Origin of the sequence: Halorubrum rubrum (genome assembly GCF_024494685.1) — an archaeon.
Taxonomy (GTDB): Archaea; Halobacteriota; Halobacteria; order Halobacteriales; family Haloferacaceae; genus Halorubrum; species Halorubrum rubrum.
On sequence record NZ_JANHDM010000003.1, the window covers coordinates 219,895 to 275,038 of the forward strand.

At 68.2% G+C, this 55,144-nt stretch carries 58 protein-coding genes, 2 tRNA genes and 1 pseudogene (1 of these 61 cut by a window edge); 28 read left to right on the forward strand and 33 right to left on the reverse strand.

Annotated elements, in window-relative coordinates:
- On the reverse strand, nucleotides 1-269 hold the 5' portion of the coding sequence (locus tag NO889_RS05390; protein WP_256411248.1) for a DUF308 domain-containing protein. Its footprint begins 640 nt before the window's first position; 269 of the gene's 909 nt are visible here — the first part of the coding sequence; the start codon lies at nucleotides 267-269; its stop codon lies beyond the left edge, outside the window.
- Nucleotides 270-442: 173 nt separating this feature from the next.
- On the opposite strand from NO889_RS05390, the gene NO889_RS05395 reads away from it, so the two are divergent.
- From NO889_RS05395 to NO889_RS05425, 7 genes are all read left to right on the forward strand, one after another.
- Nucleotides 443-925 carry a DUF7321 family protein gene (locus NO889_RS05395; RefSeq protein ID WP_256411249.1) on the forward strand — a complete coding sequence of 161 codons (483 nt, stop codon included), beginning with the start codon at nucleotides 443-445 and terminating at the stop codon, nucleotides 923-925.
- A 140-nt stretch (nucleotides 926-1,065) separates the two neighbouring features.
- Nucleotides 1,066-1,686, forward strand: coding sequence for an HAD family hydrolase (locus NO889_RS05400; protein ID WP_256411250.1), 621 nt, complete (start codon nucleotides 1,066-1,068; stop codon nucleotides 1,684-1,686).
- Entirely contained in the window at nucleotides 1,683-2,660 is a 978-nt protein-coding gene (locus NO889_RS05405) for a CobD/CbiB family cobalamin biosynthesis protein (RefSeq protein WP_256411251.1), read from the forward strand. The genes NO889_RS05400 and NO889_RS05405 overlap by 4 nt, the downstream gene beginning before the upstream one ends.
- 86 nt (nucleotides 2,661-2,746) lie before the next feature.
- Nucleotides 2,747-3,511 (forward strand): adenosylcobinamide-GDP ribazoletransferase, encoded by a 765-nt coding sequence (gene cobS, locus NO889_RS05410; protein ID WP_256411308.1) that lies wholly within the window; start codon nucleotides 2,747-2,749, stop codon nucleotides 3,509-3,511.
- Entirely contained in the window at nucleotides 3,496-4,173 is a 678-nt protein-coding gene (locus NO889_RS05415) for an NTP transferase domain-containing protein (protein ID WP_256411252.1), read from the forward strand. The genes cobS and NO889_RS05415 overlap by 16 nt, the downstream gene beginning before the upstream one ends.
- Before the next feature lie 46 nt (nucleotides 4,174-4,219).
- Nucleotides 4,220-5,227: a threonine-phosphate decarboxylase CobD gene (cobD, locus tag NO889_RS05420; RefSeq protein ID WP_256411253.1), complete on the forward strand. Its 1,008-nt coding sequence runs from the start codon at nucleotides 4,220-4,222 to the stop codon at nucleotides 5,225-5,227.
- Nucleotides 5,224-6,141 (forward strand): adenosylcobinamide amidohydrolase, encoded by a 918-nt coding sequence (locus tag NO889_RS05425; RefSeq protein WP_256411254.1) that lies wholly within the window; start codon nucleotides 5,224-5,226, stop codon nucleotides 6,139-6,141. Before cobD ends, NO889_RS05425 begins: the two co-directional genes overlap by 4 nt.
- 70 nt (nucleotides 6,142-6,211) lie before the next feature.
- On the opposite strand, the gene NO889_RS05430 is transcribed toward NO889_RS05425, so the two are convergent.
- Nucleotides 6,212-7,135: an MBL fold metallo-hydrolase gene (locus tag NO889_RS05430; protein WP_256411255.1), complete on the reverse strand. Its 924-nt coding sequence runs from the start codon at nucleotides 7,133-7,135 to the stop codon at nucleotides 6,212-6,214.
- Nucleotides 7,135-8,967 (reverse strand): radical SAM protein, encoded by a 1,833-nt coding sequence (locus NO889_RS05435; RefSeq protein ID WP_256411256.1) that lies wholly within the window; start codon nucleotides 8,965-8,967, stop codon nucleotides 7,135-7,137. The genes NO889_RS05430 and NO889_RS05435 overlap by 1 nt, the downstream gene beginning before the upstream one ends.
- Nucleotides 8,968-9,215: 248 nt before the next feature.
- Here NO889_RS05435 and NO889_RS05440 point away from each other — a divergent pair, with 248 nt between their 5' ends.
- From NO889_RS05440 to NO889_RS05450, 3 genes are all read left to right on the forward strand, one after another.
- A complete protein-coding gene (locus NO889_RS05440; protein WP_256411257.1) occupies nucleotides 9,216-9,599 on the forward strand; it encodes a hypothetical protein in 384 nt (127 codons plus the stop codon).
- Between the two features lie 83 nt (nucleotides 9,600-9,682).
- On the forward strand, nucleotides 9,683-9,838 hold the full coding sequence (locus NO889_RS05445; protein WP_185955728.1) for a DUF7559 family protein: 156 nt from the start codon (nucleotides 9,683-9,685) through the stop codon (nucleotides 9,836-9,838).
- 4 nt (nucleotides 9,839-9,842) lie between these two features.
- The gene (locus tag NO889_RS05450) at nucleotides 9,843-10,301 is read left to right on the forward strand and encodes an Hsp20/alpha crystallin family protein (protein ID WP_256411258.1); all 459 of its coding nucleotides are present in this window, start codon (nucleotides 9,843-9,845) and stop codon (nucleotides 10,299-10,301) included.
- A 1-nt stretch (nucleotide 10,302) separates the two neighbouring features.
- Here the strand turns inward: NO889_RS05450 and NO889_RS05455 are convergent, their stop codons facing one another.
- Entirely contained in the window at nucleotides 10,303-11,505 is a 1,203-nt protein-coding gene (locus NO889_RS05455; RefSeq protein WP_256411259.1) for an NAD(P)/FAD-dependent oxidoreductase, read from the reverse strand.
- 59 nt (nucleotides 11,506-11,564) lie between these two features.
- Nucleotides 11,565-12,347, reverse strand: a complete 783-nt coding sequence (locus NO889_RS05460) for a DUF7388 family protein (protein WP_256411309.1) — start codon at nucleotides 12,345-12,347, stop codon at nucleotides 11,565-11,567.
- Between the two features lie 359 nt (nucleotides 12,348-12,706).
- On the opposite strand from NO889_RS05460, the gene NO889_RS05465 reads away from it, so the two are divergent.
- Nucleotides 12,707-13,732 (forward strand): glutathione S-transferase family protein, encoded by a 1,026-nt coding sequence (locus tag NO889_RS05465; protein ID WP_256411260.1) that lies wholly within the window; start codon nucleotides 12,707-12,709, stop codon nucleotides 13,730-13,732.
- Between the two features lie 503 nt (nucleotides 13,733-14,235).
- Here the strand turns inward: NO889_RS05465 and NO889_RS05470 are convergent.
- Nucleotides 14,236-16,740 (reverse strand): efflux RND transporter permease subunit, encoded by a 2,505-nt coding sequence (locus tag NO889_RS05470; protein WP_256411261.1) that lies wholly within the window; start codon nucleotides 16,738-16,740, stop codon nucleotides 14,236-14,238.
- A gap of 150 nt (nucleotides 16,741-16,890) precedes the next feature.
- On the reverse strand, nucleotides 16,891-18,939 hold the full coding sequence (locus NO889_RS05475; RefSeq protein ID WP_256411262.1) for a COG1361 S-layer family protein: 2,049 nt from the start codon (nucleotides 18,937-18,939) through the stop codon (nucleotides 16,891-16,893).
- 256 nt (nucleotides 18,940-19,195) lie between these two features.
- Here NO889_RS05475 and NO889_RS05480 point away from each other — a divergent pair, with 256 nt between their 5' ends.
- The gene (locus NO889_RS05480) at nucleotides 19,196-19,861 is read left to right on the forward strand and encodes a TetR/AcrR family transcriptional regulator (RefSeq protein WP_256411263.1); all 666 of its coding nucleotides are present in this window, start codon (nucleotides 19,196-19,198) and stop codon (nucleotides 19,859-19,861) included.
- 7 nt (nucleotides 19,862-19,868) lie between these two features.
- Here NO889_RS05480 and NO889_RS05485 read toward each other — a convergent pair whose 3' ends face one another.
- From NO889_RS05485 to NO889_RS05495, 3 genes are all read right to left on the reverse strand, one after another.
- Nucleotides 19,869-20,570 (reverse strand): HD domain-containing protein, encoded by a 702-nt coding sequence (locus NO889_RS05485; RefSeq protein WP_256411264.1) that lies wholly within the window; start codon nucleotides 20,568-20,570, stop codon nucleotides 19,869-19,871.
- A gap of 72 nt (nucleotides 20,571-20,642) precedes the next feature.
- Entirely contained in the window at nucleotides 20,643-20,972 is a 330-nt protein-coding gene (locus NO889_RS05490; RefSeq protein WP_256411266.1) for a transcription factor S, read from the reverse strand.
- Between the two features lie 93 nt (nucleotides 20,973-21,065).
- Entirely contained in the window at nucleotides 21,066-21,869 is an 804-nt protein-coding gene (locus NO889_RS05495; RefSeq protein WP_256411267.1) for an alanyl-tRNA editing protein, read from the reverse strand.
- 165 nt (nucleotides 21,870-22,034) lie between these two features.
- Here NO889_RS05495 and NO889_RS05500 point away from each other — a divergent pair, with 165 nt between their 5' ends.
- The gene (locus tag NO889_RS05500) at nucleotides 22,035-22,547 is read left to right on the forward strand and encodes a DUF6517 family protein (RefSeq protein ID WP_256411268.1); all 513 of its coding nucleotides are present in this window, start codon (nucleotides 22,035-22,037) and stop codon (nucleotides 22,545-22,547) included.
- A gap of 8 nt (nucleotides 22,548-22,555) precedes the next feature.
- Here NO889_RS05500 and NO889_RS05505 read toward each other — a convergent pair whose 3' ends face one another.
- From NO889_RS05505 to NO889_RS05520, 4 genes are all read right to left on the reverse strand, one after another.
- Nucleotides 22,556-22,855 (reverse strand): DUF4242 domain-containing protein, encoded by a 300-nt coding sequence (locus NO889_RS05505; RefSeq protein ID WP_256411270.1) that lies wholly within the window; start codon nucleotides 22,853-22,855, stop codon nucleotides 22,556-22,558.
- A 146-nt stretch (nucleotides 22,856-23,001) separates the two neighbouring features.
- A complete protein-coding gene (locus tag NO889_RS05510; protein ID WP_256411271.1) occupies nucleotides 23,002-23,571 on the reverse strand; it encodes a DUF7332 family protein in 570 nt (189 codons plus the stop codon).
- Between the two features lie 47 nt (nucleotides 23,572-23,618).
- Nucleotides 23,619-24,053: a methylglyoxal synthase gene (locus NO889_RS05515; RefSeq protein WP_256411272.1), complete on the reverse strand. Its 435-nt coding sequence runs from the start codon at nucleotides 24,051-24,053 to the stop codon at nucleotides 23,619-23,621.
- A gap of 76 nt (nucleotides 24,054-24,129) precedes the next feature.
- A complete protein-coding gene (locus NO889_RS05520; protein WP_256411273.1) occupies nucleotides 24,130-26,055 on the reverse strand; it encodes a beta-CASP ribonuclease aCPSF1 in 1,926 nt (641 codons plus the stop codon).
- Nucleotides 26,056-26,278: 223 nt separating this feature from the next.
- Between NO889_RS05520 and NO889_RS05525 the strand changes: the two genes are divergently transcribed.
- Nucleotides 26,279-26,794 (forward strand): DUF7984 family protein, encoded by a 516-nt coding sequence (locus NO889_RS05525; RefSeq protein WP_256411274.1) that lies wholly within the window; start codon nucleotides 26,279-26,281, stop codon nucleotides 26,792-26,794.
- A gap of 40 nt (nucleotides 26,795-26,834) precedes the next feature.
- Here the strand turns inward: NO889_RS05525 and NO889_RS05530 are convergent, their stop codons facing one another.
- From NO889_RS05530 to NO889_RS05565, 8 genes are all read right to left on the reverse strand, one after another.
- Nucleotides 26,835-27,692, reverse strand: a complete 858-nt coding sequence (locus NO889_RS05530; protein WP_256411275.1) for an SDR family oxidoreductase — start codon at nucleotides 27,690-27,692, stop codon at nucleotides 26,835-26,837.
- A gap of 76 nt (nucleotides 27,693-27,768) precedes the next feature.
- The gene (locus tag NO889_RS05535) at nucleotides 27,769-28,263 is read right to left on the reverse strand and encodes a GNAT family N-acetyltransferase (RefSeq protein ID WP_256411276.1); all 495 of its coding nucleotides are present in this window, start codon (nucleotides 28,261-28,263) and stop codon (nucleotides 27,769-27,771) included.
- Nucleotides 28,264-28,320: 57 nt separating this feature from the next.
- Complete coding sequence (gene psmA / locus NO889_RS05540; RefSeq protein WP_256411277.1) at nucleotides 28,321-29,109, reverse strand: archaeal proteasome endopeptidase complex subunit alpha; 789 nt, start codon at nucleotides 29,107-29,109, stop codon at nucleotides 28,321-28,323.
- Between the two features lie 4 nt (nucleotides 29,110-29,113).
- Nucleotides 29,114-29,593 carry an Rpp14/Pop5 family protein gene (locus tag NO889_RS05545; protein ID WP_256411278.1) on the reverse strand — a complete coding sequence of 160 codons (480 nt, stop codon included), beginning with the start codon at nucleotides 29,591-29,593 and terminating at the stop codon, nucleotides 29,114-29,116.
- Between the two features lie 15 nt (nucleotides 29,594-29,608).
- Entirely contained in the window at nucleotides 29,609-30,253 is a 645-nt protein-coding gene (locus NO889_RS05550; RefSeq protein WP_256411279.1) for a class I SAM-dependent methyltransferase, read from the reverse strand.
- Entirely contained in the window at nucleotides 30,237-30,971 is a 735-nt protein-coding gene (locus tag NO889_RS05555) for an RNase P subunit p30 family protein (RefSeq protein ID WP_256411280.1), read from the reverse strand. Before NO889_RS05555 ends, NO889_RS05550 begins: the two co-directional genes overlap by 17 nt.
- A 98-nt stretch (nucleotides 30,972-31,069) precedes the next feature.
- Nucleotides 31,070-31,216 carry a hypothetical protein gene (locus NO889_RS05560; protein ID WP_256411281.1) on the reverse strand — a complete coding sequence of 49 codons (147 nt, stop codon included), beginning with the start codon at nucleotides 31,214-31,216 and terminating at the stop codon, nucleotides 31,070-31,072.
- A 134-nt stretch (nucleotides 31,217-31,350) separates the two neighbouring features.
- Nucleotides 31,351-31,548 carry a DUF5800 family protein gene (locus NO889_RS05565; protein WP_256411282.1) on the reverse strand — a complete coding sequence of 66 codons (198 nt, stop codon included), beginning with the start codon at nucleotides 31,546-31,548 and terminating at the stop codon, nucleotides 31,351-31,353.
- A 703-nt stretch (nucleotides 31,549-32,251) separates the two neighbouring features.
- Here NO889_RS05565 and NO889_RS05570 point away from each other — a divergent pair.
- Nucleotides 32,252-32,770 (forward strand): type II toxin-antitoxin system RatA family toxin, encoded by a 519-nt coding sequence (locus NO889_RS05570; protein WP_256411283.1) that lies wholly within the window; start codon nucleotides 32,252-32,254, stop codon nucleotides 32,768-32,770.
- An 87-nt stretch (nucleotides 32,771-32,857) separates the two neighbouring features.
- Nucleotides 32,858-32,929, forward strand: a tRNA-Ala gene (locus tag NO889_RS05575).
- 210 nt (nucleotides 32,930-33,139) lie between these two features.
- Here the strand turns inward: NO889_RS05575 and NO889_RS05580 are convergent.
- Nucleotides 33,140-33,682 carry a DUF371 domain-containing protein gene (locus NO889_RS05580; protein ID WP_256411284.1) on the reverse strand — a complete coding sequence of 181 codons (543 nt, stop codon included), beginning with the start codon at nucleotides 33,680-33,682 and terminating at the stop codon, nucleotides 33,140-33,142.
- A gap of 62 nt (nucleotides 33,683-33,744) precedes the next feature.
- Entirely contained in the window at nucleotides 33,745-34,575 is an 831-nt protein-coding gene (locus NO889_RS05585; RefSeq protein ID WP_256411285.1) for an amidohydrolase family protein, read from the reverse strand.
- A gap of 146 nt (nucleotides 34,576-34,721) precedes the next feature.
- On the opposite strand from NO889_RS05585, the gene thsA reads away from it, so the two are divergent.
- Nucleotides 34,722-36,287, forward strand: coding sequence for a thermosome subunit alpha (thsA, locus tag NO889_RS05590; protein ID WP_256411286.1), 1,566 nt, complete (start codon nucleotides 34,722-34,724; stop codon nucleotides 36,285-36,287).
- Between the two features lie 27 nt (nucleotides 36,288-36,314).
- On the opposite strand, the gene NO889_RS05595 is transcribed toward thsA, so the two are convergent.
- The 3 genes from NO889_RS05595 to NO889_RS05605 form a co-directional block, all read right to left on the reverse strand.
- Entirely contained in the window at nucleotides 36,315-37,502 is a 1,188-nt protein-coding gene (locus NO889_RS05595; RefSeq protein ID WP_256411287.1) for a redox-regulated ATPase YchF, read from the reverse strand.
- 185 nt (nucleotides 37,503-37,687) lie between these two features.
- Nucleotides 37,688-38,683, reverse strand: a complete 996-nt coding sequence (locus tag NO889_RS05600) for a M48 family metallopeptidase (protein WP_256411288.1) — start codon at nucleotides 38,681-38,683, stop codon at nucleotides 37,688-37,690.
- A gap of 80 nt (nucleotides 38,684-38,763) precedes the next feature.
- Nucleotides 38,764-39,873: an OBG GTPase family GTP-binding protein gene (locus NO889_RS05605; RefSeq protein ID WP_256411289.1), complete on the reverse strand. Its 1,110-nt coding sequence runs from the start codon at nucleotides 39,871-39,873 to the stop codon at nucleotides 38,764-38,766.
- Nucleotides 39,874-39,905: 32 nt separating this feature from the next.
- On the opposite strand from NO889_RS05605, the gene NO889_RS05610 reads away from it, so the two are divergent.
- Together NO889_RS05610 and NO889_RS16515 are read left to right on the forward strand one after the other, a co-directional pair.
- Complete coding sequence (locus NO889_RS05610) at nucleotides 39,906-40,283, forward strand: hypothetical protein (RefSeq protein ID WP_256411291.1); 378 nt, start codon at nucleotides 39,906-39,908, stop codon at nucleotides 40,281-40,283.
- Nucleotides 40,223-40,384 carry a VNG_1110C family protein gene (locus tag NO889_RS16515; RefSeq protein ID WP_425498815.1) on the forward strand — a complete coding sequence of 54 codons (162 nt, stop codon included), beginning with the start codon at nucleotides 40,223-40,225 and terminating at the stop codon, nucleotides 40,382-40,384. Before NO889_RS05610 ends, NO889_RS16515 begins: the two co-directional genes overlap by 61 nt.
- A gap of 43 nt (nucleotides 40,385-40,427) precedes the next feature.
- On the opposite strand, the gene NO889_RS05615 is transcribed toward NO889_RS16515, so the two are convergent.
- A complete protein-coding gene (locus NO889_RS05615; protein WP_256411292.1) occupies nucleotides 40,428-40,880 on the reverse strand; it encodes a hypothetical protein in 453 nt (150 codons plus the stop codon).
- Nucleotides 40,881-41,016: 136 nt separating this feature from the next.
- On the opposite strand from NO889_RS05615, the gene coxB reads away from it, so the two are divergent.
- Nucleotides 41,017-41,814, forward strand: a complete 798-nt coding sequence (gene coxB / locus NO889_RS05620) for a cytochrome c oxidase subunit II (RefSeq protein ID WP_256411293.1) — start codon at nucleotides 41,017-41,019, stop codon at nucleotides 41,812-41,814.
- A complete protein-coding gene (locus tag NO889_RS05625; RefSeq protein WP_256411294.1) occupies nucleotides 41,811-44,309 on the forward strand; it encodes a cbb3-type cytochrome c oxidase subunit I in 2,499 nt (832 codons plus the stop codon). Before coxB ends, NO889_RS05625 begins: the two co-directional genes overlap by 4 nt.
- A 167-nt stretch (nucleotides 44,310-44,476) precedes the next feature.
- On the opposite strand, the gene NO889_RS05630 is transcribed toward NO889_RS05625, so the two are convergent.
- The 3 genes from NO889_RS05630 to NO889_RS05640 form a co-directional block, all read right to left on the reverse strand.
- Nucleotides 44,477-45,703 (reverse strand): FAD-dependent oxidoreductase, encoded by a 1,227-nt coding sequence (locus tag NO889_RS05630; protein WP_256411295.1) that lies wholly within the window; start codon nucleotides 45,701-45,703, stop codon nucleotides 44,477-44,479.
- A 69-nt stretch (nucleotides 45,704-45,772) separates the two neighbouring features.
- Nucleotides 45,773-46,456 carry a metal-dependent hydrolase gene (locus NO889_RS05635; protein ID WP_256411296.1) on the reverse strand — a complete coding sequence of 228 codons (684 nt, stop codon included), beginning with the start codon at nucleotides 46,454-46,456 and terminating at the stop codon, nucleotides 45,773-45,775.
- Nucleotides 46,457-47,158, reverse strand: a complete 702-nt coding sequence (locus tag NO889_RS05640) for a hypothetical protein (protein WP_256411297.1) — start codon at nucleotides 47,156-47,158, stop codon at nucleotides 46,457-46,459.
- A gap of 112 nt (nucleotides 47,159-47,270) precedes the next feature.
- Between NO889_RS05640 and NO889_RS05645 the strand changes: the two genes are divergently transcribed.
- Entirely contained in the window at nucleotides 47,271-47,966 is a 696-nt protein-coding gene (locus NO889_RS05645; protein WP_256411298.1) for a metallophosphoesterase family protein, read from the forward strand.
- 5 nt (nucleotides 47,967-47,971) lie between these two features.
- Here the strand turns inward: NO889_RS05645 and NO889_RS05650 are convergent, their stop codons facing one another.
- Nucleotides 47,972-48,289 carry a hypothetical protein gene (locus tag NO889_RS05650; RefSeq protein WP_256411299.1) on the reverse strand — a complete coding sequence of 106 codons (318 nt, stop codon included), beginning with the start codon at nucleotides 48,287-48,289 and terminating at the stop codon, nucleotides 47,972-47,974.
- Between the two features lie 154 nt (nucleotides 48,290-48,443).
- Between NO889_RS05650 and NO889_RS05655 the strand changes: the two genes are divergently transcribed.
- The 6 genes from NO889_RS05655 to NO889_RS05680 all read left to right on the forward strand — a co-directional run bounded on the left by NO889_RS05655 (nucleotide 48,444) and on the right by NO889_RS05680 (nucleotide 54,667).
- Nucleotides 48,444-49,517: an NAD(P)/FAD-dependent oxidoreductase gene (locus NO889_RS05655; RefSeq protein ID WP_256411300.1), complete on the forward strand. Its 1,074-nt coding sequence runs from the start codon at nucleotides 48,444-48,446 to the stop codon at nucleotides 49,515-49,517.
- Nucleotides 49,518-49,597: 80 nt separating this feature from the next.
- Nucleotides 49,598-49,668, forward strand: a tRNA-Gly gene (locus tag NO889_RS05660).
- Between the two features lie 192 nt (nucleotides 49,669-49,860).
- Nucleotides 49,861-50,976: a tyrosine-type recombinase/integrase gene (locus NO889_RS05665; protein WP_256411301.1), complete on the forward strand. Its 1,116-nt coding sequence runs from the start codon at nucleotides 49,861-49,863 to the stop codon at nucleotides 50,974-50,976.
- Nucleotides 50,977-51,210: 234 nt separating this feature from the next.
- The gene (locus NO889_RS05670; RefSeq protein ID WP_256411302.1) at nucleotides 51,211-52,641 is read left to right on the forward strand and encodes a HEPN domain-containing protein; all 1,431 of its coding nucleotides are present in this window, start codon (nucleotides 51,211-51,213) and stop codon (nucleotides 52,639-52,641) included.
- Nucleotides 52,642-52,861: 220 nt separating this feature from the next.
- Entirely contained in the window at nucleotides 52,862-53,215 is a 354-nt protein-coding gene (locus NO889_RS05675; RefSeq protein ID WP_256411303.1) for a hypothetical protein, read from the forward strand.
- A 225-nt stretch (nucleotides 53,216-53,440) separates the two neighbouring features.
- Nucleotides 53,441-54,667, forward strand: coding sequence for a tyrosine-type recombinase/integrase (locus NO889_RS05680; protein ID WP_256411304.1), 1,227 nt, complete (start codon nucleotides 53,441-53,443; stop codon nucleotides 54,665-54,667).
- 381 nt (nucleotides 54,668-55,048) lie between these two features.
- Here NO889_RS05680 and NO889_RS05685 read toward each other — a convergent pair.
- A pseudogene (locus tag NO889_RS05685) lies at nucleotides 55,049-55,144 on the reverse strand (IS5/IS1182 family transposase); the annotation flags it as partial.

Sequence of the window (55,144 nt, forward strand, 5' to 3'; positions counted from 1 at the left end):
CGAGCCATGTCCGCGGGCCCGAAGTCGTCGAAGTCGTACTCGGCGTCGACCCGCTCGCGGAGCTCGGCGAGGTCGCCGTCCGAATCGGACTCGCCGGCGGTGGGAGCGCCGGGGGCACCATCGCGACCGGACCCGCCATCGGCCCGATCCGCGGAGCCGTCGACGGCCGGATCGTCGACGCCCTCGCGCTCGTCCTCCCGGTCCGACCCGCCCTCGACGGCCTCCCCGTCGGGACCGTCCGGCTCCGACTGCGTCGAGGTGTCCTCCATCGCCCGGACGTACGCGCTCGGGAGGGTAACTCTTTTTCGTCCGATGGCGCTCCCCGAGAACGGTTCGTCGGGACTCGACGGCTCGATCGTGAACCGACGCGTGCCCGTGGATCGAACCGACGGTGCGTCCGCGGATCGGGGAGTTTTACGCGCCCGAGACCGAAGTCGGAGTCATGGTCGACGAGTCGGTGATCGCGGCGGTGGCGGGGCTGTCCGTGACGGCGAGTCTCCCGTTCCTCCTGTACGGCGCGTGGATCATGATCGACACCGAAGTGGTGACGTGGAACGTGTTGACGCGCCACTTGCGATACATCCTCGTCGGCCTCCTGTTGACGACCGTACCCGTCGTGACCTGGATGCTCCCGCGGATCCTCGGACAGCTGTCGGGCGGGGCGGTGGTCCACGCCTTCTTCGGGCTTCAGGCGTACGCGTTGTTGACGTTCGCGCTCACCGGGATCGTCCGGATCTTCCAGGCCAAGCGGGACGCCGACGCCTACGAGGACCCCGACGTCGACATCGACGAGATCCACGAGGACATGGGTCACTGGCGGAGCCGGCTCCGTGTCGGCGTCGCCGGGTTCATGATCCTCTGGCTCTGCGCGTGGCTCTCCGGGCTCTATCGGTTCTACAACCTCCACCTCGCGCAGTTCCTGTAGTCGCTCGGGGCCGGTGCCGCGGGGCCGACCCCGAAGCGTCGGGCGAGCCGACGGACCGCGACCGACGGGACCGCCGAGGCTCCCGCGAACCGTGACCCGACCGACAGGTTCAATCCCGGTTTGTCCCTACAAGGGGTATCGTGGCAGTTACCTTCGATCTCTTCGGCACGCTCGTCGACGTCGAGTATCCGACGGACCCGGCCGAGGTCGTCGCGCGCGAACTCGAGTCGCGGGACGTCGCCGTCCCGGACGACTGGCACGTCGCGTACGGCGAGCGACACGCCGACGCCCCGGAGGGCGCGGAGGTCCCCCTCCCGGCGCACGTGGCCGCGGCCCTCGACTCCCGTGGCGTCGCCGCGCCCGACAACGTCGTCCGGCACGCCGTCGTCGCCGCCTTCGACCCCGACGTCACGCGTCGTGAGGACGCGCTGGAGGCGGTTCGGGCGGCCGCCGAGGGCGGCCCGGTCGGGATCTGTTCGAACTGTGCGGTCCCGGAGCTCGTCCCCCGGACGCTGATACGCGCGGGACTCCGCGGCGAGTTCGACGCGGTGACGACCAGCGTCGGCTGCGGCTGGCGGAAGCCGCACCCGAAGGCGTTCGAGGCCGCGGCCGAGGCCCTCGGCGTCGTGCCGTCCGCGCTGGTCCACGTCGGGGACGACCCGGCGACCGACGGCGGGATCGTCGACGTGGGCGGGCGCTTCCTGGACGTGACGGAGATCCCTCTCGACGCGATCGGCGGCGAACTGGAGGCCGAGCCGTGACGCTCGCGGCGGCCGGCGCGCTCGCGCTCGCCGCCGCCCTCGACCGAACCCTCTCGGAGCCGCCCGCCCCCCTCCACCCCGTCGCGTGGCTCGGCCGCGGCGTCGCCGCGCTCGACGACCGCCTTCCCGACTCCCGCGCCGTCGGCGTCGCCCTCGCGGCCGTCGCTCCCGTCGCGTTCGCCGTCCTCCTCGCCGCTCCCGTGTTCGTCGCCGGCGCGCTCCGTTCCACCGCCGCCGTTCCGGCCGCCGCCGTCCCGATCGCAGCCGCGGCCGCGGGTCTCGTCCTCTTCGCGTGCTCGAGCCACCGGATGCTCCTCTCGGTCGCCCGCGACGTGATCGACCTCGCCGACCGCGACCTCGAGGCGGCGCGCCGCGAGTTGCGCGCGCTCGCGGGTCGGGACGCCGCGAGCCTGTCGGCCGAACACGTCCGGTCGGCGGTCGTCGAGAGCGCGGCAGAGAACCTCGCGGACGGCCTGATCGCGCCGCTTCTCGGCTTCGTCGGCGGAGCCGCGCTCGCCGGGGTCGTCGGGCTCTCGCCGGCCGACGGACTCGCCGTCGCCGCCGGCGCGGCCGCCTGGATCAAGGGCGTCAACACGCTGGACTCGATGCTCGGGTACCGCGACCGGCGGGCCGGCCGGGCTCCCGCGCGGCTCGACGACGCCGTCATGTGGCTCCCGGCGCGGGCGACCGCGCTCCTGATACTCGCCGCGGGCGGAGGGCGAACCGCCGGCGCCCCCGTCGCGAGCCTCGGTCGCGTTCGATCGGCGGCTCGCGTCCCCGACTCGCCGAACTCGGGCTGGCCGATGGGATCGCTCGCGGCGGTTCTCGGCGTGCGACTGACGAAACCGGAGACGTACACGCTCTTTTCCGAGGCGCCGCTCCCGACGGCGGCGGAGGCGAGGGCCGGCGTGCGGGTCGTCTCGCGGGCCGGCTGGCTCGGGATCGGCGTCGCGGGGGTGTCGCTGGCGCTGTGACGGGGAGCGAGGCCGGCGTCGACGACGGCGGTGGGGACGGAGCCGACGACCCCGCCGCCGGTGCCGCCGCGCAGCCGACGCGTCCGATCCCCGCACTGCGGGGTGCGTTCACGTTCCTGACGCGGGTCCCGGTTCCGGGAGCCGACCCCGCGGACTGGCACGCGTTCCGGCGGTCGCCCTGGACGTTCCCGGCGGTCGGGGCGGTCGTCGGCGCGGTCGCGGGGCTCGCCTTCCTCGCGCCGTCGCCGTGGACCGCCGCGGCCGCCTACCTCCTCGCGCTCTACCTCCTCACCGGCGTCACCCACGCCGACGGGCTCGCCGACCTCGGCGACGCGATCGCCGCACACGACCCGGACCGCCGGCTCGCGGTCCTGAAGGACGCCGACCTCGGCGTGGGCGGCGCGCTCGCGCTCGCCGTCACGCTGCTCGCGACGACCCTCGGCGCGCTCGCGCTCGCGACGGGCCTCGCGGGCGGCGGCACGCGCGACTGGACGGCGGCGTTCCGGATAGCCCTCGCGGCCGAGGTCGGCGCGAAGGCGGGGATGGCGGTCCTCGCCTGCCTCGCGACGCCCGCCCACGAGGGGTTGGGTTCGGCGGTCGTCGGCGGGGTCGGTCCGCGGTCGCTCCTCCCCGTCGCGCTCGTCTCGGTCCCCGTCCTGCTCGCGGCTCCGCCCGGCGCGCTCCCGGCGCTCGCGGCTGCGCTGCTCGCGGCCCCGGTCGTCGCGGTCCTCCTCCTCGTCCGCGTCCGTCCCTGGCTCGGCGGGGCGAGCGGCGACGTGCTCGGCGCGGCGAACGAACTCGGGCGCGCGGTCGCGCTCCACGCGGGGGTGGTGGCGTGGACGATCACGTGACGGGCGGCGGCGGTCACGGAACGAGCACGGACGACCGCGGAACCGACGCGCCAGCCGATCTCCCGGCTATTCTCCTCTGTGGGGGGCGCGGAACGCGTCTCGGCGGCGACGCGGAGAAGCCGCTGGTTACGGTCGGCGGGCGTCCCATGGTCGCGCGCGTCCTCGACGCGCTGGCGAACGCGCGCGTCACTCGCGCCGTCGCCGTCGCGTCGCCGCACGCGCCCGAAACCCGTCGCGCGCTCCGGGACGAACTCGCCGGGGAGGCGGCGGTGCCGTGTACCGTCCTCGACGGGGGCGGAGAGGGGTACGTCGCCGACCTCGAGGTCGGCCTCTCGGCGGTCGACGGGCCGGCCATCACCGTCGCGGCCGACCTCCCGCTGCTCCGCGGGCGCGACGTCGACGACGCGATCGACGCGGCGGTCTCCGCCTCGGACGGCGCCGTCCGGTCGGTGACGGTCTGCGTGCCGGTCGCGTACGAGCGCGACCTCGGCGCGAGCGTCGACGCGTCGTTCGAGCACGCCGGAGCGCCCGTCGAGCCGACCGGACTGAACGTCGTGGGCGACGGCCCGGACCGGGTCGTCGTCCGCGAGCGGGACTCGCTCGCGGTCAACGTCAATCGGCCGGGGGATCTCGACCTCGCGCGCCGGCTGGTAACCCCGTGACCGATCGTAGAGGGGGTTTTTTGGAGTTCGCGTCGGGATCGATGACATGGACGCAGAGGCGCTGGACGACATCGATCGGGTGCCCCACGGCGGCGCCACGGACCCCGGCGTGGTCGACTTCAGCGCGAACACGAACCCGGAGAGCCCCTCGGGCGTGACGGCCGTGTACGACTCGGCGCTCTCGGCGTCGAGGAGGTACCCCGCCGACGACTACGTGGCCTTCCGCGCCGCCGCCGCCGACTACGTCGACTGCGCCCCCGCCGAGGTGATCCCGACCGCGGGCGCGATGGCCGGGATGCGGCTGCTGTTCGCGCTCGCCCTCGGCGACGGCGATTCCGCGATCGTCCCCGAGCCGTCCTTCGGGGAGTACGCCCGCGAGATCAGTCTCCAGGGCGGCCGCCCGGTGTCGGTCGCTCACGACGCGATCCTCGACGTCGACCCGGCCGACCACGCGCTCGTCGTCGTCTGTACGCCGAACAACCCGACTGGAGAGCTCGTCGACCGCGACGACCTCCTCCGGCTCGCCGCGCGCTGTCGGAAGGTCGGGACGACGCTGTTCGTCGACGAGGCGTTCCTCGATTTCACCCCACAGCGGTCGCTCGCGGGCGAGCCCGGCGTCGTCGTCGCGCGCTCGCTCACGAAGGTGTTCGGGCTGCCTGGACTGCGCGCGGGCTTCCTCGTCGCGACGGGGACGCTCCGCGACCGGCTCGACCGCGGGCGACTCCCCTGGGGGCTGTCGACGCCGGCGGCCGCGGTCGGCACCCACTGCCTCCGGCGGACGGAGTTCGTCGAGCGAACCCGCGAGCGCGTCGCCGCCGAGCGCGAACGCGTCCGCGAGCGTCTGGCGGCCGAGTGGGAGGTGTACCCCTCCGACGCGCCGTTCCTCCTCTTCGACACCGGGGCGGACGACCCCGACGCCGTGCTCGCGGCCGCCAGGGAGCGGGGAGTCGTGCTCCGGGACGCGCGATCGTTCCCGCGACTCGACGGTCACCTGCGGACCGCGATCCGCCGACCGCGGGAGAACGACCGGCTCCTCGACGCGCTCGGCGTATGAGTTCCCGCTCGCCCGCGTTCCGCGCCGAGGTCGCCGGCGGCGTCTGTCGGTTCCGACGGGCCGACGGGGCGACACGGTTCCTCTCGACCGGGTTCGACGGCGGCGTGCGGGTCGCCGACGCCGCCTACAACGTGACGGTTCCCGAGGGCTGGGGCGACGCGGGACGCCGGGACCTCCGCGGGTACGTCGACGGCCGGATCCGGGACGCCGGGTTCCGGGTCGGGGGCGGGACCGCGAGCGACGACCGCACCGCACCACCCGCGCTTCTGACCGGCGTCGATCAGCGGCACGCTCGGATCGCGCGACTCGACGGGGCGACCGCGGTGGCCACCGCGGGCGTCTCGAACCCGGCCGCGTTGCCGATCCCGGACGGGGACGCCGAGGCCGTCGGCGAGGGCGACTCCGCCCGCGTCGGCACCGGCATCGTCGGAGACGACGCCGACGCTCCCGAGGACGACGCCGATACCCCCGGAGACGACGCCGCTCCGCACGCCGGCACCGTCAACCTCCTCGTCGGAGCGGATCGGGCGCTCGCGCCGGGCGCGCTCGCGAACCTCGTCGCGGTCGTCGCCGAGGCGAAGGCGGCGACGCTGCTCGCGACGGTCGGGTTCCCCGGCACGACGAGCGACGCGGTCGTCGTCGGCTGTCCGGCGGAGCACACCGATGCGACCGGGTCGGATCCGACGGAAGGGGACGCGGCCGCGACCGAACGGGAGCCTGCCGCGTTCTCCGGTGCCGCCACTCCGGTCGGGTCGGCGGTCAGAGCGTGCGTCCGCGACGCGGTCCGCGCCTCGCTCGTCTCGCGGTACGGGCCGGCGCTCGAGGCGGCTCCGGCGTCGGTCGCGAACGCGGAACACGGCGTCGTGACCGACCGCCGATCGACGGTCGAGCGGGCGGGCGGCGGCTCGCGATAGCCGCCGGGGCGCGGACGATCGCTCTCAGTCCGCTACCCGCGTCCCGTCCGCCATCCGAAACGCTCGCCGGCTACCCACGCGTCCACGACGCGTCGATCCGTCCCTCGGCGGTGAGCTTCTCGAGGTGGGCGCGGACCGTCGCCCGCGCGAGGTCCTCGACGCCCGTCACGTCCCTGTCGTAGGCCGCCTCGAGGACCGCGTCGACGTCGTTCGAACCGGCCTCGACCGCAGCGAGCACCCGCCTTTCGCGTTCGAGCCGGTGGTCGATCAGCCGGTCGCAGGTCGCGGACGGGTCGTCGATCGGGGGCCCGTGACCGGGGTGGAGCCGGACGAACCCGCCGTCTCGGACCCGCTCGAGGCTCGCGAGGTACTCGCGGAGGTCGCCCTCGGGCGCGCCCACGACGACGCTTCCCTCCGCGACCGCGAGGTCGCCGACGAGCGCCTCGGCCGGTCGTTCGGTCTCGTCGCCGCCACTCTCGCCGCCGCCGTTCCCGTCGCCTCCGTCCCCACCCCCGACCGCGAACGCGACGTGGTCGGGCGCGTGCCCCGGCGTGTCGAGCGCGCGGACGCCGGTGGTCCCGATCGCGTCGCCGTCGCGGAACGTCGCGTCCGGGTCGATCCCGGTCGCCTCGCGGAACCGTTCGACGTGGTCCGCGTGCGCGTGGACGGTCGCGCCCGTCCGAGCCGCGTAGTCGGCGACCGCGCCGACGTGGTCCGGGTGCGTGTGGGTGACGGCGATCGCCTCGATCCGGGACTCCTCGCGCGCCGACCCGTGCGTCGGCGGGTCGTCCGCGGCCGATCCGTGCGCCGCCGCTGCCGACCCGCGTTCCGCCACGGCCGCGTCGAGCGCGTCCGTCCGGGCCGCGGGATCGACGAGGAGTCCGCCCGCGAGGTACGCGTTCGTCGTTCCCGTCGCGGCGCGGGTGTCGACCGGAACCTCGACGCGGGTGACCGCCGGGGGCGAGGGGTCGCTCCCGTCCGCGCCCGCCGACATCAGTCTCCCCGGCCGAGCGTCGACCGGGCGTCGGGACCGGGACCGGAGCCGGCGCGCTCGCGGCCGGGGATCGGGACCGTCGCGTCGCCGGCGACCGCGAACCGCGAGAGGTCGGCGACGCCGGCGTCGACCGCGTCGACGGTCTCGTAGGGGCGGCCGACGACGACGTCGCCCGCTTTGTTTCGGTTGATCCCGGGGATCGCGGTCAGCTCGTCCATGGAGGCCGCGTTGACGTCGAGGGGATAGGGGACGCCCGTCGCGGAGCGGTAGCCGTGGTCGGTGATCGCCACGTCGATGGCGGTCCCCAGCTCGCGCTCGCCGGGGACGGCGACGAGCAGCGCGTAGGTGCCGAGCTGGCGGCCGAACGTCTTCCCGTCCTGGTGGTACTCCAGGTGGACGTCCGGAAGGACGGTTCCGGGCGGGACCACCCGGTCGAGCATCGGGTTGTCGATCGTCTCGCGCACGTCGCGTTTGTACGCCTGGAACCGGTCTCTGTGTTCTTGAGCGATCTCCGCGCCGGTCTCGGCCATCTCCGTGCCCGCGAACGCCATCACCTGCCGGACGTTGATCCGCCGGAGCATGAGCCCCTCGTCGTAGACGCGCTGGAGGAACCGTTTGTTGTGCTCGTACGTCTCCGGGCGCTCGCCCTTCAGCCCGTGGACGAGGTTGATCCCAGGGAGGAGCTTCGGGAGCCGCGGCGAGGCGTCGGGGCCGGTTGAGGGGCCGTAGCGGCGGTCGGGGTCCGGGCCCTCGACGCCTCCGGGCTCGCCGGCCGGGGGATCGCCCGGCCGCCAGCCGCCCTCCTCGTTGACGACGCGGACCGCCTCCAGACACTCCTCGGCGGTGACGAGCAGGTCGTTCTCCTCCTGGACGACGGGGTCCGCGGACTCGAGCCCGAACGCCGCCGTGTCGCCGGGCGTGTTGTGCTCGGCGATGACCCGGATCGCCTCGCGGGAGGCCTCGGGGTAGTCGGTGATCGTCACCGGGTTCATGTTGTCGAGGTGGAGCGTCTCGAGGTCGGGCGCGACCTCGCGGATCCCGCCGTACAGCTCCCGCAGCGCGTCGGGGTTCGGGGCCTCGCCGTCGCCGCCGAACGCGAGGATGTCGGCCTGCCGTCCCAGCCGGAAGTGTTTGACCCCCCGATCCGAGAGCGCGTCGACCTCCTCGACGACGGAGCGCGCCTCGCGGAACGCCGGGTTGCCGTAGAGCGGCTCCGTACAGAACGAACAGCGGTACGCGCAGCCGCGGGAGGTCTCCATCTCGCAGATGAGGTAGTCGGGGTGGTTGGGGTGGTGTTCGACGACGAACGCCCCCTTCTCGGCCCACCGGTCGACCTCGTCGTTGTCGCGCATCCGGTTTCCGAACCCCTCGAGCCCGTTCGCGACGAGGTCGTGGGCGGCGGCCTCCACGTCGCCCTTCGCGACGAAGTCGTAGTCGAGGTCGTCGCGCTCCATGTCCTGTGCGCCCGCGTTCTCCTCGCCGACGCCGAAGCGGACCGGGCCGCCGAGCAGCGTGAGGCCGTCGGCGGTCCACCCCAGCTCGCGCACCTCGTCCGGCTCGGCGGGCGTGCCGCCGACGTAGCTGCCGGGGACCGTCATCCCGCCGACGTAGACGAAGAGATCCGCGTCGGCGACCTCCGCACGTTTGTTCCGGTCCTCGCGCAGTTCGTCGATCGTGTGGTAGGTGATCTGTCCCTCGGGAACGCCCGCGTCGACGAGCGCGCCGGCCGTGTACCGCGGGTACGTCGAGACGTACGGCGGCACCCCGAAGTGCGCCGGCTCGTCGACGTAGCCGTCGACGATGGTGACGGAGAGGTCGGCCGGGTCGGTCATGTTGGAGCCCCGTACTCGGCCGAGAGGGAAAACGCGTGCGGAACGGCGGGGGAACAGGACGTGTACGCTCGTGTGTCCCGGCTACGGAAACGTCGAACGCATATCGACCGCTCGATCGAGCGGTTCGTCTCCGATCCGACGGACGGAGGACGCCAGCAGTTTCGGGCCGATCGACGCCACCGGGTGGGGAACTACATTCACGATCCGCTCCCGACCGTTTATACCAGATCGAGGGCAAACGGGCCTACGTGTCCCCTCGCCGCGCGACCCTCCTCACGTACGGATCCGTCGGGCTCCTGGCCGCCCTGAGCGCCGCTCGGCTCCTCGAGTCCGGCAGCGTTCCGTGGGCGATCCTCGCCGGCGTCGCGGTCGCGACCGCGGTCGTCCTCGGCCCGGTCGCGTGGCTCGCCCGCGACCGACTCCCCGAGGACCGCCGGGAGACGCTCTGGATCGTCGGGATCGCCCTCGCGCTGCTCGCGTTCCCGGTGTGGCTCGGGGGCTCGATCGCGTTCGGGCTCCCGCTGCTCCGGTGGCTCGACGCCCTCCTCGTCGGCGTCGCGGTCGGGACGAGCCTCGTCGTCCTCGCCGAGTACACGGTCGTCCCCGAGCGACTGCGCGGGTTCGGCGTCTGAGTCGGCGCGTCCGAACGCGATCCGCCGCGACGGGACCGCCGCCGCCACGTCGTTTAAGCCGTCGCCGGTCCAACGATCGGGTAATGCCATCGACGATGGAGGTCAAATGCGAGAGCGACGACTGCGAGCTCGACATGTTCGAGAACCACTACACCTACGACGTCCCCGACGACCACGCCGTCACCGACCTGACGTGTCCGTACTGCGGCGGGGACGACCTCTCCGAGATCGAGGTGTAACCCCGTGACCCGCATCGTCGACACCGGCCGGTCGGTCCTCCGGCAGGCGCTGGAGCGCGTCGGCCGCGGCTGGAGCCGGATGCAGGAGCGCCGACCGCTCTCCTCGGACCTCCTCGAGAGCGAGGACGCCTACCTCGTCGTCTTCGACGCGCCCGGCGTGAGCGGCGAGGACGTGGACGTCACGTTCCTTGACCGGACGGTCGAGGTCCGGCTCGACCGCTTCCGTGACTTCTACGACGGGTTCGACGTGGTGTTCCCCGGCCGCGGGCTCACCCTCTCCGGCAGCGCGGAGCTCCCCGCCGACGCCGACGTGACGCCCCACGGCGCGAACGCGACGCTCACCCGCAACGGCACGCTACAGGTCGAGATCCCGAAGGACGGCGCGGCCGAGGCGGTCGCCGTCGTCGAGGAGGGGGAAGGCGAGGACGTCGACCCGGACGGCGCGGCCGACGGCGGCTCGTAACCTATCGGTTGCTCACCGACATCCCCTCCTCGATCTCGAACGTCTCGTCGCCCTCGAACCGGTTCGGATCGAACGCCTCGACCCACGGCGAGTCGGGGTCGTCGACCGTCGCACCGGACAGCGACGCGAGCACGCCCTCCGCGAGGAGCTCGCCCGTCGCCGGCGCGCGCATGAATCCGTGGCCCTGCCAGCCGGCGGCGACGAAGACGCCCTCGCCCACCGGACCCAAGAGCGGGTCGCCGTCGGGCGTCGCCGTACACAGCCCGGCCCACGCGCGCGCCACCTCGGGGTCGTGATCGGCGCGCTCACGGAGCGCCGTCGAGACGTTCTCGACGAACCAGTCGTCGCCCTCGCGGTCGTACGCGTCGGGGTCGGCCTCGAACGGCTCGGTGCCGTCCCCCGCCAACAGCCCCGTGGGGTGCGGGCGGAAGTAGACGCCGGCGGTGGCGTCGTACGTCATCGGCCCGCCGTAAGCGACCCGGCTCGTCAGCGCCTGGACGCGGTACGGCTTCACCGGCACCGCTATCTCGCCGGCTTCGAGGAACCGCTCGGTGTGCGCGCCGACCGCGACGACGACCGCGTCGTACGCCCGCTCCTCCCCGTCGACGCGGATCGTCGCGCCCGCGTCCGCGACGAGTTCGACCGCGGCGTCGGTCTCGACGGTCACGCCCTCCCGCTCCGCGCGCTCGCCGAGCGCGACCACGTAACTCTCCGGATCGGCCCAGCCCGCCCCCTCGCCGACGGCCGCGACCGCGAGGTCGTCGGTCGAGAGCGGGAACCGCTCGCCGAGTTCGTCGGGGTCGACGACGGACACCTCCAGGCCGTGCTCGCGCATGCGGTCGACCATCTCCGGCACCGCCTCGGCGTCCTCGTCGCCCTCGCGGACGGCGATGACGTACGGACAGGGCGAGAAGTCGAAGCCGGGAAGCGCCCGGTCGAACGCGCGGAACCGCTCCATCGCGCGGGCACCGATCGCGGCGTCGACGTCCTCGGCGTAGGCGTCGTAGAGCACGCCGGCCGCCCGACCGGACGCGCCGCTCGCGAGCTCGTCGCGCTCGAAGAGGGTCACCGTCGCGCCGCGCGCGGCGAGATCGTGGGCGGCGGTGACGCCGACCGCGCCGCCGCCGACGACCGCCACGGACGGGTCCGCGGTCCCGGCGGCGTTCGAGGGCTCCACAGCGTCCGAGGGGTTCGAGTCCGTCATCGACGGCCCTTCTCGAAGCGGCAATAAAAACGGTCCGGCGGTCGCCGGCGGGACCTGCGCTACCGGACGAACTCGTCGATCCCGCGGGCGGGGTAGCCGACGACGCGGTCGACGCCGGCCTCCCGAAGGGCCTCGACGCGCTCACGGACCGTCTCCGGCGACCCGACGAGCGCGAAGTCGCGCGCGGCCGCCGAGAGCACCTCGCGGGTCCGCCCCGTGGCGGTCCCGTCCGTCGGCGGGTCCTCGCCGTCGGGGTCGTCCCCGCCGGGGAGCGCGCGGGCGACCGGCCGCCGCCGGGAGACGTACGCGCCGACCGCCTCGAGGACCGCGTCCTCGTCGTCGGTCAGCACGGTCGGGGCGTAGACGGCGATCTCGCCGTCGAATCCGGCGGCGCGGAGCGCCCTGGCGTCCCGCTCCGTCGACCGGGAGAGCAGCTCGTACTGCGTCCCGCCGGCCGCGAGCGCGAGCCGCTCGACGCCCTCGGTCCCGATCCAGGCGTCCGGGGCGGCCTTCCGGGCGGCCCCGAACCGCGGAGCGATCGCCCGCGACGCCTCCGACTCGTCGAGGTACGCGCCGTGACCGGCGACGAGCAGCCGGCGCGCCCGGTCCGGGATCCGGTCGAGCAGCGAGTCGTCGCCGAGCGGGTCGAACCCGTCGGCGCGGACGGGCGTGGTTACGTACAGCGACTTCGCCTCGGCGATCGCCTCGAGCGTCGCGGCGTCCGGGAAGTGCTCGCGACCCTCGTAGTCGATCGCCACGCGGTCGACCGGGAGATCGACCGCTCGAGAGACGTCGCACTCGGCCGGCTTCAACGCCGCCGCGTCGATCCCGGCGCGAACCATCGGGTTCGCGTCCCCCGGAACCTCGCGGTCCTCCTCGGTCGCTTCGCCGTCGCTACCGGTCAACATCCCGTTACACCCCACGTCGATCGGCGGGCGGCCGTCGCCCGCGCTGAACTGTCCGTGCTCACGTAGAACTCCTCGTTACGATCGCGGAACGCGATCCATCGCCTGTGCGGCCATGACGGAGGTGTGTACCGCGCCGGGCGGGTTAAACCCGTCGGCACGCGGCGGCGATCGCGGTCGAGCGCGTCCGCCGGACGATCGCGAGCGTTCCCCGAGACGCTCGGGGGACTCGGGGTCGCGCCGGGTGACGCGCACGTCCCCGCCCTCGTTATGGGCCTCGAGCCCGTCGTACGGCTATGAACCAGCTCGTCGACGGCGAGTGGCGAACCGGCGCGTACGAATCGACCGACGAGGAGGGGGCCTTCCAGCGCGGCGAGACCACCTTCCGGAGCTGGATCGCCGGCAGCGACGTGCCCGAGCACGTCGACGCCGAGCCCGAGGAGCGCTTCCAGCCGGAGGCGGGACGGTACCACCTGTACGTCTCGTACGCCTGTCCGTGGGCCCACCGCACGCTGCTGGCGCGGTCGCTGCTCGGCTTGGAGGACGCGATCGGCGTCAGCGTCGTCGACCCGTGGCGCGGCGCGGACGGCTGGCAGTTCTCCCCGGAGAAGGCGGGGTGTACGCCCGACCGCCTCCACGGCAGCGACTACCTCCGCGAGCTGTACGTCGCGGCCGACCCCGACGCGACCTGCCGGGTGACCGTGCCCGTCCTCTGGGACACGGTCGAGGAGACGATCGTCAACAACGAGTCCCGCGAGGTCCTCCGCATGCTGACGACCGCCTTCGACGACCTCGGTAACGGCGTCTCGCTTCTCCCCGACGACCCCGCGGCACGCGACCGAGTGGACGAGACCATTACCGAGATCTACGAGCCCGTCAACAACGGCGTCTACCGCGCCGGCTTCGCCACCTCCCAGGCGGCGTACGACGACGCGATCGACGACCTCTTCGGCGCGCTCGACCGCTGGGACGAACACCTCGCGGACCGGCGGTACCTCGTCGGCGACTCGCTCACCGAGGCCGACATCTGTCTGTTCACGACGCTGGTCCGGTTCGACCAGGTGTATCACACCCACTTCATGTGCGACCGGCAGTACGTCCACCAGTACGAGCACCTCTGGCCGTACCTGCGCGACCTCTACCAGACGCCGGGCGTCGCCGACACGGTGAACATGGCCCACATCGAGGAGCACTACTACACGACCCACCCGGACGTGACCCCCTCGGGGATCATCGCGCGCGGCCCCGACCTCGACTTCGAGGCCCCCCACGACCGCGACCGACTCTCCGGATCGCCGCCGACGCCCCGCGCCGACGACTGAGCGAGGACCGTATCGGCTCCGTCGTTGAGACGTGTCGTTCCGGTCGCGGTCAGTGTAGACGAAGGAGCGAGCGATCGCCGGAGCGGTGGCGCGCCTCCGAGCGAGCCATCGGCTCGCGAGGAGCCCGCGAGGGACGCCGCGAACGGTGCGAGGTGCGAACGAAGTGAGCACCTCGGTAGCGAGCGGTGAAACCGCGAGCAGTGAGCGACGAGGCTGGGGAGGTGTGAGGTGCGGTTGCGGGCGGGGGGGACTCAAAGGGGCAGCCACGAGGACGAAGTACGGCGCAGCAAGGACCGCAGGAGCGAACGAAGTGAGCGACGAGGACCGAAGCAAGCCGCGCGAGTCCTCGTGGCTGGGGCTTTGGCGACGGTCACCGCGCCAGCAACGATCCTCTTCTATTCATCCCATTTCCCACCGAAACACCCATCCAATACGCACTCGAACCGTATCGGGCGTTTCACGACGTCAGTGTCCGAAAACAGGACGTCGACGGATCCTCTATCCTACCGTCCGCCGCGCTCCGCCTCGCCCTCCTCCCGAAGCGTCGCCTCCAGCCCGAGGCCGACGCGGGAGCCGTAGCGGTCCCAGACGACCACCAGGGAGGGAACCAACACGATCGAACAGAGGTACGCGTAGAACACGCCGAGCGCGAGGAGCGCGCCGAACTCCTGGATCAGCGGGATCACGGCGAGCCAGAGCACGCCGAGGCCGGTGACGGTCGTGAGCATGCTCCCGGTGAGCGCGCCGCCGGTGCCGCCGATGGTGACGTCGAGCGCCTCCTGAAGCGGCGCGCCGCCCGTGTACTCGTCGACGAACCGGTGGACGAAGTGGACGGTGTAATCCACCCCGAGCCCGATGGACACGGAGAGGATCGGCGCGTTGATCGGGGTCAGCGGAATGTCGAGGAGCCACATCGACCCGGCCAGGAGCCCGACCGTCGCGAGCACGGGGACGAGGTTCAACACGCCGTACACCGCCTTCCCCTCCAGATATCGGTAGGATAACATGAGGAACGCCGCGGTGAAGACGAACGCCGCGATCAGGCTCCGGATCGCCGACTCGAGGAGCAGGTCGATCACGGCCTCGTTGACGACGAGCTGGCCGGTCGCGACCGCGTTCAGGGGGGTCCGGTCGGCGAGCTCCCGGACGTCCGCGACGGCCTGCGCGCTCTCGACGCCGGGCCGGATGGTGTAGTCGATGCGGGCGCTCCCGCGGTCGGCCGCGATGTACCCGCGCGCCCGCTCCTCGTCCGAGGAGTCGAGCAGCGCGTCGTACACCTCGTCGACGTTCCGGTCGGGGACGCCCGTGCCGAGCCGGTCGTTCCGCTCGACGAGCCGACGGAACTCGGGGTCGGTCTCGGCGCGCTCCTCGATCACGGTGACGACGCTCGTGCTCTGCGCGCGGCGCTCGTCGGTCGTCGCGAACGTGTCCGGCGGGTTCCGCGTGGTCCGGTCGATGAGCTCGAGCGAGTCGTCGTCGCGGACCGACTGGTCGACGTACAGCGTCACCGACCCAACGAAGTCCTGGTCGAACTCCTCCTCGAAGAGGGTGAGCACGTCGAGGAACGTGTACTCCGTCGGCGCGAGCGGCTCCGGAAGCTGGCTGTACGTCTCCAACCGGTCCTCGTCCGGGAAGAACGCCTCCTCGGAGAATTCGGTGTCGACGCCGGTGCCGTACGCGCCGCCGAGCGCCCCGCCGAGGAGCACGACGACCACGACGAGGACCGGCGCGACCCGCGAGAGGTCGACGCCCACGTGCAGGACGCGGGAGAGCCGCGACCCGCCCGTCCCGAGCGGCGTCGAGCCGAACTCGGGGATCGGCAGCCGCTCGCGCCACCGGTCGACGAGCACCTTCGCGGCCGGGAGGTAGACGCCGAAGACCACCAGGGTGAACACCATCCCCACGGCGGCGACGATCCCGAAGTCGCGGTTCGGGTCGAACGGGCTCACGACGTTGGCGATCAGGCTGACGACGGTCGTGATCGTCACGAGCAGGAACGCGATGAACAGCTGGTCGGTCGTCGTCCGCATCGAGTCGCCGATCCCGCCCCCGTCCATCCGCTCCTCGCGGTACCGGTTGATGATGTGGATGCCGAAGTCGATCCCGACGGCGACGAGGAGCGGGAAGACGGTGACGAGCGAGTCCGAGAAGGGAATGCCGGCGTACCCCATGAACCCGAACGTCCAGAGGACGGACACTCCGAGCGCGGAGAGCCCGAGCGCCATGTCGATCGGGTCGCGGTAGGCCAGAAGGAGGAACAGCAGGATGAACAGGATCGCCGCGGGAAAGACGATGACCGCGGTGTCGGTGAGCAGCGCGTTGATCTCGCTTTGAAGGATCCCGTCGCCGAAGAGGATCGCGTTCTCGCCGGCCTCCATTCCCGGCACGGAGTCGACGACCGCGACGCTCCGGACCTGAAGCGTCTCGACGCGCGCGGTCGTCGCCGCCTCGGGCACGTCGTAGGTGACGCCGACGATCGCGCTGTCGGCCTGCTGGGCGGTCGGATTGTAGTCCGTCGACACCTGCGCGGCCACCGAGCCGGACTCGTCGGCGGCCTCGATCGCCGCGGCGAGCTCGGTCGGCGTCGCCGCCGCGACCGCGTCGCGCTGTTCGCCGGGCGTCTCCGCCGACGGGTCGAGCTGGCGGGCGACCGCGTTCGCGTGGCTCGACGTCGACCCGACGCGGAGCGTCGAGCGCGACTCCAGTCTGTCCTGCGTCTCGAGGATCCGGATCAGCGCGTCCCGCGAGAGGACGTTCCCCTCGGTGACGATCACCTGCGCGGAGGTGGCCGAGCCGCCGATCGAGGACTCGAACTCCTCGTCGATCTCGTCGAGCGCCTGCTGGGCCGGGATGTCCTGGGTGAACTGGTCGGCTCCCGCGGACGTCGATATCGCCGTGACGCCGCCGAGCGCGACGACGCTCACGAGGAGGAACGCGACGACCACGGCGACCGGCCGACCGGTGGCGAGCTCGTTGACGCGCTCGACGACCCGGTCGGCGGCGGTCACCGTCGCCTCCGCGGTCGCGACCGTCGTCCGGTCCCCACTCGCGGTCGCGACCGTCGTCCGGTCCCCTCCCGCGAGACCGAAGGGAGCGTCGACGGGGAACGGCGCGGGTCGAGTTCGGTCATCGAGTGCGCGTCGAGTCCCGTCATCGGGTCATGTTCGCCCGCGGTACCAGACCGCCGCGCCGACGAGCCCGGCGAGGACCAGGAGGCCGAGAACGATCGTGCCGATCGAGGGCCCGCCGCCGTCGTCGACCGGTTCAGACACGTCGATCGGGTACTGGGTCACGTCGGAGATCCGGTCGTTCCCGCGCTCGTCGTCGTACCGGAAGTCCAGCTCGACCGGGTACGTCCTGACGCCCGCGCTCCCGGCGGCGGACACCTCGAACCAGATCTCGGTCGACTCGCCGGGCTCGAGCTCGTCGACGAACGCCTCGTCGGTCACGGGCGAGATCGGGTCGTCGGCGTACAGCCCGGCGTTGATCGACGAGAGCGTCTCGGGGCGCTGATTAGTGATCTCGAAGGTGATCCGCCGAGTCTCGCCGGCCGGCACGACCGGGTCGTCGGCCTCGACCGTGAACTCCGGCTCCCGCGGGGCGACCTCGATCCGGGCGGTCGACTCGTCCGTCAGCGTCGCGTCATCGCCCGCGTACTCCACGGTGAATCTAACCTGTCGGGGGCCCGGATCGGCCTGGCCGCTCACGTCGGCGTCGAACGAGAAGTCGGTCGAGTCGCCGGGCTCGAGGTCTGGAAGCGCGTACCGGCTCTCGCCGAGCGTCACGCGCGTGCTCCGCGGTTCGGCCACCAGCACCGCCTCGTCGACGGCCCGCGGCCCGTCGTTCGTGAGCGTCCCGTCTATCGCCCCCGAGTAGCCGACCTCCAGGGTCGAGTCGACGCCGTCGAGCGCGAACGACTGTCCGGGACCCACCTCGATCCGGGCGGTCGACTCGTCGGTCGCGACGCGGTCACCGCTCCCGTGTTCGACGGTGAACCGGACCTGCCGCGGGCCGGCGTCGGCCTCCGGGGTCACGTCGGCGTCGAGCGAGAACGCCGACGACTCACCCGGCTCGAGGTCGGGGAGCGCGTATCGGCTCTCGGAGAACGTCAGGCCGGGGCTCGTCGACTCGGCGACGAGGACGGCGTCGTCGACCGCCAGCGGGCCGTCGTTCTCGACCGTCCCGGTGACGTCGCCCGAGTGGCCCACGTCCAGGCTGCCGTCGACCCCGTCGACGGCGAACCGCTGTTCGGGCGTCGGCGTCACTCCGACGCGCGAGGACGGCGAGGTGGTCTCGGCCCCGTCGCCGTCGCGGTACTCGACGTTCGAGCGCAGCACGTAGGTCTCGCCGGCGAAGTCGGGCGCGACGGACGAGTCGAACGCCACGGTGCGGTTCTCGCCGGGCTCCCAGTCGCCGACGAACACGTCGGGCGGACCGTTCGCGCCCACCGTGACGCCGCTGCCCGAGGCGCTCCCCGTGACGACCGCGTCGCGGGCGGTCTCGTCGCCGACGTTCCGCAGCGTCGCGTTCACCTCGCCGGTCCCGCCGACCTGCGCGTCCGTGTCGGCGTCGACGATCGCGAACCGCGCCCCGTCGTCGACCACGACGGTGACGTCGAGCTCCTCGCTCCGGGAGGAGTCGTAGTTGGTGCTCTGATTCGGAACGATCGTCCGGGTGTAGTGGTAGTCGACCGTCACGTCGAGTTCGTACTCGCCGTCCGCCGCGTCGTCGGGGACGGCGATCTCGATCGGGACCGAGGTCGGCGTGCCGGTCGGCACGTCGCCGACGGCGACATCCTCGCTCGTCACCTCGATCGGGTCGTCCTCGTCCTCGGCCTCCGCTTCGAGCGTGAGACTCCGCGCGGTCGTCACGCGCGGGTCGAGGTCGCTTCCGATGTCCATCTCGCCGGTGTTGAGGAGGTCGACGCTGATCGTCGACTCGCCGCCGGTCGGGACCGTCGGCTGTGGAAGGTACGCCTCGAGGTCCGGCTCGCCGCGGACCTGTCCGGCCTGATCGACCGCGTCGTCGCCGGCGGGCTCGACCGCGAGCGCGCTCGCCGTGCTCGACGCGTCCGACCCGCCGGAGACCGCCGAGGGCGAGGTCGACGTCGGCTGCGCGGCGACGCCGGCGAAACTCCCGATCGCGGCGACGACGAGCGCGCCCGCGACGACGACGGCGACCGCCGTGCGTCCGCTCGGCGGCGTCACCGCTCACCTCCGGCGTCGGAACGCCGGGAAGCGGGTGTTCGGAGGGCAGAGATCGGAACATCGGACGGGACGCGGGGACGGGACGTGAGAAGGGCGGCGGAGGCGGGAGCCGCGAGCGTGACGTCGCGACTTCGGAGGGACGACCCTCCGAGCGCCGGTGGTCGAGTCATGGGTTCGCCTCTCACGCCCGCGACATAAGCGTGTTGAATGAACGTTCAATCAGGACCGATATATACCCGTGCCGGGTACACCGCGCATGGACGACCCGTTCGCGGAGCCGACGGACACCCGAGAGGCCATCCTCGGCGCGGCCTTCCACGCGCTCTGTGAGCACGGGTACGCGGACCTCACGATAAAACGGATCGGCGAGGCGTTCGAGAAGAGCCCCTCGCTCGTGTACCACCACTACGACGGGAAGGACGAGCTGTTGGTCGACCTCCTCGAGTTCCTGCTCGAGGGGTTCGAGACGACCGTCGCGGGCGACGCCTTCGACCTCCCGCCGCGGGCGCGTCTCGACGCGTACGTGGCCGCGATGACCGACCCGAACGGTGTCGACGACGAGCGCGCCCCCGACGGGCGCTTCCTCGCCGCGATGGTCGAACTCCGCGCGCAGGCGGCGACCGACGAGGCGTACCGCGAACACTTCGACCGGAGCGACCGCGTGTTCCGGCGGTTCCTCGAGCGGTCGATCCGGGAGGCGGCCGCGGAGGGACGCCCGGACGGCCGAGGGATCGAGGAGGGCACCGCTCCGGGGGGAGCCGACGTCGATCCGGCGGCCGTCGCGGAGACGCTCCAGACGCTCTCGATCGGCGCGATGGTGCGGCGGTCGACGACGACCGATCGCGAGTGGACCGGGGCGGTCCGCGAGGAGGCGAGCCGGTACCTCTCGCGGACGCTCCCCGCGGTGGACCCGGACGCCTAGCGGTGGCTCACCGTTCGGTGACGCCGTCGGCGTCCATCCGGCTGACCTCCTCCTCGAGCCACTCGCGGATCCACTGGACGCGTTTGATCCGCTGGTGGGCGATGCTCTCCGCGGTGTCGGAGACGACGCGGTCGGTGTGGTCGCGGCCGCGCTCGAGGACCCGGTCGACCATCTTCGCGGCGTCCATGTGAGTGCGAGACTCGTAGCCCATCCGCAACAACATGAGGACGGCCCCGTTCGCGCCGACCTTGTCGAGCACGTCGGCCTCGATCAGACATCGGCTCTCCAGGGGAACGTCCGCCAGGTCGCCGGTGTAGGAGTGGTCGACGATCGCCCCGCACACCTCCTCGATGAAGGACTCGGGATAGTTGCCGCGGCTCTGGAGGTACTCGCGGGCGACGCGCGCGCCGGCCTCGGCGTGGACGTCCTGGTCGACCTCGAGTTTGGCCACGTCGTGGAACGCCGCCGCCACGCGAACCACGTCGACGTCCGCGCCCTCGGCCTCGGCGATCTCCTCGGCGAGGTCGATCACGTTGAGGACGTGATTGAAGCGGTACTCCGCCGAGTGCCAGGGATACCACCGCATCCGGCCGCCGTCCTCCTCGCTCTCGACGCTGGCCGCGAGGTAGTCCCGGACGAACCGTTTCATCTCCTCGAAGTCCTCGTCGTCCACCTCCGTTTCCTTAATCTCGACGCCCACGGAGACCACCCCAGGCGAAAAACTCGTGATTCATTAGCCTAACGGAGGGGCGTTCCGTTCTTAGTCGTTACGACGAGGGACTCAGTGGTCGTCCTCTCGCCACTTGTGTTCGCACTCGGTACAGACGAAGAATCGTGTCTCGGACTCGTCCGCCGACCGGATCTGTTGCATGTACCAGTACGCGCGGTCGTTGCCGCACTCCGGGCAGTGGGCGGTCGTCTCCGGGAGTCCCTTGTCCTCGGCGTCGCTGACGTCGACGATCTCCGACTCCTCCTGTGACTGCGTCGTCCAGGCGTCCTCCTCGTCCCCGTCCTCGTCGCGGTCGGTCTCGTATCCGCAGGCGTCACAGACCCAGTGGTCCTCCCCCTCGCCCGACTTCATCATCGAGCCGCACTCGTCGCAGAACTTCATGCCCGAACCAACGAGGGGCGACACATAAGCGGCGGGATTCCGCCCGCGGGGTCGGCGGCGGTCGCCCGCTTCCGCGGTCGACGCCGTCGGACCTCACGCGACGTGGTCGCCGAGGGCGAACCGGATCCGCTCCTCCTCGATCCCTTTCGTCTCGCGGCCGGTGACGACGATCTCGCCGATCTCGCCGGTGGAGCCGACGTGCGTCCCCGCGCAAGCCGTCCGATCGTAGGGGCCGTCGGGATCGTCGGGACCACCGCCGATCTCGACGATCCGCAACTCGGCGATCGAGTCGGGAAGCAGGTCGATCCGCGTCCGGTCCGTGTCGAGGGTCGCCTCCGCGTCGGCGCGGTCCATGGTGTCGCTGGTGACCGGCCGGTCGTCGTCGACGAGTTCGTTGAGCCGCGCCTCGATCCGGTCGAGGTCGTCGGTCTCGAACCGGCCGTACGCCGCGTCGAGGTGGGCGCGGTCGGCGTACAGCCGGTTCCCGGTCGTCCGCGCGTCGAACTCCTCGAGGAGGAGCGCCGAGAGCAGGTGCTGTGCGGTGTGGTACCGCGCGTGCGCCCGGCGGCGGTCCCAGTCGATCTCGCCGATCACGGCGGTTCCGGGCTCGGGGAGGTCGATCGCCGTCGGGGGATCGTCGCCGTCGGCGTCGGCGTCGGCGTTCCCGGCGACGGGTTCGAGCGTGTGGTAGATCGCGTCCGACTTCTCGACGTCGACGACCCGGAAGCGGCGGTCGGGACCGTCGGCGACGCGGAGGGTCCCGGTGTCGTGCGGCTGGCCGCCGCCGGTCGGGTAGAAGTGGGTTCCGTCGAGGACGACCCGGTCCTCGAGGGTTCGTTCGACGATCGCCTCGAACCGCCGGACCGTGTCGTCGGCGAGGTAGCGTTGCTCGGTCACGGGATCCGTGAACGGTCGCGTGAACATAAACCGATCCCCCGGTCGCTCGGCTCACGGCCGTATCGCCGTCGGCGTCACGGCGGATCGGTCGCCGCCTCCCGGACCAGGTTTCCGCCGGGGAACGGCCCCGTTCGTTTACGTGCGTTCCGGTCGAATGGGGGCGATATGGACCCGCCGGTCGTCCCCGCCGACCGCCTCGACGGCTGGCGGCGCGTCGACGAGACGACCGACCGCCCGTTCGCCGCCGGGCCCGTCTCGGTGACCGCGAGCACGGTCCGGTACGAGCGCGCGAACCGCCCGGAGCCGCGTCCCTTCTTCTTCGCGAGCCGCCTCCGGATCCGCCCCGAGACGCCGCCGAACGCGGCGCTCACCCGACTCGTCGAGAACCGGGCGAAGGTGGGGTTCCGGGACCGGCTCGCGGAGCGCGACATCGAGGCGGTCGAGCCCCGCGGCGAGCGGACGCTGGCGGTCGACGACCCCGACGCCACCGAGGCGACGCTCGTCACCTTCCGCGGCCGCTGCGCGCTCGACGGGGAGACGGTCTCAGTCGAGGCGCTGCTCGCGGCGTGGGAGGCCGGACCGTACCTGCTCGCGGGCGGAGCGTACCCGCTCGACGCGGACGCGAACGACGCGCGGCGGGAGCTCCTCGGGCTGGTTCGTGCGGTCCGTCCGGACTGACGGCTTTCTCACTCGCCGTCGAGAGGGGCACCCCGCCGGTCGATTCGCGTCGCCGGCAGTCCGGCCCGCTCGGCGTGTTCGCGGACCGCCGCCTCGTCCTCGGCGCGGTAGTGACAGAACGTCCCGGTCACCTCGCCGTCCTCGTCGGTCATGACTTCCGAGTCGACCCACTCGATGCCGACGCCCTCCTCCCGGAGCTGCTCGAGGGCGTCGCCCGACTCGTCGCCGGCGGCGGCCAGCTCGTCCTCGGTGATCGGCTCTCCCAGTTCGCGCAGGATCAGGAAGTCCTCCAACGGCTCGTCGGACATGATGCGTCGGGACGTTCCCGAAGCGACGAAAATAAACCCACCGGCGGGTCGGGTGCGGCCGGCGGACCGGGGACGCCGCGGGCCGAGGACGGGCGACGCCGACGGCGAGTCGAGGACCGGCACGGTCGGATCGGCGACGACCGGACTCAACACGGAACCGCGCCGGCGGCCGAGCCGACCGGAGGGCGGTCCTCGCCGTAGGTCGTCTCGTCGATCCCGCCGTCGAACATCGGCAGTCGGAGTTCGTAGGTGTACAGCAGATCGAACGCCGCGAACGGGTCGATCCCGGTGGCGATCAGTCCGGGGGCGTCCAGCCGGACGCCCGCCGCGAGCGTCACGACCGGGTCGCCCTCGAGCGTCCCGGCGAGTTCGACGCCGAACTCGTCGCCCGCTCGGGGGTCGGTGAGCACGGAGACGTGAACCAGCGCGTCGATCGTCGCCGGCGGATCGCCGATCGCCAGCGGGTACCCCTCGCCGGCGAAACACTCGGTCAGCGGCCCGACCTCGCGCTCGGCGGCCCCTTCGGACGAATTCGCGCCCTCTCCCGCGACCGGTCCATCGGCCGTGCCGACGGCTCCGACGACCCCGCCGGGGACGACCGCGACCGCGACGAGGCACGCGAGGAGGACGGCCAGGGACGCCCGCGTCGCGGGAGGGTCCGCCGGTCCCGCGGCGGCGGGTCCGTTCGTGGTCGCTCGGTCGGGATCGGTCCCCATCGACCGCGACTACGACGCCCCGGACATAAACCTCGCCCGCCCGGTTATCACTCCCGAGATCCGTCGTCCCGAAGCGGCGACTCCTCGTCGAGGAGTTCCTCGGCGATCGGGCGTTCCCCGAGGAGGAGCCCCCGAACGAGCAGTTCCGCCGACGCGAGGTTCGTCGCCACCGGCACGTCCTTCACGTCACAGACGCGTAACAGCGCGGAGATGTCCGGCTCGTGCGGCTGCGCGGTGAGCGGGTCCCGCAGGAAGACCAGCCCGTCTATCGCGCCGTTCGCCACCATCGCCCCGATCTGGAGGTCGCCGCCGAGCGGCCCGGAGGCCTGCCGATTCACCGGCAGTCCGGTCTCCTCGGCGATCCGCTTCCCGGTGGTGCCCGTCGTGACCAGTTCGTGTTCGCCCAGCACGTCCGCGTGGGTCTCCACGAACGCGACCATCTCGTCTTTGAGTTCGTCGTGAGCGATGAGCGCGATGCGCATGGATCGGCATCGCCGCGGCGGGTCTTAAAAGGTCAGCCGCGGCGACGGGAACCGAGAGCCGATATCGCCCGTCCGCTCACTTGAACCGGAACGTCTCCAGGTTCTTCGGCGCGAACGTCCGCATGTTGTAGTCGTGATACAGCGCCGAGGAGAGGTCCTGGACGGACTGCTCGTCGCCGTGGACGCACAGCACCTTCTCCGGGCGGGGATTCATCGTCTTCACGAAGTTCTCCAGCCCCTGCCGGTCGGCGTGACCGGAGAAGCCGTCGACGGTCTCGACGCCCATCTCCAGCGAGAGGGTGTCGCCGCGGCCGCCGTTGCCCCAGTCGGAGACGGGGATCTCGTCCCAGCCGTTCTGGATCCGGCGGCCGAGCGTCCCCTGCGCCTGATAGCCGACGAACATGAGCCTCGAGTCCGGGTCCGGGCCGATGTGGCGGAGCCACGACATTATCGGCCCGCCCTCGATCATCCCCGACGTCGAGAGGATGATACACTCCTCGCCGTCGGCGACGTCCTGTCGCTCGTCCTCGCCGCCGTCGATATGGTTGAACTCCTCGGCGAGGAAGGGGTTCTCGTCCTCGTGGAAGATGCGGTTTCGCAGGTCGTCGCGGAGGTACTCGGGGTAGGTCGTGTGGATGGCGGTCGCCTCCCAGATCATCCCGTCGAGGTGGACGGGCATCTCCGGGATCTCGCCCTCGCGCATCGCCTCCTCCAACACGAGCATGATCTCCTGTGACCGGCCGACCGCGAACGCCGGGATGACGACCTTTCCCCCCTGCTCGTACGTCTCGTTGATGACGCGTTTGAGCGCCTTCTCGGAGTCCTCCTGGTCGGTCTGGTAGTCGTTGCGCCCGCCGTAGGTGGACTCCAACACCAGCGTCTCGACGCGAGGGAAGTCGTTGACCGCGCCGTTGAACAGCCGGGTGTCCTCGTAGTGGATGTCCCCGGAGAAGGCGACGTTGTAGAGGCCGTCGCCGATGTGGAAGTGCGTCACCGCGCTGCCGAGGATGTGCCCCGCGTTGTGGAAGGTGAGCTTGACGTCGGGCGCGATGTCCGTCACGTCACCGAACTCCAGCGGGATCGTGTGTTTGATCGTCTCGCGGACCTGCGCGGACTCGTACGGCGGCGTGCGTCCCTCCTTGGCCGCCACGTCGAGGTAGTCGAGCTGGAGCAGGCCCATCAGGTCGCGCGTCGGCTCGGTGGTGTACACCGGTCCGTCGTAGCCGTACTTGAAGAGGAGGGGCAACAGCGCGGAGTGGTCGAGGTGAGCGTGGGTCAACACCACCGCGTCGAGCGTGTGTGCGCCCGCACCGAGCGCCTCCGGCACCTGGAGGTACGGTACCTCGCCCTCCGCGCCGGGTTTGTCCCCGCAGTCGATCAGGATACGCGTCTCGGGCGTCGAGAGGATGAATGCGGCGCGGCCGACCTCGCGACAGCAGCCGAGCGTCGTGATCCGCACCCACTCGTCGTCGGACATCTCCTCGCGGTGGATCTGCCTGCCGACGCGCTCTAAGATGTCGCGGCGCTCCTCGCGCTCGTTCTTCAGGAAGTTGCGGACGTTCGAGACGGTCGAGGACTCGATCGGCGGCGTCCGCACGACCTCCGGGGTCCAGCCGATCTCCTGGGTGATCTCCCGCAGCGTGGAGCCGCGTCGGCCGATCACCATGCCGGGCTTTTCGGCCTCGATCACCACCTCGCCGGTGTCCTCGTGGAAGTCGAGGTCGGTCACGCCCGCGTCCTCGGGGATGACGTCTCTGACCTCCCCTTCCGCCTGCTTCGGCGGAGAGAGCACCGACGGGTCCGGACGGACCGTGATCCGCTTGCGGAGCTTCGAGGCGAGTCGCCGGATCAGGTCGCCGTCGCCCGCGAACCGCTTGGGGTCGCGGGTGTACACGACCAGTTCCGGCCCCTCGTATTTGACGTCCGTGACGCTCACGTCGTTCGGGACCTCCTGTTCTATCGTCGACTTCAGGTTCTCGAGTTGCTTATCGACTTGGCTCATAGCTCACCGCGGGCCGTAGATCGCCGCCGCCGTCGGGTCGGACCGGTACCGATACGCGGCACGTCGCCTTCGCGCTCGACCGTGACGGGGTAGGCATAGTGGAAGTACTGTCCGTATGTACCGTTGCGGGAACAGCCAGCGAAAACCCGCTTGCCTCGGAGTAGACTCCCTTCGTTATAAAAGACTTCGCAAAACGGATACCGCTCGCCGGCGTGGTCCGCCCATGCGCGTCACCCCCGAGACCGTTCGCGAGGAACACGCCCGCGTCCGCGACCGCGCCCCCGTCGTCGTCCCGATCCTCAACGACACCCGCGACCGGCTCGGGACGCTGTTCGGAACCGAGGTCGACCGCGTCGACGAGGAGACCTACCGGCGCGAGGTCGACGCGGTCTTCGCGGACGGCGAGGTCGGGGTCAACGTCGCGGGGTACGCGGCGCTCCTCCGCGGCCTCGACGTCGCCGGCGACTACCCCGGATTCGTCGTCGACGAGGTTCTCGGCCGGGAGCTGGCGGCGACGATCGCCGGCGGACAGCCGCTCTCGCTCCTCGCGCAGGCGACGTTCCACTTCGCGGACGTCCACGTCGACCGGGACGCCACGGCCGAGGGGGACGCGGCCGGCGCGGGCACCGCGGGCGCGGACGACCTCGACGCCGCGCTCGCCGCGGGCTTTCAGACGCGGCTCCCCGGCTGGGCGTGGCGCGAGGGGGAGAGCCCGTTCGCGATCGACGCCGGCGACTGACGGGGCGGGAGCGTCGCCCCCGGCGACCGGACGGCTCCGGCTACGACGTGAACTTCCGGATCAGATCGAACGCCCCGTCGCGCAGCGCGTCGGGGAGGAGTCGGGCGAGCACCCCGAGGCGGCCGGCCGTCCCCGGCTGGACGCGGGCAGGCGGCTTCGTCGCGCTCGCCGCGTTGAGGACCTCCGCGGCGACGACCGACGGCTCGACCGCGCCCGGCCCGTCACCGCCGACCAGTCTCAGGTCCTCGAAGAGCGCGTAGACGTCCTCGTAGGCCCCTGACCGCTCGACGCCCTCGAGTTCGACCTCCCGCGACGCCCGGTCCCAGAACGCCGTCCGGACCGATCCGGGCTCGACGACGACGACGTCGACGCCGAACTCGCGGACCTCGTTGCGCAGCGCGTCCGACATCGCCTCGAGCGCGAACTTCGATCCGGCGTAAACGCCCCCACCGGGGAACGACACCCGCCCCGCCACGGAGGAGACGTTCACGATCGTCCCGTCTCGCTCGCGGCGCATCGCCGGCAGCACGGCCCGAGTCAGGCGGTGGGGGCCGTACACGTTGACGTCGAACTGCTCGTGGACCTTCTCGGCCGGGACGTCCTCGATCGGCCCGTACTGTCCGTAGCCGGCGTTGTTGACGAGCGCGTCGATCGCCCCCTCCTCGTCCAAGATTCGGTCGACGACGCGGTCGACGTCCTCCTGGTCGGTGACGTCGAGCGTCGCCAGCGTACAGCCCGCCTCGCCGAGCGTCTCGATGTCGGCGGGGTTCCGCGCGGTGGCGTACACCGTCCACCCCTCGTCGTTGAAGGCGTGCGCGGTCGCGCGGCCGATGCCCGAGGAACACCCGGTGATGAGTACCGTCTTCTGCACGCGTCGTCGGTCGGCCCCCGCCGGCATAACTCTCCCGACCCGGATCGGAAGCGATCCGAACCGAAGGCGACCCGGACCGAGCACGCTCCGCACCGAAGGCGGCCTACAGCTCCTCGGTGCGGATCCCCATCGCCCTCGAGGAGGGCGCGGTGCGCTCGAACCCCCACCGCTCGTAGAAGCCGTCGACGTCGGCGAGGAGGTCGACGTACGCCCCGTCGGGCGCGTTCTCGCGGAGCCACGCGACGAGCGCGTCCATCATCGCCGTTCCGATCCCCCGACCCTGGTGGGGCTCCGCGACGGCCATATCGGAGAGGTGGAATATCGACCCGCCGTCGCCGACGATCCGCGCCATTCCGACCGTCGTTTCCGCTCCCGATCGAGTCCCGCTCCGGACCACGTGAACGCCGTACGTCGTGTTCGGAAGCCCTCGCTCGACCGCCTCGCGCGACCGGTCGCTCATGCCGGCCTCCCGGCGGAGCCGGACGAACGCGTCGACCGAGGGCGTCGTCGCCCGTAGTTCGTAGCCGGCCGGGAGCGTCGGTTCCGTCCACTGCTGCCGATCCGGGAGCCCGGCCCCGCCGGCGTCGCCATCGCTCATGGTGATCGGTTCGCGTTCCGGTAGAAATCGGTTTCGGGGTGGGGCGGAGAGAGCGCGTTACTCCTCGTCCGCGCCCGCCGACTCGTCGTTCTCGTCAGCGTCCTCCTCGTCGTCGGTCGCGAGCAGGCCGCGTTCGGCGAGGACCGCCTCGAGATCGTCGGCGGGGACCTCGGCGTACTGCGCGTCGTCGACGGTGATCGTCGCGACGCCGACGCCCTCGGGGGTGAGTCCCTCGTCGTTGGTCTGCGCGAGGGTGTCGAGCGCGAGCCCGACCGCCTCGTCCGTGGAGATTCCCTCCTCGTACTCCGACTCGAGGTAGTCCCGGAGGTCGCTTCGGTCGGAGCCGATGGAGAGCGCCTGCCACTCGTAGGGCGTCCCGGAGGGGTCGGTCTCGAAGAGGCGGGGCTCGCCGTTCTCGATCCCGCCGACGATGAGCGCGACGCCGAAGGGGCGCGCGCCGCCGATCTGGGTGTACTGCTGGATGTGGTCCGTGATCGTCTTCGTCAGCGTCTCGATCCCCATCGCCTCGCCGTAGCGCAGGCGGTTCACCTGCGCCTGCCGGCGCGCGAAGTCGATGAGCTGGCGGGCGTCCGCGACGTGGCCCGCGCTGGCGACGCCCACGTGGTCGTCGGCCTTGTGGAGCTTCTCGATGCTCGCGGGCTCCATGAGCGGGGAGCGGGCGCGCTTGTCGGCCGCGAGGACGACGCCGTCCTCGGCGCGGATGCCGACGCTCGCCGTCCCGCGTTTGACCGCCTCCCGTGCGTACTCGACCTGATAGAGCCTGCCGTCGGGAGAGAAGATGGTGATTCCTCGGTCGTACGCCTGTTGTTGGGATTGGCCCTGCATGATATCACTCGATGTCGAACGCCGCCGCGCCGACGTACCCCGACTCGGTCCGCACGTCGCGCGCGTCACCACGCACGACCGCGGACCGCTCGGCATCCTCGAACGCGACGTCTCGCTGTGTCGAACTGGCGGCCGCGCGACCCATATATCTTTCTTCACAGGCACGGACCGTCCCGGAGACCCCTCGAACGCGGATCCCCACGGGATCGCCGTCGACCTCGCTCACGCAGCCGATCGCGGCCCGCGCCTCCGGGACGTGGCCGCGACGGACCCGGACGACCGCCTCGCCCGCGCCGCTCGAGAACGAGAAGGAGAGCAGCTTCAGGCCGGCGTCGGCGCTGCCCGCGTCGCCGAGCAGGTTGCCGGCGCTATACCAGAGGGCACGCTGGAACGCGCGGCGGCCGATCGCCGCGTCCGGCCACGCCTCGATCCCGACGGCGAGGTACCGCCAGCGCGGGCGGAGGTGTTTCGGGAGGTGTTTCATGGTGGGAGCCGACGCTCACTCCGCACCGGGCACCTCGTCGCCCGAACCGATGCGCTCGGCGACGATCACGCCGACCTGGTCGTGGACGCGCTCGACCGCGACGACCGCGAAGCCGACCGACGTGAACGCCTCGACGAGCGTCCCGACGGTCGCGGGGTCGTCGACCTCGGGGCTGTAGTACGGCTCGTCGGGGTCCGGCTCCTCGAAGAACATCACGTCGCCGAGAACGATCCGGCGCGCGCCCGTCTCGGCCATGACCCGGATCGCCTCGCGCTTCTCGTCGTCCGCGAGGTGGTGGAGCGCGAAGTTCGAGGTGACGATATCCACCGACCGGCCGTCCGGCCCGTCGAGGTTCGGCTCCCGGAACTCGCCGTAGGCGAACTCGACGTTCGTGATCCGCGCCTCCGAGGCCTTCCGGCGGCCCTCCTCCATCATCCCTTCGCTGACGTCCCGGGCGAGGACGACCTTCGCGTCGGGCGCGAGCGCGAGCGAGATCGCGCCGGTTCCCGCGCCGAGGTCGGCCACCACGTCGTCGGGGCCGGGATCGGCGTAGTCGACGACGAGGTCCGCACAGGCGCGGTACTCGTCGCTCTTCGAGTCGTCGTACTCGGCCGCCTTCTCCGAGAAGCGGGCGGCGTGATCCTCAACGCTCCGTTTCATACCGTCCACGTCGAACCCCCGGCTCTATGAAATCCCCGGAGAGCCGGTCGCGGTTCCGCTCCGCGATCTTCCCCCACGCTCGAAGCCCCTCGCGGACCCACTCCGGCTCGAACCCCGCCTCCTCGGCGACGGCGACGAGCTCGCGGGGGGCACGCAGTTCGAGGTGGGAGGCGGCGTTCGCGCTGACGACGTGCGGGGCGTCGTAGTCGGTCACGATCTCGCGGAGCTTTCGGAGGTCGGCGAGCGCCCGAACGCGGTTCCCACCCGTCTCCCGGAGGACCGGACCGAGGTCGAACTCCACGTGGACGCCGTTGTCGCGGGCGGCCCTCGCCAGGACGTGGTTGAACCCCCCCGATCCGGCGTTCGGGCGCACGAGCACGTCGACGCGGGACTCCTCGACCGCGTACCGGTTCAGCCGGTCGTCGCCTCCGACGACGCAGACGACGGCGCGGTCGGACCGCCGGTTCCCGACCGCGCCGGATGCCGCGGCCGGCCCGTCGGCGTCGATCTCGACCGCGTCGACGACGTCGACCCCGTACTCGTCGGCGATCGCGTCGGGGTCGGTCGCCGGGGCGGTCCGGGTACCACCTCCGTCTCCCGGCTCCAGAGCGGCCCGCGTCCGGACGACGATCCCGTCGTAGCCGTACCGCGCCGCCGTCATGGCCTGTCTCGCGACGGTGGCGTCGCCGTCGGGATACGCGTGGACCGCCTCGTACATGCCCCTTGGTTCGAGGTCCCGCGGTATCGGCGTTGCGCTTCCGGACGGGCCCATCGGTGACTCACACCGGCCACCGAGGGTGACCCGCCCCGGTCGCCTCACCGCTCCCGTTCCTGCTCCCGCTGCCACCGGGGACGCGAGTCCTCGGGCGCGAACCAGCCGGCGAGCCCGCCGGGATCGACCTCGTCGAACGCGATCCGCCGCGACCGGTCGGCGACGGCCTTGGCGAGCGCGAAGGGAACCACGTACGCCAGCGCGAAGGGGTCGAGGTCGTCGGCCGGAGCGAGCGCCCCGAGCGCGGCCGAATCGGCGGCGAGCGCGTCGATCGCGCCCGCGACGACTCGGGCGACTCGGACGACTTGGACGACTCGGACGACGACTACAGTACGTCGCCGACCCGGACCGGCTCGCCGTCGATCTCCGGTTCCTCGGCGACGATCTGTACGATCTCGTGGTCGGTCACGTCGCGGTACCCCTTGCCGGTGGCCTCCTCGATCAAGTCCTTCTCGAGTTCGAACTCGATCCCCTCGTAGACGACGTCGACGCCGTCCTCGTTGAACGTCAGATCCGTGCTCATGGCCAGTGTAATCCGTCGACTAATAAAAGAGGCGCGACCGGCGAGACCACACGACGGTTTCGTCAGTACAGACGAAGGAGTGATCGATTGCGGTGGCGCGCCTCCGAGCGAGCCATCGGCTCGCGAGGAGCCCGCGAGGGACGCGGTGAGCACTCGGAGAGTGCGAACCGCGAGGCTGGGGAGGCGTGAGGTGCGGTTGCGGAGCGGTTAGGCGGGACTCAAAGGGGCAGTCGCGATTCCCGCGAGCGTAGCGAGCGGGAAGTCGAGAGACGCAGTCTCTCGGAAGGACGAAGCACGGCGCAGCAACGACTGAGGACCGTGGTTCGAGAGAGCGGAGCTCTCTCGTCATCACGAGACGGCTTCGCCGTCTCGAACGACAGCAAGCCGCGCGAGTCGTGCGAGGGCGACCGAAGGGAGCCCTCGACTGGCGAACGGCGAAGCCGTGAGCCCTCACGACTGGGGCTTTGGAGACGTTCTCCGTACCAGCAACGACACCGTTCTCATCACCTCGTTCTCTCACGAAACACCCGTACCACTAGCAGTCATCAAGGATCGAATGTTTCAGTTCACATCTGGTGAAACTCACCTAGAACGAAGCCTCTCGCCCGTTCGCCCTCCATCGCCCTGCGCGCTTCTCCTGCTCCCGTTCACCCTCGGAGTCGTCGGGCGGACCGCTTAATACGCGCCGGGAGAACCCTCCGGCGTGGACGAACTCGTCGTGCGCACCGAGGTGTACGCCGATCCGGAGGCCGTGTACGAGTTCCTGTTGGACTTTCAGGGATATGCACACTACTCCGAGTACCTCCGGGAGGTCCGGACGCTCGCGGGCGACGGCGGCCCCGGAACCCGCTACGCGCTCACGTTCGCGTGGTGGAAACTCACCTACACCGCCCACTCGAAAGTGACCGGCGTCGACCCCCCCGAGCGGATCGACTGGGAGATCACGAAGGACATCGACGCGGGCGGCTGTTGGCGGGTGACGCCGCTCGGGGACGACGAGCGGAAATGCGAGGTCGCCCTCGAGGTCGAGTTCGATCCGAGCTCCGCGAGCCCGAGCACGCTCGACCTCCCGCGGCTCGTCTCGTTCGACTGGGTGCTGAAGAGGGCGATCCCGCTCATCAGGTCGGAGGCCGAGCGCGTGGTCGAGCGGGCGGTGCGAGATCTCGAGGGATCGACGCGGGACGTCGAACTCGCGGTGTACGTCGACTCCGACCGGATCTGAGCCGGGGGACGGAGCGGGAGCCGTTCGCGCCGGTCCCCGAGTCGAAGGCCTTAATATACGCAACGGGGAACTGGTGGATGCGTACGAGGGCTCGTAGATCAGTGGTAGATCATCCCCCTGGCACGGGGAAGGCCCGGGGTTCAAATCCCCGCGAGTCCATCCCGACTCCTCCGTCGTACCGAGTTTTCATAAACACACAGTAGAAACGCTCTTCGGCGCACCAACGGCAAAATCGGGTGTCGTCGATGTCCCATCTGAAAACATAGTTCTTGCGGACCCCGAAGGCGGGTCGACGCCGCCGGGCGAGCGTGAATGGGGGAACGCAGCATGACGGAGACCAAGGAGATCTCGTCCGTCCCTCACCGACCCTCACCGAACTTCCAGCCGCAACTCCACGTCCGCCCCGTCGGCGAGCGCGGCCACGAGGTCGCGGTCGAGATCGGCCGCGGCCGCGTCGGCGTCGACCAGGATCGTCCGCTCGTCGTCGGTGTATCCGCTCGTCCGACCGACCATCGACCGATCGTCGACGAGCGCGAGACCCGGATCGCCCCGGCCGACTATCGCCTCCGTGTGGGTCCCCTCGTCCCCGTCGCCCTCGACGGTGATCGTCGCCGTGATCGTCGCGTCCGCGTCTCGACACGCCTCGCGGAATCCCGCGGAGAAGTCCCGCGGCGTTCGGTCGGCCGCGACGCCGAGGATACAGTCGCCCGCGGGCGTGAGCCACTCGTCGGTCGTGAACTCGAAGGTACTCGCGTGCTCGGCGGTAACGTTCTCGTGACCGCGCGCGCGGACGACCTCGACGTGCGGGTCGCTCTCTGCGCGCGGTTCCGTCGGATCCGCCCGCGGGTCCGTCGAACCCGACTCCGCTTCCGGGCCGTCGCTGGCGTCGGCGTTGGCGTCGACATCGCTCATGGTCGTCGAATCGGCGGCGACGCGCCAAGTGGCCGTCGCTTCGGAGGCGACGCTCGCGGCCCTCACACGTCCGCGCCCTCGGCGAGCGCGGGGACGAGTCTGACCGGATTCTTCGCGAAGACGCGGCGCATCAGGTCCTCGGAGACGTCGAGGGTCAACACCTCCATCACCCCGACGTTCGGGTGGACGTGGGGCGCGCCGGAGCCAAACACCACGCGGTCCGGGTGTTCCAACACCCCGCGTTCGAGGATCTCGCGGTAGCGCACGGCGCTCGTGTCGACGTAGAGCCGGTCGTGGTCCTCCAAGAGATCGAGCGTCCGGTTCATCAGTTCGGTGTCGAGCGGGTAGCCGCCGAAGCCGGCGAGCACCACGGGGAAGTCGTAGCCGAGCAGCTCGCGCTCCACCGCGTCGGGCGGGAACTCCCTCCCGCCGTGGACGATCACGGGGAGGTCCGCAGCCTCCAGCCGCTCGAGCACGTCGGCGTTCGGCAGCCCGTCGTGCGGCGGGACGAGCGTGAACCCGTGGAACCGGTCGTCGTAGGAGTACTGCTCGACGTCGTCGGGGCGGGCGTGGTGGTCGTCGCGCTCGGCCCGGAGGTTCCGGACGGTGGAGAGGGGACCGCTCCCCGCATCGCGGGGGCCGTTGAGCCGGGCGAACGCGACGAACGGACGGTCGACGGAGAGCCGCGCGACGGCGTTGTTGGCGCGGAGGTAGCTCCGTCCGGGGGCGCGTCGGCCGGGGCTCGCGACCGCCCGAACGATCCCCGCCTGGTGCATCTCGCGTTCGAGCCGCTCGGGCGTGATGTCCCGGCCGTGTGCGACGACGGAGGCCTCGTCCGGATCGAGGGAGGCGTGGATGTCGACGATCCGGAAGTCGTGTTCCAACCCCAGCATTCGCGTGGGTATCCCGCGCACGTCGCATGTGCCTGTCGGTCGACGCTGCGAGGTCGTCTCGTCGACCGACCCGCTCCCTTCGGTCGATCTCCGTCGATCGGGAGCGACACGTATATATAGAACCGCTGACCGAGTATCCGCAACGTATGGCATCCCGTACACAACCCATCTACGTGCTCTCGGAGGACAGCGAACGAACGCGCGGCCGCGCCGCCCAGGAGTCCAACATCGCGGCGGGGAAGGCCGTCGCCGAGGCCGTCCGCACGACGCTCGGGCCCCGCGGGATGGACAAGATGCTCGTCGACTCGACGGGCACCGTCGTCGTCACGAACGACGGGGCGACGATCCTCGATCAGATGGACATCGACCACCCCGCGGCCCAGATGATAGTCGAGGTCGCGGAGTCCCAAGAGGAGTCGGTGGGCGACGGGACCACCACCGCGGCCGTGCTCCTCGGCGAACTCCTCTCGCGGGCCGAGGACTTGCTCGAGGACGACCTTCACCCGACCGTGATCGTCGAGGGATACGCCGAGGCCGCCCGGCTGGCGGGCGAGGCGATCGACGAGCAGTTGGTCGGTGCCGCCGATGTGGACGACCTCCTCGCGTCGATCGCGGAGTCGTCGATGACCGGCAAGGGCACCGGCGACACCGCGGCCCGCGACCTGGCCGAACTCGTCGTCGAGGCAGTCGAGCGGGTCGGGATCGACGAGAGCGTCGACCGAGACTCGATCCACGTCCATCCGCGGACCGGCGCGGGGTCGTCGGCGACGGAACTCGTCGACGGGGTCGTCCTCGAGGAGGAGCCCGTTCACGACGGCATGCCCCGGACGGTCGAGGACGCCTCCGTGGCGGTCCTCGAGACGAAACTCGAGGTTCGGCAGGGCGACGTCGACGCGGAGTACTCGATCACCTCGGTCGACGGGCTCAACGCGGCGCTGAAAGCGGAGGACGACGAGCTCCGCGGCTACGCGGACGCCCTCTCCGAGGCCGGCGTCGACGTCCTCGTCTGCCGGAAGGCGATCGACGACCGCGTGGCCGGGTACCTCGCCGACGCCGGGATCCTCGCGTTCGAGAGCGTGAAGTCCTCCGACGCCACCGACGTCGCCCGCGTGACGGGCGCGAAGCGGCTCGGGACCCTCGAGGACATCGAGGCCGACGACCTCGGCCGCGCGGAGTCGGTCGCGGTCGAGAGCGAGGGCGACGACGACGATCGCGTCTTCGTCCGCGGCGGCGACGCGAGCCGGGCGGTGACGCTGCTCGTGTACGGCTCGACCGAGCACGTCGTCGACGAGCTCGAGCGCGCGGTGAACGACGCGGTCGACGCCGTCGTCGCCGCCCGCGAGAGCGGGATCGTTCCCGGCGCGGGCGCGAGCGAGATCGCGATCGCGGCGCACCTCCGCGGCGCGGCGGCCTCGGTGGAGGGACGCAAACAGCTCGCCATCGAGGCGTTCGCGGACGCCGTCGACGCCCTCCCGCGCACGCTCGCGGAGAACGCCGGCGCGGACCCGATCGACACCCTCGTCGACCTGCGGGCGACCCACGACCGCGAGGGGCGGGCGGGCGTCATCGCCGACGGGCGGACCGTCCGCGTCGGCGACCCCCTCGAGGCGGGGATCGTCGATCCCGCCGCGGTGAAACGCGAGGCGGTCGACTCCGCCACCGAGGCGGCGACGATGCTCCTCCGGATCGACGACGTCATCTCCGCGGAGTAGACGGCGGTCGCGTTCCCCTCTGTTCTCTCACGGTCCGGCCGTCGAGACGATCTTCACCACGTCGCCCTCCGAGAGGACGTGGTCCTCGCCGATCCGCCGGCTCGAGCGCGCGTCGACCGCGTGGAGGTACCCCTCGCCGATGTCGGTGTGGACCGCGTACGCGAGGTCCGGCGGGGTGGCCCCCGCGGGCAGCAGGAACGCGTCGGGGAGGACGTTCCCCGTCCCGTCGGTCCACTTGCTCGCGTCCTGAACCGGGTAGACCGTGATCCGGTCGAGCAGGTCGTAGACGGCCGCGTTCAGCGCGGCCTGAACTCCGGTCCCGCCGAACCGCTCCATCACCTCGCGGATCGCGTCGAGGCCGGCGCGCTGCTCGTCGGAGACGTCGCCGAGGACCTCGAAGTCGGGGTCGCCGGGGTCATAGGAGACGACGCCCGCCTCGGCGGCCCGCCGGAGCGCGAGCTCGCCGTCCGCGGTCGCCGGGACGACCGGCTTGTCGGTCGCCTCGCGGAGCCGCTCGAGGTTCTCGGGCGGCGCGACGTCGGCCTTGTTCGCGACGACGACCATGGGTTTCGTCCGCCGGCGGATCGCGCGGGCCAGCGCCTCGCGGTCCGCGTCGCTCCAGCGTTGCGGGTCGGCGGGGTACTCCAGCTTCCGGAGCACCGCCGCCACGTCGGCCTCGGTCGCGCCCACCCCGGTCAGCATCTCGGTGAGCGACGCCTCGAGGTCGAAGTCGGGCGCGCGTGAGCCCCGCTCAATCCCCTCCCAGTTGTCCGCGATCACGCCGGCGAGCCAGAGGTCCATCTCCGTCTCGACGAAGTCCACCTCGGCGACCGGGTCGTGGCTGCCGACCTCGACGGGCTCGCCCTCGGCGTTCGTGCCCCCGGAGGCGTCGACGACGTTCAACACGACGTCCGCGTTCGTCAGCTCGTCGAGGAACCGGTTGCCCAGTCCCTTCCCCTCGTGTGCGCCGGGGACGAGCCCCGCCACGTCGAGGAGTTCGACCGGGACGTACCGCGTGCCGTCGTGACAGCGCTCGTTCCCGCAGCGCTCCTCGCGGTCGAGACAGGGGCACTCGGTGCGGACCGCGGTCACCCCGCGGTTGGCGTCGATCGTCGTGAACGGGTAGTTGGCGACGTCGACGTCGGCCATCGTCGCGGCCGTGAAGAAGGTGGACTTGCCCGCGTTCGGCTTCCCCGCCAGAGCGACCGTGATCATGCTCGTGGGTCGCGGGCCCGCGAAAAGCGCCTTTCGGTCGGCCGCGAGGCTGGGGAGGCGTGAGGTGCGTGCTGTGCGGGGCGGGACTCAACGGGGCAGTCCTCGCGACTGGGGCTTTGGCGGTGTTCGCCCCCGATCTCGTTGTCAGTTATTCGGCTTTGCTGAGCGACTTTATAAGGGGAATCTCAGTGGACGCGATCTTCGTAATCCGCTTCGAGCCGTTCTATTCGTGCCCTCGTCGGTGGATGTGTCGAAAACAGTCGACGGTTGAATCTCGCAAACGGTCCGAGATGCCCTGCCGGATCAGTCGCATCCGGCTCAACGATCGCGAACGCTGCGATAGACGTTCGTCGGAAATCTGTGGTCGGGCGCTCGTCGAGCGAGCGATCGATCGTCTTGAGCGCCGACGCGAGGGCCGCCGGCTCACCGGTGATCGCAACCGCTCCGCGGTCGGCGGCGAACTCGCGAGTCCGAGCGAACGAGGACGACAGTACCCGAGAGAGTATCCAGAGCGGAAAGACGAGCGCGAGACCGACGGAGAGGACGGCGTCAGTATGATCCGCACGGCTGACGACGCCGTGTTTGATTCCGGCGGTCGGACCGCTAAGTAGCTCTGTGACGCGTTCGGCGGCGGCTACCGGCTGGGTTGCGGAAGTCATGACCGCCGCGTCGTGATTCTTGACGTGGGCAACTTCGTGCGCGACGACCGCGCGTAGCTCCGACCCCTCGAGCGCGTCCAGCAGCCCCTCGCTGACGACTAACCGAGACGTACGGGCGGTGAACCCCGTGGTCAGCGAGATCGGCGTCTCAGTCGGTGCCACGTAGATCGCGGGGACCGGGACGGCCACCTGGTGTGCGATGTTGCGAACCGTCGAAAACAGCTCCGGATACGCCTCCGCCGACACTCGCTGAGCACCGGTGATCGCGATCGCGTGGTCGGGTGCGTTACGTTCTCCCCACAACAGGACGCTCAAGATGAGACCCGATGCGGAGACGACCGACACAGTACGTATGCCCCCGGCGAAGAGGTCGGCTCCATTGCCGGCGAAGGCCCACAGAGTGATCGCGACGAAAACCACGACGATTCCGCCGGCAAGCGCGGCCGCGAGCGTCGTCAGGACTAACACCGACAACGAAAGCACGATCCACAACTGTAACCGCCTGTTCGGGGACCATTCCATGGAAATATGTACGGATGAGTTTATAAAAGGGTTTAGTCGACCCCGTCGAACTCAGATCGAGTCAATTCCCTAGTGAAAATCTACTTCCGTGCGACGATCCGGAGCACGTCCTCGTCGGCCAGCTCGTGGCCCTTCCCGACCTGCTGGTCGTCGTGTTTGGCGCTCTCACCGCTCACCCGCGCGAACTTGAACCGCTCGTCGAGTTCGCCGCCGAGCTTCTCGCAGGCGTCGCCGACGGTGTCGCCCGAAAAGAGGATGAGCGGCTCCTCGTAGTCGACGCCGCGCCCCGGCTTGTCCATGTAGATCCGGATGAGCCCCAGCTCCTCCCAGAGCCGCTCTTTGAGCCCGTCGAGCCCGCGCTCCTCCTCGGCGGAGATGAAGATCACGTCGTCGGGATCGAGCCCGCGGTCGCGCAGTTCGGACTCGACGGTCGGGAGGTAGCTCTTGTCGATGAGGTCCGCCTTGTTGACCGCGACCATCGAGGGGAGGTAGACGCGGTTGTCCATCACGGCGTCGACGAGCTCGTCGATCGTGAGGTCGTGGGGGATCGTCACCTTGGCGTTGACGTAGCCGTACTCGCGGAGCACCTGCTTGACGGTGTCCTCCTCGAGGCTCACCTCGTCGCTCATCGTCACGCCGATGCCGTCCTTGTGCGTCTTCCGGATGTTGATGTTCGGCGGCTCCGCGTCGATCCGGATGTTGGTGGCGTACAGCTCCTCGCTCAGCCGGTCATACTGTTCGATCTCGAACACGGAGAGCATGAACACGACCAGATCCGCCGTCCGGACGACCGACAGCACCTCCTTGCCGCCGCCGCGGCCGCCCGCGGCGCCCTCGATCAGCCCCGGAACGTCGAGTATCTGGACGTTCGCGCCGCGGTACTGTAGCATGCCGGGGTTGACGTCGAGCGTCGTGAACTCGTAGGAGCCGACCTCGCTGTCGGCGTTGGTGAGGGCGTTGATCAGCGTGGACTTGCCCACGCTCGGGAACCCGACGAGCGCGACCGTGGCGTCGCCGTGCTTCTCGACGGCGTAGCCGTGGCCGCCGCCGGCGGAGGACTGGTTCTCCAGTTTCTCCTTTTTCTCCGCGAGCTTCGCCTTCAGCCGCCCGATGTGTGCCTCCGTGGACTTGTTGTAGGGCGTCTCGGCGATCTCCTCGCGGAGTTCCTCTATCTCTGCTTCCAGTCCCATCGGTACTACCTCGGCCGGTCGGCTCGTTAAAAGTGTTCCTTCGGCAGTCGTCGGGTTGCCGCCCCCAGACCACCCTCGAAGACCTCGGTGGATTCGACGACCACCGCCACGCCGACCCGTCACGCCGACTCGTCACGCCGGTCGTCGACGCCGCAACGATACCCGGCGACATCGCGACCGTCGAAACCACGACCGACGACGTCGATCCCGCGAGAGGGCTCGGCGTACTCACGACGGTGGCGATCGACACGTTGTCCTGGAGACATTTCGACACGGTTATCCGGGGGTCGCTCGTCGCGGCACACGTCGAATGCCCGACGCCTCGACGTTCCGAGATAGCACGCAGATACTGGTTCCCGCCTGCGCGCTCGATGGACTCCGTGACGGACTCGACGAGCGGTTCACTCTGACGATCGTCGAGTCCGACGACCGATGTCGGATCATCGGAAGCCCCGCCGAAATAAAGGACGCGAGCGCGTACCTCTCCCGCAACGGCGTATCGATCGCGTGAGCGACGCGAAACGTCGGCGGTCCCGGACCCGTCTTTCCTCCCGCTAGCCGATGACGCCGACGAGCAGCTGGACGGTGATCAACACCAGAAAGACCAGGCCGGCCGCGAACGACCCGGCGGCGACGCCGTGAGCGTTCCCCAGACCGCGACCGCGCACGCCGAAGTACGCCCCGAGAAAGACGAATCCGGTGACCAGGAGCGCGACGACGGCGAACAGGACCCCGAGGAGCGAACCGGAGAGCCCCTCGACGAACGCGAAGTTTCCGACCGAGAGAACGACGAGGGCGCCGACGCCGAGCGCGAGGACGACGAACGCGATCGACCACACGGCCGGCGTCCGCACGACCTCACTGAGCGTCCGGGTGATCGCGGTGTAGGTGTCCTGCGACTCGTCTACTCCCGGCGCGCGCTGCCCGCCGATCCGAGCGGCGGCGACGAACGTGGCCAGAACGAGCAGCCCCATCAACGCCGTACTCAAGAGGGTAAGCGAAACCATGTTTCCTCGTTACTACTCGGTCCGGACGCGTGTACAAATAGCCTTCGTATGCGACCCCACGGCACTCCCGGACGCCGGCGTACACAAGAGCTAAGTGCGCCATCGCCAAGGGAATCACAAGAGCTGAGAGACGAACATGATAGACCCAATTACCCTACAACAAGGGACCGACTGGCGGGCACAAGCGGAGGTGTTCGACGAGATCTTCTTCGTCTTCCTCACGCTGGGCACGATCGTCGGTATCATCGTGGTCTCGTACACGTTGTGGAACGTCTACAAGTATCGCGACGACGGCGGTGAACCCGACGAAGACTTCGACGCACCGGTCGTCGGCGAACTTCCTACGGGACAGGGCGGTCCGAAAGCGAAGAAGCTCTTCCTCTCGTTCGGCCTGAGCGCGATCGTCGTCATCAGCCTCGTCGTGTACTCGTACGGGCTGTTGCTGTACGTCGAGGACGGCCCCGACACGGGCGACGAGGGCGACATCGAGATCACCGTCGAGGGATACCAGTTCGGCTGGGAGTACATCTACCCGAACGACCACTCACAGCAGAACGAACTTGTCGTCCCCGCGGACCAGCGGATCGACCTGAAGATAACCTCGAGGGACGTGTGGCACAACTTCGGGTCCTCGGATTTACGGATAAAATCCGACGCCATCCCCGGCGAGACCAGCGAGACGTGGTTCTCCGTGAGCTCAGAGGAAGTGGAAGAACAGGGCGGCGAGGCGACCTACCTCGTGGAGTGTTTCGAACTCTGCGGGTCCGGTCACTCGGCGATGAAAGGACAGATCACGGTCGTCCCGCAGGACGAGTGGGAGGAGTGGTACGCGGACACCGGCAACGACTCCGAGACCGAGAACAGTTCGAGCGTCGAGGGCGACCTCGCCACCCCGAATCTTAAGGCTTCGGCCGCCGGAGGTGTCTCCACATGAGCGAGCTCCCGCCGACCACTTCCGTCCGCCGCTGGCTCGTCACGACGAACCACAAGGACATCGGGATACTCTACCTGATCACGGCGCTGTTCTTCCTGCTTTTCGGTGGCGTTCTGGCGCTTCTGATCCGGCTCCAGCTGTGGGATCCGACCAGTCAGATCCTCTCCGGGTTGGCGTACAACGAGGCCGTCACGGCTCACGGGATGATAATGGTGTTCTGGTTCCTCTCGCCGTTCGCGTTCGCGTTCGGGAACTACGTCGTCCCGCTCCAGATCGGGGCCGATGACCTCGCGTTCCCGCGGCTGAACGCCGTCTCCTACTGGCTGTACCTCTTCTCGGGGGTCCTGCTCGCTATCAGCTTCTTCCAGGGCGGCACGCTCACCGCCGGCTGGACCATGTACGCGCCGCTCAACGTTCCGATGTACACGCCGAGCATCGGCTCGACCGGAGCGATCCTCGCGCTCACCATGTTCATCGTGGGAGTGACCGCGTCGACGGTGAACTTCCTCACCTCCATCCACCACTCGCGTGCGGAAGGGATGGGGATCATGGACATGCCGCTCTTCACGTGGTCGATCCTCGCGACCGTTTGGATGATGCTCTTCGCCTTCGCCGCGCTGCTCGGAGCGCTGCTGATCCTCGGATCGGACCGTGTGCTCGGGAGCGTCTACTTCTCGGCGACCGAGGGCGGGTCCCTGCTGTGGGGCCACCTCTGGTGGTTCTTCGGGCACCCCGAGGTGTACATCGTGTTCTTCCCTGCCCTGGGGGTCATGCTCGAGCTGTTCCAGACGTTCTCCGGCCGCCGGATCGTCGGTCGGAAGTGGGTCATCATCGCCATCTGTCTCATCGCCGTCCAGTCGTTCCTCGTGTGGATGCACCACATGTTCCTGACGACGATCAACCTCGAGATCAAGACGCTGATGATGGCGACCACTATCGGTATCTCGCTTCCGTTCGATCTGATCGTCTTCTCGCTCATCTACACGCTGATGAAGGGTCGCATCCAGTTCACGACGCCGTTCCTCTTCGCGTTCGGCGCGCTGCTGTTGTTCATCCTCGGGGGCATCACCGGCGTCTTCCTCGGTGCCATCGTCCTCGACTACGAGTTCCGCGGCACCTACTGGGTGGTCGCGCACTTCCACTACGTGATGTTCGGCGGGGCGACCGCGCTCGTCGGAGCGATCTACTACTGGTTCCCGAAAATGACGGGGAAGATGTACGACGAGTTCCTCGGCAAGCTCCACTTCGCCGCGTTCTTCATCGGATTCAACGCGGTGTACTTCTCGATGTTCCTCGCGTGGGAGACGCCCCGCCGGGTGTTCGAGTACGACCCCGCACTCCAGATCTTCCACCAGGTCGGAACGGTCGGGGCCTTCATACTGGGCTTTTCGTTCCTCATCATGTTCTACAACCTCGCCAAGTCGTTCGTCTCGGGTCCCGACGCGGGTGAGAACCCGTGGGACTACTCGCGTACGGCCGAGTGGGCGGTGTCGTCGCCGCCGCCGTTGGAGAACTGGCCGAACCGCCCCTCCTACGCCTCCGGCAAGCTGGAGTTCGTCAAGGACTACGTCCCCGACGGCGGTCCGGCGGTGAGAGCGGACGAGGACGGAAACGCCGCCACCGACGGCGGCGACAACCACGCGGACCACATCCGTGAGTACGCCCACTGGGACGAACATCCCAGCCATGCGAGCATCTGGCCGTTCTCGCTCTCGCTGGCGACGGGAATCATGTTCCTGGGACTGTCCGGGTTCAACGACTCGATATCGATCGGGGCCGCCGACTCGCTGGCGACGACGCCGGTGACGATCAGCAATCCGGTGTATCCGGTGTTGGCGGTCATCGGACTGCTCGGGGTCGTGTACAGCGGCGTGAAGTGGGGGCTGGAGGACTTCTATGCGCCCCCCACCGAGTTCGCCGAACGATGGCCGTTCAACGGCGTCGAGAAGGTGAAACTGGGCATGTGGTTCTTCCTCGCATCCGACGTGCTCGTCTTCGGCGCGTTCATCTCCGCGGCCGTCTTCATCCGGTACAACGCCGGCTGGCAGGAGTGGGCCCCGCTAACCGAGTCGCTGCCGGGGCTCGTCAACACGTTCGTGTTGTTGACCTCCTCGTTCACGGTGATCCTCGCGCTCGTCGCGGCCCACCGCAACAGCCGGAAGGGGCTGCTCGCGTCGCTCGGAACGACGATCGTCCTCGGGCTGACGTTCCTCGCGATCAAGATGTGGGAGTGGCACCACGAGATCTACGACGTCGGCGTCACGATCGCGGAGAACTCCCACGGACCGCCGATCCAGGCGTCGATCTACTACGTCACGACCGGGCTCCACGGCGTACACGTGGTCGGCGGCCTGCTGATCGCCGGGTTCCTGTTCTACCGGGCGTACCACGGTGCGTACATGAACGACGATCGGCCGATCGAGTACTTCGGGCTCTACTGGCACTTCGTCGACATCGTCTGGGTCTTCCTCTTCCCGCTGTTCTACCTCTTCTGAGGCGCGACGGACGATTTCTTTGAAACGCACGATTCGTCGTTTCCGAGTTCGCCGGATCCGCGGCCTGCTCTCTTCCGAGCAACGTGCCCGGCGTCGTTCCGGCCCAGAAGTGGCAGTCGCGGGCTGCCACGGTGGAATCCGACGACCAACGTTCGGACGGGGCTCGCTCAGTCGGCCGTCTCGACCACGTCCGCGTCGGTCGGTCCCTGACCGTCGAAGGCAGCGACCGCCTCGTCGAGCCGATCGGGATCGGCCGCGGCAGGGAGGGTCCGTTCCGCGGTCCGACACTCGGCGTCGACGCCGAGTCGATCACAGACGAGGTCGGCCGTGTCCTCGGCCATCAGCCGGTAGGTCGTCAGCTTCCCGCCGACGACGCTGACGGCGTTGTCGACGCCGTCAGGCGCGTGGTCGAGCCGGAAGAACCCTCGAGAGATCCCCCGACCGCCACGTTCGGTCTCGTCAGGTGCGTACAACGGGCGGACCCCCCACCACTCGCGAACGACCGGCGCGTCCGCGACCGGCGGGAGCATCGCCGCACACTCCTCGATCGACGTCTCGATCTCCCAGCGCGCCTGTTCGTAGTCGTCCGGGTCGTTCACGGGGACGCTCGTGGTCCCGAGGACGGCCTCCGAATCGTGCGGCACGACGATGTCGCCGTCGTCGGGGTCACGACAGCGGTTCAACACGGGCCCGAGCCCGTCGTACTCGACCGAGACCATCACGCCGCGCGTTGGTTGCATGTCGACGTCGAGCCGGGCCATCGACGCCACTTCGCCCGCCCACGCGCCGGCGGCGTTCACGACGTATTCCGGCCGAATCGTCCCGTCGACTTCGCCGCCGACGTCGACCGCGGTTATCGACCCGCCCTCGACGGTCACCGATTCCGCCGGCGCGTGCGGGTGGACGTCCGCGCCGTGCTCCTCGGCAGCGAGCGCGTTCGCCGCGACCAGCCGGGAGGGATACACGACCCCGTCGGGCACGCGGAACGCCCGCTCCGTGTCCTCGGCCAGCTCGGGGACGAGCTCGCGCGCCACGTCCGGATCCATCCGCTCGGCGGGGATGCCGACCTCCGTACAGGCCGCGTACTTCTCCTCGAAGTAGTCTTCGTCGTCGGCGGCGAGACCGACGAAGAGCCCGCCAGTCTCGCCGACACACGCCCCGGCGATCCGGCGGAGGATCCGGTTCTCCTCCAAACACTCCGCCGCACCGTCGGGATCGGCCTCGGCGTAGCGAGCGCCGCTGTGTAACAACCCGTGTGAACGCCCGGACGTCCCGCTACAGAGCCCACCGCGATCGATCAGCGTCACGTCCAGCCCTCGCATCGCGAGATCTCGAGCGGTTCCGGCGCCTGTCGCCCCGCCGCCGATCACGAGCACGTCGGGTGATAACGACATACGACACACACGCCCTGCGGAGTCAAGAGCCTGTCTGTGAGTTCGGTTTCGATGCCTCCGAACGGCGGGTCAGTCCTCCCGTACGGCCGTCGGGTCGCCCTGGAGCCGCCGGGCGAGCACCGTGAAGAGACCGAGCCCGACGAGGTAGAGCCGCCATCCGCGTCCGGCGACGGGAAAGCGTCGGTCGATCGTCTCCGCCTCCGCGAGCGTCTCCGGGTCGTCCGGCTCGATCGGGTTGTTCACGTGGACCGATTGCGTGGTCCCCGTGCTGCCGGCGTCAACCCGGCGGTCGCCGGTCTCCGGGTCGAGCTCGATGTCGACGAACGTCTGGACGAGGCCGTCGGCCGAGGACCACAGCAGCTCGCCATCGAGGCTGAAGAAGGCGTCGTGGAGCGGCCACAGGACGTTCACGCCCTCGAGGTGCGCCCAGTCGAGCGCGACGTGCGCGAAGACGTGGACGAACAGCGCGACCCAGGCGATCCGGACGCCGCGGTCGGCGACGCGCTCGCGGAGGAGGGACCGCTCGCGGATCCGGGTGTCGTAGGAGATCAGGAGCGCGGCCATCGCCGGGAACACGAAGTTGTGCCCGACGGTTCGGTGCGCGCCGGACATGATCGGTCCCAGAAGGGAGTCGACCTCGGGGAGGAGGACGACCGCGAGGACGACGGCGAGCGCCCGCCGGTCGTACGACCCTCTCAGCAATCCCGCCGCGAGCACTAACGCGAATCCGGCGTGGACGATCGAGGAAACCATCTATCGGCTCGCCTCCCCCGCCTCGTCGGCGGACGGTCCCGTCTCGGTCCCCGCTCGCGTCCACGGTCGGAACCGGACCGCGAGCGACGCGACCGCGCTCGCGAGGACGACCGCCTGCCAGCCGGCGTCGACGACGACGAACTCGCGCTCGCTCCCGAGCGCGAGACCCGGTCGACCGTCCGGGTTCACCCACGTGGAGACGGCGCGCGTCTCCGTCGTCCCCGTGCTCTCGAACGGGAGGAGACCGGGCCCGTCGGCGGTCGTCGAGACGAACGTCTGGACGACGCCGTCCTGCGTCGAGAACAGCAGAAGGCCGTCGACGACGTAGTAGACGTTCTCGACGGGGTACAGCAGGCTGACGCCCGGTTCGGCGAAGAGATCCGGGGCGACGCCGGCGACCGCGAACCCGGCGAGCGCGACCCAGCCGACCCGCACGCCCCGCCAGCCGTACCGCTCCCGGAGCGCGGACCGCTCCCGGAGCGCCGTGTCCCAGTAGAGGAGCCCCGCGAGCGCGAGCGGGATCCAGACGTTGTGAGCCAGCGCGTTCGTCGCGCCCGGTATCGCGAGGCTCGCGACCGCGTCGAGGGTCGGGAGGAGGGCGGCCGCGACGACGACCGCGACCGATCGGCCGTCGAACGCCGGCCCGAGGAGCGCCGCCGCGAGCAGCGCGCCGAGCGCGGCGGTGAGGGGGGTCGGTGTCATTGGCGGTCCCTTCGGTCCCGCGATGATAAGCCCTCGGACGGTCGGCGGTTCCCGCCGTCTTCGGCGCTCGCCGGCCGAAGGTATTCGGGCCTCGATCCCGAACCGTCACGCGATGAAGGTCGGACTCCTCTCGGACGTCCACGCGAACCTGCCGGCGCTGGAGGCGGTCCTCGAGGACATGCCCGCAGTGGACGACATCGTCTGTGCGGGCGACGTCGTCGGCTACAACCCGTGGCCCGCCGCGTGTCTCGAACGCGTCCGCGAGGTCGCCGCCGCGACGGTCCGCGGCAACCACGACCGCACCGTCGAGACGCCGGAGAGATACCGCGCCAACCGGATGGCCGAGGCCGGGCTCGAACACGCGAAGCGGGAGCTCTCGGCGGAGGGACTCGGATGGCTCCGCGAGTTGCCGCGGGCGACGCGGTTCGCGGACGGCCGCTATCACCTCGTCCACTCGCATCCCGCGCCCGAACGCGAGGACGCGTACGTCTACCCCGAGGAGTTCCCGGCGCTCGACCGGCATCTCGACACGCTCGCCGAGGAGGAGGCGACCGACCTCGACGGGCTCGTCCTCGGTCACACCCACGTCCAGGGGGCTCGGTCGGTCGACGATAGGCTCGTCGTCAATCCCGGCAGCGTCGGCCAGCCCCGCGACGGCGATCCCGACGCCGCCTACGCGGTGCTCGACGCCGACGCCGGCGAGGTCGACCTCAGGCGGGTCGCGTACGACGTCGATCGCGTCGCCGCGGCGGTCGAGCGGGAGGGGTTACCGGAGCGGACCGCAAACCGGCTGTATCGCGGTGAGTGAGCGTTTCAGCCCAGAAAGCCCGCGACGAGAAGCAGGTTCCGCCCGGCCGCGAGAAGCGATATCGCTCCCACGCCGGCGCACATCACCGCCGCGACGAGCCGGCGGCTCCCGCCCGCGACCGCGACGGGGATCCCGATGACGACCATCCCGAGCGCCTTCGTGACGAGCATTCCGCGGAGCGGGCCGAGCCACGTGATGAACGTTCGGCCGACGGGCGACCCCTCCACGAACTCGCCCGTCGAGATCGCGAGGTACGTCGACCCCACGTCGGCGACGGTGCCGACGAGGAGGAGGACGACGGCGGCGGCGAGGCGTCCCGACACGAGCGAACGCACGCGTCCGGCGAGTATAAACACCCTGACCTCTCCCGGCTACCTCCGACCGTTCACGCTCCAGTTCGCCCGCGGCCGACGCGGCTGGCCGGCCGCCGCGCACGCCCCATAGACATTTAACCCGGTCCGGCCCGTACGACCGATAATGAGTGCTTCCGACGAGAACGCGTACGACGTCGCGGTCGTGGGCGGCGGTCCGGCCGGGCTGACGACGGCGCTGTACGGCGCGCGGCTCGGCCACGAGACGGTGCTGATCGATCGGGGCGGCGGCCGCGCGGCGATGATGGCCGACACCCACAACGTGATCGGCGTCACCGAGGAGATCTCCGGCAACGAGTTCCTCGCGACCGCCCGCGAGCAGGTCGCCTCCTACGGCGGCGAGTTCGTGCGCGGCTTCGTCGAGTCGGTCGAGCGCACCGACGACGGCCGGTTCCGGCTCGTCGCGGGCGACGACGAGTTCACCGCGGAGCGGGTGGTCCTCGCGACCGGGTTCTCCGATAAGCGTCCCGACCCGCCGCTGCCCCGAACGGGGAAGGGGCTCCACTACTGTCTCCACTGTGACGCGTACATGTTCGTCGACGAGCCGGTGTACGTGATGGGTCACGGCGAGGCGGCGGCCCACGTCGCGATGATCATGCTCAACGTCACCGACGACGTGGACCTGCTGACCCGCGGGGCGGAGCCGACCTGGAGCGACGAGACCGCGGCCCAACTCGAGGCCCACCCGATCGAGGTGGTCCGCGAGGAGGTCGCGGGCGTCGAGAACGACCCGGACTCCGGCTGGCTGGAGGCGCTGGAGTTCGAGGACGGCACCCGACGGGAGTACCGCGGCGGCTTCCCGATGTACGGCTCCGACTACAACACCGCCCTCGCGGAGTCGCTCGGCTGCGAACTGACCGACGACGGGCGGATCGACGTCGACGACCACGGACGCACGAGCGTCGACGGCGTCTTCGCGGTCGGCGACGTCACGCCAGGCCACAACCAGATCCCGGTGGCGATGGGCCAGGGCGCGAAGGCCGGCCTCGCCATCCACAAGGAGATCCGCGAGTTCCCGCGCTCGACGGAGGCCATCGCGCGCGACGGCCCCGTGAGCGACGAGGAGGTGCCCGCCATCTCGCCGGAACTCTTAGCGACCGCGGTCGCCCACGAGGGGCACGCCGGCGGGCCGCGGGAGTCGCCGTCGGCGGAGCCGGAGGCGGCCGCGGACGACGACTGAGTGGCGGCGACGACGACGTTGGTGACCGCGGCGAGCAAAAGGGTAAGTTCCTTATTCCAGCACCGCATCCCCGAAAACGCGCGCCGGTGGTCTAGTGGTAGGACCTGAGCCTTCCAAGCTCATGGCCCGGGTTCAAATCCCGGCCGGCGCATACGCAGACCGGTGTCTTCTGGCGGTTTTCCGGCTTCTGAAACAAGAAAGGAGAACCATGTCACAGGCTCATACGCCGGGTGCCAAAAACGCACCTCCGCGCCGTACAGCGATTTCCAGAAGTGCCAGGCTCAAAACATATAAAAAAGTTTCAGACGATCTAATTAGATCTCTAACGTGGAGGTGTCGCTAAATGACCGAGCACGTCGAAAATATCGTTGTCATACCTGAAAAATCCCGAAATTACCTGAATAACCGTCAGTCACTGGACTATCGCAGCCATCGCAAACAGCTGATCAAGTGGGCGATCACTCTCGGCAAAGACACAGAAAAAGCAGAAGGCTACGCGCACGAAACAGTCAGAGCACGAAGCTACCGACTCGATAGATTCTACCGCTGGATCTGGCAGAACCAGACAGACGGCTACACACTCGAAATAACAACGGAACACGCCGACGAATACCTGAAATACTTGGCATATCAGGAGCACTCAAAGACATTCAAAGCCAGCTGCCAGAAAGCGATCAAGATGCTGTTCAAATGGCAGAACTTCCACCAAGGCAAAGACATCGACTGGGACCCTGTCATCAACTTCAACCAGTACCAAGGAACCAGCCAGCCACGAGACTTCCTCACACGAGACGAACGCAGAAAACTCCGAGAAGCCAGCCTCGAACACGGAAGCGTACCCCACTATAACTCAGTTACTCCCGAAGAACGAGACAAGTGGAAGGCCCACCTCGCACAACGTTTCGGCAAACCCAAAGAAGAAATCGGTATGGACGACTGGAAACGAGCCAACAGCTGGAAAGAACCCAGCATCATTTGGACCTCGATGGACGCAGGACTCCGCCCCGTAGAAGTCGGCCGAGCACGCACCTCCTGGGTCGACCTCGAAAACGGACTGCTCCGTATACCACGAGAAGACTCCTCTAAAAACACCGAGAACTGGACAGTCAGCCTCCTCGAACGCACCACCAATATACTCAAAAAATGGATCGAGGAAAGAGAACAGTACCCAAAGTATGAGGACACAGACAAGCTCTGGCTCACCCGCAACGACAACCCCTACGGCACCCAGTCACTCAATTACCTCCTCGAAAGAGTCTGCAAAACCGCCGACCTACCCAAAGAAGACCGAGACCTAACCTGGTACTCAATACGTCACTCAGTCGGGACATATATGGCCCGAGAAGAAGGCCTCGCCGCCGCACAAGCACAACTCAGACACAAATCAGAACAAACCACCATGAAATACGACCAAGCACCCCTAGAAGATCGGAAAGAAGCACTCGAACGAATGGGCTGAAATATCGACGATCTCGGCCTCTCCTAAACACTCGCCAGTCAAGAATACACTATGGGAGTTAGTCGTTCGTTCTTCAGGGCTGATTCAAACCTGATTTTCTGGGCTGCCGATAGACATTATAGACTGATTCAGAGCTGGATTCAGGGGATTGGGGGATTTTTTCTGGACTGATTCAGAGCTGAATTATCGGCTGGCGGCGGCACTCTTTTCTAATTTATTCTCGTTCTGTACTATGTGACGGATTGGAACGAGGACGCGGTCAAATCTCGCTTGAGAGAAGTAGTTCAGGATTTCATCCAGAGGGTGAGATCAGAACACGAAGAGATTCCTAGCAGGGTTGTAAGAAGAGTGGATGAATCAGGTCAGCCGCGTAGAGAAACTGTAGCTTCTCCATCTCGTGTTATGACTGAGTATCGAATTGGTGCAGAGAAGGAAACTCCTATACTCAGAGATGCGGGTGAATGGTTGTATGACTCAGGTAATGGGTTTGAAATCACCCTATCAGATGATGACGGTGATGAGATAGAGAATCCCGATAAGGATCAAGTTGTTCCTTGGTATACAAACGAGATCTTAATGCTGGCCTGTCAGGTGATGGACTACGGAGGAAGCTTTACCTACTCAGAGAGGGCGTTTGAGGCTGCCTTTGAGAATTATTTTAAACCAAAATATGAGGAATTGAACCAGTATGAGATTATTATTCCACTGCTCAATTTTGATGGGCCTGACCACCGGGTAGAACTAGATTCAGATATTGATGTGGAAACAGGAGATGATCATCACGGGGAAATAAGCCATATTGAGATTTCACCTCTGACATCTAGCGAGTTGAGCGGCATCTACACCTTTGAGATAAGAGCACTTTCACTTGGATCGACAGGATTGAATCGCGTCTCCTTCTGGTCGCACAAACTCAAATTTGAGGTTCAAACTGATACAGGTGGACATGGAGGTCTTGAAAACAAGGCGATTGACCGGGTATTGACCGCTCTACGATTTTTCAAAGAAGACACAGAGGCTGTGGGGCGAAACAAACACTATCGGCGGGAGCCTAATTGGTTAGACTTTCGAGAAAACATTACTAACGTCAAAAGCTCAAGTGGGCCGATCTATTCCTCTAACCTAACAGGCGGTAGCTATCAGCTTGAAGATTCAGAAGTGGAGGATTTCAAGCAATTCTGGAACATCTACAGTCAGAGATTGGATCCAGGTGGTGACTCGAATATATCCACGGCAATAAGACGGTTTAATCAAACTTTCAGTAAGGAGACAGAGGAAGATCAGTTAATCGACTGTGTGATAGGATTTGAATCTACACTACTCAAAGAAGTAACCCATGGTGAGTCATATCGGTTTAGACTTCCCCTCAGAGCAGCTCTATTTCTTGACGAAGGATCTGACTACAGCAGAGAATACATTTATCGATTCTTCAGGGCGATCTATGATGCCCGAAGTAGCGTCGTCCATACAGGTGGCGAATTAGGACCGCAAGAGATCTGTGGTGAAGAAGTCCGACCAAGAGAATTCGTCAACCGCACACGCAGTTTCCTTAGACAGACCATCATTCAGTACCTCGATAATGAGGCCGAGGGGAAAAACGTAGATCAAACGAATCAGGAGATTGATGAAGCGATGAGAACCGCATCATTCTCACCAGATCAATGAACAGAAATTCGTCAAGAGCAGCTTAAAATCGCTTTTTGACTCCTTGAGTTGATTCAGCCGCCATTTCGACTGTTTCGGCATCTTTGAAAATAGAGAATAAGAACTAGTAAGGGAGTTCGGCGATTTCGGCGTGTCGAAAAGTATAGTTTAGATATGGTTCTCAGAATTTCCTATCATTTGAAAACAATTGAAGTCATACAAAATAGTAGAGCTTGGGAAAATGGAGGAACAGGATATACTCGATCTTTCGGATGAAGAAGTCAATAAGATAGAGAGGGTAAATCAATCGTTCGCCGAAAGAGAACAGGCTGAAGCAGCAAAAGAACGACATCAGAAGCTACGAGTCCTTTTCGAGCGAGCCTCGAGAGATGCTCTTCCAGGAATAGCATACATGGTCTACGTCGGATATCTAGCTCTTGCAGTCCTATTTCGCCTAATGGAATACAGTGGAGAGAAGCTGTACATCGGAAGCTTCCTGCTTTTCGTGATAGTGGTAGCTCCCCTGATTCTCTTGCCATCAAACTTCTGGGCTATACTAAAGAGAAATACACTGGAGAGATTTACCGATCAATAACTCAATCTTATAAAGTTTCTAGGCCAATATTCACTTGAAAACACAAACGAAGAGAAGAGACTAGGAAAGCACGACAAAGAACAGATATCTACCGTTAATATAGAGGCGGGTCCTGCCATTTTACCCAGGGTTCAGTGGTTATCCATTCGAACCCTTGTGTTCAGGATCATTCGAAGTCGTGTGTCTCCCGGTTCTCCTTCTCACTGCAAACGTGAAAACTGCTCTATGTCTACAACCCAATACGTCGATGTCAACCGAACACTCCAAAATCTCGAAGACCAGCTAGATCCTGAGAACGTAGAGGCGATCCACGAGTTCGTGGATCACTGCGCCGCGGAAGGAATCAGCGAGGTACAGCAAGATCGACTCGTATGGTCCTGGAAAACTCTGCTTCAGAAGTTCGCTCCCGACAACTTTCGTATGAAGGGAGCGTCTAAGAGCGAACTCAAATCCTTGATGGCTGGGGTCAACAGAAGCGACTACGCCGACTCCACCAAAGTCAAGTTCAAGACAGCGGTCAAGAAATTCTACCGAATCCAGAACGGAGGCCACGAACAACCCGAGAAAACCCGTTTCTTCAAAGTCGGCAAGGAGAGTTCTTCAGTTGAACGCGAAGACCTGTTTACAGAAGACGAGCTGAAACGGTTGTTCCGCAGCTTCTCAAACGTCCGCGACCGGGCCTTCACCAAAGTACTGTACGAGTCGGCGGCACGCCCTGGAGAACTTCTCTCCCGGAACATAGCCGACTTCACAAGCAACGGAAAAGGCGACTTCATCTACCTGCAAGGACTCAAGGGAACTCCCGACCGCACCAACCAGCTCATCCGATCAGGAAGAACAGTCGGAGAATGGCTGGAGCAGCACCCGCTTGGAGGAGAGCTCGGCAGTATCGACGACAGGAGTGCACCTCTCTGGGTGAAGAACGAACAGCAGGAATGCAAAAAGTGCGGAGAGATACCGCAGAAGCACGACTCCGGTCACGAGTATGAGGCTGATCTACGGGATCGGATGAACTACAGCAGCTACTACCGACGCTTCAAAGCCGCCTGCGAGAAGGCGGATATCCCCGACAACAAGACCAAGCCCTACAACCTGCGCCACACACGACTGACCGAAGTTGCGACCTTCATGGGCTACGAACAGCTGAACAAGTTCGCCGGCTGGGTACCCGGATCAGACCGAGCAAAGGTCTATGTCCACCTCAACAACGACGACGTCAACCGCGCAATCAGAGAAGAATACGGCCTTGAAAACAGCGAGGACGAAGAAAAGGAAATAGAGTGTCCGTTCTGTAGCGTATCGAATCAGTCAGGACACAGTGAATGCCGGAACTGCGGAAGACCGCTAGAACTGGAAAAGCGAACCAAGCAGGAAGACAAACGGAGTATTTTGGAACGCCTAGCAGAGCTGGAGAACCGGGGAGTTTTGGATAGACTGGAGAATCTGGGTTAGTGAATTTCAGTCACCTCTTTCCTAGGAAACCGCCACCAAATATTGGTTCTTTGAAGGCCCTTGGTGTGCCAAGAATTATATGGTTCACATGGGCTTTACTAACTAATGTATAGGGGATTCGAACTCACCGACTCTGAAATCAAATATTTGAATCCTTATGATGCCGTTGAATTCTTTCGTGATCTTCTCTGGGCAGAGGCCTCGGAAACAAGTGTTATTCAATCGTCTGCTCATGTTCCAATGGAGATAAATAGGTCAGATGGCGGACTAGACGCGAAGATTGAGGATGCGGATCCAAGAAGAGGGGATATCATACCTGCAGGAGATTCTGGATTCCAAATCAAATCATCTGCTTTGTTGAATCCGATGACGGCGTCGGGGTCACTGTTTGAGCGCCTGTTCGAGGTTGTAGACTGCGGCGGTCAACACGAGTTCGCGGAACTCGCGGTACCACGCGCGAGGATGGACAGCGGGGCC

Bases quoted from the DNA above. Each gene is read 5' to 3' on its own strand.
- NO889_RS05395 (WP_256411249.1), top strand. From the start codon at position 443: ATGGTCGACGAGTCGGTGATCGCGGCGGTGGCGGGGCTGTCCGTGACG.
- cobD (WP_256411253.1), top strand. From the start codon at position 4,220: ATGGACGCAGAGGCGCTGGACGACATCGATCGGGTGCCCCACGGCGGC.
- NO889_RS05425 (WP_256411254.1), top strand. From the start codon at position 5,224: ATGAGTTCCCGCTCGCCCGCGTTCCGCGCCGAGGTCGCCGGCGGCGTC.
- NO889_RS05430 (WP_256411255.1), bottom strand. From the start codon at position 7,135: ATGTCGGCGGGCGCGGACGGGAGCGACCCCTCGCCCCCGGCGGTCACC.
- NO889_RS05435 (WP_256411256.1), bottom strand. From the start codon at position 8,967: ATGACCGACCCGGCCGACCTCTCCGTCACCATCGTCGACGGCTACGTC.
- NO889_RS05445 (WP_185955728.1), top strand. From the start codon at position 9,683: ATGCCATCGACGATGGAGGTCAAATGCGAGAGCGACGACTGCGAGCTC.
- NO889_RS05455 (WP_256411259.1), bottom strand. From the start codon at position 11,505: ATGACGGACTCGAACCCCTCGGACGCTGTGGAGCCCTCGAACGCCGCC.
- NO889_RS05460 (WP_256411309.1), bottom strand. From the start codon at position 12,347: ATGGTTCGCGCCGGGATCGACGCGGCGGCGTTGAAGCCGGCCGAGTGC.
- NO889_RS05465 (WP_256411260.1), top strand. From the start codon at position 12,707: ATGAACCAGCTCGTCGACGGCGAGTGGCGAACCGGCGCGTACGAATCG.
- NO889_RS05480 (WP_256411263.1), top strand. From the start codon at position 19,196: ATGGACGACCCGTTCGCGGAGCCGACGGACACCCGAGAGGCCATCCTC.
- NO889_RS05490 (WP_256411266.1), bottom strand. From the start codon at position 20,972: ATGAAGTTCTGCGACGAGTGCGGCTCGATGATGAAGTCGGGCGAGGGG.
- NO889_RS05500 (WP_256411268.1), top strand. From the start codon at position 22,035: ATGGACCCGCCGGTCGTCCCCGCCGACCGCCTCGACGGCTGGCGGCGC.
- NO889_RS05505 (WP_256411270.1), bottom strand. From the start codon at position 22,855: ATGTCCGACGAGCCGTTGGAGGACTTCCTGATCCTGCGCGAACTGGGA.
- NO889_RS05510 (WP_256411271.1), bottom strand. From the start codon at position 23,571: ATGGGGACCGATCCCGACCGAGCGACCACGAACGGACCCGCCGCCGCG.
- NO889_RS05515 (WP_256411272.1), bottom strand. From the start codon at position 24,053: ATGCGCATCGCGCTCATCGCTCACGACGAACTCAAAGACGAGATGGTC.
- NO889_RS05520 (WP_256411273.1), bottom strand. From the start codon at position 26,055: ATGAGCCAAGTCGATAAGCAACTCGAGAACCTGAAGTCGACGATAGAA.
- NO889_RS05525 (WP_256411274.1), top strand. From the start codon at position 26,279: ATGCGCGTCACCCCCGAGACCGTTCGCGAGGAACACGCCCGCGTCCGC.
- NO889_RS05530 (WP_256411275.1), bottom strand. From the start codon at position 27,692: ATGCCGGCGGGGGCCGACCGACGACGCGTGCAGAAGACGGTACTCATC.
- NO889_RS05535 (WP_256411276.1), bottom strand. From the start codon at position 28,263: ATGAGCGATGGCGACGCCGGCGGGGCCGGGCTCCCGGATCGGCAGCAG.
- psmA (WP_256411277.1), bottom strand. From the start codon at position 29,109: ATGCAGGGCCAATCCCAACAACAGGCGTACGACCGAGGAATCACCATC.
- NO889_RS05545 (WP_256411278.1), bottom strand. From the start codon at position 29,593: ATGAAACACCTCCCGAAACACCTCCGCCCGCGCTGGCGGTACCTCGCC.
- NO889_RS05550 (WP_256411279.1), bottom strand. From the start codon at position 30,253: ATGAAACGGAGCGTTGAGGATCACGCCGCCCGCTTCTCGGAGAAGGCG.
- NO889_RS05555 (WP_256411280.1), bottom strand. From the start codon at position 30,971: ATGTACGAGGCGGTCCACGCGTATCCCGACGGCGACGCCACCGTCGCG.
- NO889_RS05565 (WP_256411282.1), bottom strand. From the start codon at position 31,548: ATGAGCACGGATCTGACGTTCAACGAGGACGGCGTCGACGTCGTCTAC.
- NO889_RS05580 (WP_256411284.1), bottom strand. From the start codon at position 33,682: ATGAGCGATGTCGACGCCAACGCCGACGCCAGCGACGGCCCGGAAGCG.
- NO889_RS05585 (WP_256411285.1), bottom strand. From the start codon at position 34,575: ATGCTGGGGTTGGAACACGACTTCCGGATCGTCGACATCCACGCCTCC.
- thsA (WP_256411286.1), top strand. From the start codon at position 34,722: ATGGCATCCCGTACACAACCCATCTACGTGCTCTCGGAGGACAGCGAA.
- NO889_RS05595 (WP_256411287.1), bottom strand. From the start codon at position 37,502: ATGATCACGGTCGCTCTGGCGGGGAAGCCGAACGCGGGCAAGTCCACC.
- NO889_RS05600 (WP_256411288.1), bottom strand. From the start codon at position 38,683: ATGGAATGGTCCCCGAACAGGCGGTTACAGTTGTGGATCGTGCTTTCG.
- NO889_RS05605 (WP_256411289.1), bottom strand. From the start codon at position 39,873: ATGGGACTGGAAGCAGAGATAGAGGAACTCCGCGAGGAGATCGCCGAG.
- NO889_RS05615 (WP_256411292.1), bottom strand. From the start codon at position 40,880: ATGGTTTCGCTTACCCTCTTGAGTACGGCGTTGATGGGGCTGCTCGTT.
- coxB (WP_256411293.1), top strand. From the start codon at position 41,017: ATGATAGACCCAATTACCCTACAACAAGGGACCGACTGGCGGGCACAA.
- NO889_RS05625 (WP_256411294.1), top strand. From the start codon at position 41,811: ATGAGCGAGCTCCCGCCGACCACTTCCGTCCGCCGCTGGCTCGTCACG.
- NO889_RS05630 (WP_256411295.1), bottom strand. From the start codon at position 45,703: ATGTCGTTATCACCCGACGTGCTCGTGATCGGCGGCGGGGCGACAGGC.
- NO889_RS05635 (WP_256411296.1), bottom strand. From the start codon at position 46,456: ATGGTTTCCTCGATCGTCCACGCCGGATTCGCGTTAGTGCTCGCGGCG.
- NO889_RS05640 (WP_256411297.1), bottom strand. From the start codon at position 47,158: ATGACACCGACCCCCCTCACCGCCGCGCTCGGCGCGCTGCTCGCGGCG.
- NO889_RS05645 (WP_256411298.1), top strand. From the start codon at position 47,271: ATGAAGGTCGGACTCCTCTCGGACGTCCACGCGAACCTGCCGGCGCTG.
- NO889_RS05655 (WP_256411300.1), top strand. From the start codon at position 48,444: ATGAGTGCTTCCGACGAGAACGCGTACGACGTCGCGGTCGTGGGCGGC.
- NO889_RS05665 (WP_256411301.1), top strand. From the start codon at position 49,861: ATGACCGAGCACGTCGAAAATATCGTTGTCATACCTGAAAAATCCCGA.
- NO889_RS05675 (WP_256411303.1), top strand. From the start codon at position 52,862: ATGGAGGAACAGGATATACTCGATCTTTCGGATGAAGAAGTCAATAAG.
- NO889_RS05680 (WP_256411304.1), top strand. From the start codon at position 53,441: ATGTCTACAACCCAATACGTCGATGTCAACCGAACACTCCAAAATCTC.